45 protein-coding genes, 1 tRNA gene and 1 riboswitch (1 of these 47 running past the window's edge) are annotated in these 57,671 nt (G+C 51.5%); of the genes, 26 read left to right on the top strand and 20 right to left on the bottom strand.

Features of this window, described 5'->3' with window-relative positions; translation table 11 throughout:
- Nucleotides 1–639, bottom strand: partial view of a sterol desaturase family protein gene (locus CHB92_RS05045; RefSeq protein WP_179222958.1) — the 5' portion only. Its footprint begins 228 nt before the window's first position; 639 of the gene's 867 nt are visible here — the first part of the coding sequence; the start codon lies at nucleotides 637–639; its stop codon lies beyond the left edge, outside the window.
- Nucleotides 640–960: 321 nt separating this feature from the next.
- Between CHB92_RS05045 and CHB92_RS05040 the strand changes: the two genes are divergently transcribed.
- The 3 genes from CHB92_RS05040 to CHB92_RS25725 are packed head-to-tail and all read left to right on the top strand — an operon-like array spanning nucleotide 961 to nucleotide 1,585.
- A complete protein-coding gene (locus tag CHB92_RS05040) occupies nucleotides 961–1,143 on the top strand; it encodes a hypothetical protein (RefSeq protein WP_089318090.1) in 183 nt (60 codons plus the stop codon).
- Between the two features lie 56 nt (nucleotides 1,144–1,199).
- Complete coding sequence (locus CHB92_RS25730) at nucleotides 1,200–1,364, top strand: hypothetical protein (RefSeq protein WP_179222957.1); 165 nt, start codon at nucleotides 1,200–1,202, stop codon at nucleotides 1,362–1,364.
- 59 nt (nucleotides 1,365–1,423) lie between these two features.
- Nucleotides 1,424–1,585, top strand: a complete 162-nt coding sequence (locus tag CHB92_RS25725) for a hypothetical protein (RefSeq protein WP_179222956.1) — start codon at nucleotides 1,424–1,426, stop codon at nucleotides 1,583–1,585.
- Between the two features lie 734 nt (nucleotides 1,586–2,319).
- On the opposite strand, the gene CHB92_RS05035 is transcribed toward CHB92_RS25725, so the two are convergent.
- Together CHB92_RS05035 and arfB are read right to left on the bottom strand one after the other, a co-directional pair.
- The gene (locus CHB92_RS05035; RefSeq protein ID WP_089318188.1) at nucleotides 2,320–2,895 is read right to left on the bottom strand and encodes a hypothetical protein; all 576 of its coding nucleotides are present in this window, start codon (nucleotides 2,893–2,895) and stop codon (nucleotides 2,320–2,322) included.
- Nucleotides 2,896–3,155: 260 nt separating this feature from the next.
- Nucleotides 3,156–3,566, bottom strand: coding sequence for an alternative ribosome rescue aminoacyl-tRNA hydrolase ArfB (gene arfB, locus CHB92_RS05030; RefSeq protein WP_089318089.1), 411 nt, complete (start codon nucleotides 3,564–3,566; stop codon nucleotides 3,156–3,158).
- Nucleotides 3,567–3,690: 124 nt separating this feature from the next.
- On the opposite strand from arfB, the gene CHB92_RS05025 reads away from it, so the two are divergent.
- The 11 genes from CHB92_RS05025 (at nucleotide 3,691) to CHB92_RS04975 (ending at nucleotide 19,865) form a co-directional block, all read left to right on the top strand.
- On the top strand, nucleotides 3,691–4,596 hold the full coding sequence (locus CHB92_RS05025; protein ID WP_089318088.1) for an alpha/beta fold hydrolase: 906 nt from the start codon (nucleotides 3,691–3,693) through the stop codon (nucleotides 4,594–4,596).
- A 150-nt stretch (nucleotides 4,597–4,746) separates the two neighbouring features.
- On the top strand, nucleotides 4,747–5,130 hold the full coding sequence (locus CHB92_RS05020; protein WP_089318087.1) for a sensory rhodopsin transducer: 384 nt from the start codon (nucleotides 4,747–4,749) through the stop codon (nucleotides 5,128–5,130).
- Between the two features lie 24 nt (nucleotides 5,131–5,154).
- On the top strand, nucleotides 5,155–6,819 hold the full coding sequence (locus CHB92_RS05015) for an alpha-amylase family protein (RefSeq protein ID WP_089318086.1): 1,665 nt from the start codon (nucleotides 5,155–5,157) through the stop codon (nucleotides 6,817–6,819).
- Nucleotides 6,820–6,900: 81 nt separating this feature from the next.
- Nucleotides 6,901–7,980 carry a site-2 protease family protein gene (locus tag CHB92_RS05010; protein WP_089318085.1) on the top strand — a complete coding sequence of 360 codons (1,080 nt, stop codon included), beginning with the start codon at nucleotides 6,901–6,903 and terminating at the stop codon, nucleotides 7,978–7,980.
- 218 nt (nucleotides 7,981–8,198) lie between these two features.
- Entirely contained in the window at nucleotides 8,199–8,588 is a 390-nt protein-coding gene (locus CHB92_RS05005; RefSeq protein WP_089318084.1) for a BlaI/MecI/CopY family transcriptional regulator, read from the top strand.
- Nucleotides 8,585–10,678 (top strand): M56 family metallopeptidase, encoded by a 2,094-nt coding sequence (locus tag CHB92_RS05000; RefSeq protein ID WP_089318083.1) that lies wholly within the window; start codon nucleotides 8,585–8,587, stop codon nucleotides 10,676–10,678. Before CHB92_RS05005 ends, CHB92_RS05000 begins: the two co-directional genes overlap by 4 nt.
- A gap of 198 nt (nucleotides 10,679–10,876) precedes the next feature.
- Complete coding sequence (locus CHB92_RS04995) at nucleotides 10,877–13,027, top strand: IPT/TIG domain-containing protein (RefSeq protein ID WP_089318082.1); 2,151 nt, start codon at nucleotides 10,877–10,879, stop codon at nucleotides 13,025–13,027.
- 733 nt (nucleotides 13,028–13,760) lie between these two features.
- Nucleotides 13,761–14,663 carry a DUF3667 domain-containing protein gene (locus CHB92_RS04990; RefSeq protein WP_089318081.1) on the top strand — a complete coding sequence of 301 codons (903 nt, stop codon included), beginning with the start codon at nucleotides 13,761–13,763 and terminating at the stop codon, nucleotides 14,661–14,663.
- Between the two features lie 36 nt (nucleotides 14,664–14,699).
- Nucleotides 14,700–16,070 carry a dGTP triphosphohydrolase gene (gene dgt / locus CHB92_RS04985; protein ID WP_089318080.1) on the top strand — a complete coding sequence of 457 codons (1,371 nt, stop codon included), beginning with the start codon at nucleotides 14,700–14,702 and terminating at the stop codon, nucleotides 16,068–16,070.
- A 355-nt stretch (nucleotides 16,071–16,425) separates the two neighbouring features.
- Complete coding sequence (locus CHB92_RS04980) at nucleotides 16,426–17,763, top strand: M16 family metallopeptidase (RefSeq protein WP_089318079.1); 1,338 nt, start codon at nucleotides 16,426–16,428, stop codon at nucleotides 17,761–17,763.
- Between the two features lie 14 nt (nucleotides 17,764–17,777).
- Complete coding sequence (locus tag CHB92_RS04975; protein ID WP_089318078.1) at nucleotides 17,778–19,865, top strand: M16 family metallopeptidase; 2,088 nt, start codon at nucleotides 17,778–17,780, stop codon at nucleotides 19,863–19,865.
- A gap of 128 nt (nucleotides 19,866–19,993) precedes the next feature.
- Here the strand turns inward: CHB92_RS04975 and CHB92_RS04970 are convergent, their stop codons facing one another.
- Nucleotides 19,994–20,902: a DUF72 domain-containing protein gene (locus CHB92_RS04970; RefSeq protein WP_089318077.1), complete on the bottom strand. Its 909-nt coding sequence runs from the start codon at nucleotides 20,900–20,902 to the stop codon at nucleotides 19,994–19,996.
- Between the two features lie 313 nt (nucleotides 20,903–21,215).
- Between CHB92_RS04970 and CHB92_RS04965 the strand changes: the two genes are divergently transcribed.
- The 9 genes from CHB92_RS04965 (at nucleotide 21,216) to CHB92_RS04925 (ending at nucleotide 33,246) form a co-directional block, all read left to right on the top strand.
- Entirely contained in the window at nucleotides 21,216–21,713 is a 498-nt protein-coding gene (locus CHB92_RS04965) for a septal ring lytic transglycosylase RlpA family protein (protein WP_089318076.1), read from the top strand.
- Nucleotides 21,714–21,945: 232 nt separating this feature from the next.
- Nucleotides 21,946–23,592, top strand: a complete 1,647-nt coding sequence (locus tag CHB92_RS04960; RefSeq protein WP_089318075.1) for a TldD/PmbA family protein — start codon at nucleotides 21,946–21,948, stop codon at nucleotides 23,590–23,592.
- Between the two features lie 32 nt (nucleotides 23,593–23,624).
- Complete coding sequence (locus tag CHB92_RS04955) at nucleotides 23,625–24,941, top strand: TldD/PmbA family protein (RefSeq protein ID WP_089318074.1); 1,317 nt, start codon at nucleotides 23,625–23,627, stop codon at nucleotides 24,939–24,941.
- Nucleotides 24,942–25,062: 121 nt separating this feature from the next.
- Nucleotides 25,063–25,680, top strand: coding sequence for a DUF4159 domain-containing protein (locus CHB92_RS04950; RefSeq protein ID WP_089318073.1), 618 nt, complete (start codon nucleotides 25,063–25,065; stop codon nucleotides 25,678–25,680).
- Nucleotides 25,681–25,754: 74 nt separating this feature from the next.
- Nucleotides 25,755–26,750, top strand: a complete 996-nt coding sequence (locus CHB92_RS04945; protein ID WP_089318072.1) for an AAA family ATPase — start codon at nucleotides 25,755–25,757, stop codon at nucleotides 26,748–26,750.
- A 20-nt stretch (nucleotides 26,751–26,770) separates the two neighbouring features.
- Nucleotides 26,771–27,670, top strand: coding sequence for a DUF58 domain-containing protein (locus CHB92_RS04940; RefSeq protein ID WP_089318071.1), 900 nt, complete (start codon nucleotides 26,771–26,773; stop codon nucleotides 27,668–27,670).
- Nucleotides 27,671–27,739: 69 nt separating this feature from the next.
- Nucleotides 27,740–29,245 (top strand): BatA domain-containing protein, encoded by a 1,506-nt coding sequence (locus CHB92_RS04935; RefSeq protein WP_089318070.1) that lies wholly within the window; start codon nucleotides 27,740–27,742, stop codon nucleotides 29,243–29,245.
- Nucleotides 29,246–29,247: 2 nt separating this feature from the next.
- Entirely contained in the window at nucleotides 29,248–31,431 is a 2,184-nt protein-coding gene (locus CHB92_RS04930; RefSeq protein ID WP_089318069.1) for a DUF4175 family protein, read from the top strand.
- A 3-nt stretch (nucleotides 31,432–31,434) separates the two neighbouring features.
- Nucleotides 31,435–33,246, top strand: a complete 1,812-nt coding sequence (locus tag CHB92_RS04925; protein ID WP_089318068.1) for a hypothetical protein — start codon at nucleotides 31,435–31,437, stop codon at nucleotides 33,244–33,246.
- A 175-nt stretch (nucleotides 33,247–33,421) separates the two neighbouring features.
- Here the strand turns inward: CHB92_RS04925 and CHB92_RS04920 are convergent, their stop codons facing one another.
- The 9 genes from CHB92_RS04920 to CHB92_RS04875 all read right to left on the bottom strand — a co-directional run bounded on the left by CHB92_RS04920 (nucleotide 33,422) and on the right by CHB92_RS04875 (nucleotide 45,602).
- Nucleotides 33,422–34,393: a PorP/SprF family type IX secretion system membrane protein gene (locus tag CHB92_RS04920; protein ID WP_089318067.1), complete on the bottom strand. Its 972-nt coding sequence runs from the start codon at nucleotides 34,391–34,393 to the stop codon at nucleotides 33,422–33,424.
- Nucleotides 34,394–34,396: 3 nt separating this feature from the next.
- On the bottom strand, nucleotides 34,397–38,125 hold the full coding sequence (locus CHB92_RS04915) for an Ig-like domain-containing protein (protein ID WP_179222955.1): 3,729 nt from the start codon (nucleotides 38,123–38,125) through the stop codon (nucleotides 34,397–34,399).
- A 1,589-nt stretch (nucleotides 38,126–39,714) separates the two neighbouring features.
- Nucleotides 39,715–40,641 carry a hypothetical protein gene (locus CHB92_RS04905; RefSeq protein ID WP_089318064.1) on the bottom strand — a complete coding sequence of 309 codons (927 nt, stop codon included), beginning with the start codon at nucleotides 40,639–40,641 and terminating at the stop codon, nucleotides 39,715–39,717.
- Nucleotides 40,642–41,395: 754 nt separating this feature from the next.
- Nucleotides 41,396–42,295, bottom strand: coding sequence for a phosphatase PAP2 family protein (locus CHB92_RS04900; RefSeq protein ID WP_089318063.1), 900 nt, complete (start codon nucleotides 42,293–42,295; stop codon nucleotides 41,396–41,398).
- Nucleotides 42,296–42,372: 77 nt separating this feature from the next.
- Nucleotides 42,373–42,951 carry a sigma-70 family RNA polymerase sigma factor gene (locus tag CHB92_RS04895; RefSeq protein WP_089318062.1) on the bottom strand — a complete coding sequence of 193 codons (579 nt, stop codon included), beginning with the start codon at nucleotides 42,949–42,951 and terminating at the stop codon, nucleotides 42,373–42,375.
- 27 nt (nucleotides 42,952–42,978) lie between these two features.
- Entirely contained in the window at nucleotides 42,979–43,473 is a 495-nt protein-coding gene (locus CHB92_RS04890) for a GNAT family N-acetyltransferase (RefSeq protein ID WP_089318061.1), read from the bottom strand.
- Nucleotides 43,474–43,509: 36 nt separating this feature from the next.
- On the bottom strand, nucleotides 43,510–43,911 hold the full coding sequence (locus tag CHB92_RS04885) for a hypothetical protein (RefSeq protein WP_089318060.1): 402 nt from the start codon (nucleotides 43,909–43,911) through the stop codon (nucleotides 43,510–43,512).
- 6 nt (nucleotides 43,912–43,917) lie between these two features.
- Nucleotides 43,918–44,985, bottom strand: coding sequence for a phosphatase PAP2 family protein (locus tag CHB92_RS04880; RefSeq protein WP_089318059.1), 1,068 nt, complete (start codon nucleotides 44,983–44,985; stop codon nucleotides 43,918–43,920).
- A gap of 176 nt (nucleotides 44,986–45,161) precedes the next feature.
- Nucleotides 45,162–45,602, bottom strand: coding sequence for an Lrp/AsnC family transcriptional regulator (locus tag CHB92_RS04875; protein WP_218824231.1), 441 nt, complete (start codon nucleotides 45,600–45,602; stop codon nucleotides 45,162–45,164).
- Between the two features lie 125 nt (nucleotides 45,603–45,727).
- Here CHB92_RS04875 and CHB92_RS04870 point away from each other — a divergent pair, with 125 nt between their 5' ends.
- Both CHB92_RS04870 and CHB92_RS04865 read left to right on the top strand, forming a co-directional pair.
- Nucleotides 45,728–46,144 (top strand): carboxymuconolactone decarboxylase family protein, encoded by a 417-nt coding sequence (locus CHB92_RS04870; RefSeq protein WP_089318058.1) that lies wholly within the window; start codon nucleotides 45,728–45,730, stop codon nucleotides 46,142–46,144.
- A 94-nt stretch (nucleotides 46,145–46,238) separates the two neighbouring features.
- Nucleotides 46,239–46,616 (top strand): VOC family protein, encoded by a 378-nt coding sequence (locus CHB92_RS04865; RefSeq protein WP_089318057.1) that lies wholly within the window; start codon nucleotides 46,239–46,241, stop codon nucleotides 46,614–46,616.
- A gap of 197 nt (nucleotides 46,617–46,813) precedes the next feature.
- Here CHB92_RS04865 and CHB92_RS04860 read toward each other — a convergent pair.
- Together CHB92_RS04860 and CHB92_RS04855 are read right to left on the bottom strand one after the other, a co-directional pair.
- Nucleotides 46,814–46,886: transfer RNA gene (locus CHB92_RS04860), tRNA-Met, on the bottom strand.
- Nucleotides 46,887–46,970: 84 nt separating this feature from the next.
- Nucleotides 46,971–48,764 (bottom strand): POTRA domain-containing protein, encoded by a 1,794-nt coding sequence (locus CHB92_RS04855; protein WP_144266269.1) that lies wholly within the window; start codon nucleotides 48,762–48,764, stop codon nucleotides 46,971–46,973.
- Between the two features lie 151 nt (nucleotides 48,765–48,915).
- Between CHB92_RS04855 and hemW the strand changes: the two genes are divergently transcribed.
- A complete protein-coding gene (hemW, locus tag CHB92_RS04850) occupies nucleotides 48,916–50,055 on the top strand; it encodes a radical SAM family heme chaperone HemW (RefSeq protein WP_089318186.1) in 1,140 nt (379 codons plus the stop codon).
- A gap of 44 nt (nucleotides 50,056–50,099) precedes the next feature.
- On the opposite strand, the gene lhgO is transcribed toward hemW, so the two are convergent.
- The 5 genes from lhgO to rplU all read right to left on the bottom strand — a co-directional run bounded on the left by lhgO (nucleotide 50,100) and on the right by rplU (nucleotide 57,430).
- Complete coding sequence (lhgO, locus tag CHB92_RS04845) at nucleotides 50,100–51,326, bottom strand: L-2-hydroxyglutarate oxidase (protein ID WP_089318056.1); 1,227 nt, start codon at nucleotides 51,324–51,326, stop codon at nucleotides 50,100–50,102.
- 252 nt (nucleotides 51,327–51,578) lie between these two features.
- A complete protein-coding gene (gene metF, locus CHB92_RS04840; protein ID WP_089318055.1) occupies nucleotides 51,579–52,535 on the bottom strand; it encodes a methylenetetrahydrofolate reductase [NAD(P)H] in 957 nt (318 codons plus the stop codon).
- A gap of 60 nt (nucleotides 52,536–52,595) precedes the next feature.
- Nucleotides 52,596–56,312, bottom strand: a complete 3,717-nt coding sequence (gene metH, locus CHB92_RS04835; RefSeq protein WP_089318054.1) for a methionine synthase — start codon at nucleotides 56,310–56,312, stop codon at nucleotides 52,596–52,598.
- 75 nt (nucleotides 56,313–56,387) lie between these two features.
- A riboswitch (SAM riboswitch) is annotated at nucleotides 56,388–56,493 on the bottom strand.
- A 285-nt stretch (nucleotides 56,494–56,778) separates the two neighbouring features.
- The gene (rpmA, locus tag CHB92_RS04830; protein WP_089318053.1) at nucleotides 56,779–57,048 is read right to left on the bottom strand and encodes a 50S ribosomal protein L27; all 270 of its coding nucleotides are present in this window, start codon (nucleotides 57,046–57,048) and stop codon (nucleotides 56,779–56,781) included.
- A 70-nt stretch (nucleotides 57,049–57,118) separates the two neighbouring features.
- Nucleotides 57,119–57,430 (bottom strand): 50S ribosomal protein L21, encoded by a 312-nt coding sequence (gene rplU / locus CHB92_RS04825; RefSeq protein WP_089318052.1) that lies wholly within the window; start codon nucleotides 57,428–57,430, stop codon nucleotides 57,119–57,121.
- Nucleotides 57,431–57,671 lie beyond the last annotated feature (241 nt).

Below are 57,671 nucleotides of genomic sequence, written 5' to 3'. Positions count from 1 at the left end.
GCTGTTTGTCTCTTTTTCTACAATAGAGTGGTGAATGCCGTGCATACGCGGCGTTACCATTAGCTGGCACAGTCGGCGCTCTAACTTATACGGCAACCGCAAGTTGCTGTGGTGGAAAGCAGTGCAGCCCTCAAACAGGACCTCATAAGCCAGTAACAGGGGGGCGGGCACCCCTATCAGTGCCACGGCTGCACTACGGTAGGGCACAGAGGCGAGGTTCTCCCCCACATGAAAGCGCCAGGCAGTGGAAAGGTCCAGGTCCAGGTCGATGTGGTGTACGTTATGGAAGCGCCAAAGCAGGGTAGACCGGTGCAGCAGCACATGCCACAGGTAATTAGAGTAATCAAGCAACAGGAACCCCACCACATGCTTGGTCCACCTAGGCAAGCCCATCCGCCTCAGGAGCCCTACCTGGTGTTTCTCGCTCCACTTTGCGGCGGCATACATGGTTGGCAGCAACAGCAATCGCAGTGCCGGCAGTGCGACCGCAGCAACACTTCCATTCTCCAGCAAGCGTTCCTTTTTGGGTCTGCTTCGTTTGCGCAGTTGCCTTTTTGCTTCTAGTACGAACAAGGTTGTAGCCACCAGGCCAAGCAAGGGCATGCCTACTTTGTCGAACTTCGGGAACATCATCTTCATAGCCTTAGCTACCAGTAAAACTATCCACAGGTTACGCCCGCGAGAAGAGAAGGAAAACTTCTGTTCAGGATAGGCCAGCATTAGTTGTTCGAGAGCGAACAGTCAGGTGTTCGGCACCGGACAGTTTTCACTTATCCCCACACAAACACCACCTGGATAACATGCTAATAATCAATAAGTTATCTAGTTTGGCACACAAAGTGTAATAGCTCAATCAGAAATTAAAATAATTATAGCGGCGCAAGCAACCTTTAGACCTAAGCCGCTATCTATTAAGCAGAAACAAGAAAAGAATACTTAGAACTTATAAAACTTAAAACTATGAAAATCATCGTCCTTTTATTCGCCATGTTATTCGGTTTAGGAGCTAACGTTAAAAAGTCTGCTGACGACTTGAAAGAGATCTCTAAAAGAAACGAGATGAAAGCCTATCAAAACCTCCCTAATCTTTTACCTGAGGTGGAGATTGTGGCAGAAAGTAGCAACGCTGGCCTCCACAACTAAACCATACCAAGCACAAGTACCAAACACGATCCTAAAAACTATAACAAAATAAAACCATGAAAATTATCATTTTATTATTCGCCATTTTATTCGGATTCGGAGCCACTGTAAAGAAGTCAGTTGATGACATGAATCAGATCAGTACCCGAAATGAGATCAAAGAGTATAAGCACCACGGCAATTTACTGCCAGAAGTAGAGATAGTGGCACCACAAAGCTAGTGCCTCGCAGCCTTTGAAGGAACAGACCTACGACCGCAACCATTAGACAAGATAAAACGATGAAAATCCTGGTCCTTTTATTCACAATACTAGCTGGCTTTTGCTTTGCCTGCAAAGATGCCTTTGATTACCGCCGTGTAGTGGCTGAACGCCAACAGTTGATAGCTTATGCCACTGCACAGCCAATTGCCACCCAAGCTCAGGCTATAGTTACTTTATAGTCTGAGCTTGCACAGGCAACTTCTTCAGCCACTGCCTTTTTGCCTATTGCCATATAACCTACCCAATGTTACAAAGCACCCCAATACCCGCAGCATAAAAACCCTCTGTTACGCCTAAAAAGCTACAACACGTCGTACACAACCTCCCTTGCGCACCATCTGCCGGTGTTACAAAACGCACCCTTAATTCCTTTTTTTCCGCAGGCAAAGCCCCTAATTTTACGCAAGAGAAAGGAGTGCGTAAAGAAGACGGCCGTCTGCCTAAAGCCTGAGGGATAGGCAGCAGGCATAGCGCAGGCAAGGCCTTGGTGAGGATACAGTGCTAACGTAGAAACCTCAAGTGGAATAAGAACTGCTTTCGACAGCCGCACCACCTTTCCTCCGGTCTATACCACTATAATTAGGGGCCTGGTGACAAACCAAGTCTGTTTCGATATAAGAAAATCTTCGAGATAATTTGTTAGAGTATAAAGGAAAAGAGCTTTCCCCTTTGATTGATGACCAACTAGATCTTTTGGAAGCAGCTTCTGTTGATACGCTTTGCGAAGCGCTACAGTCCCCCTTTCTGTAGTGCCTGCCCTGCAAACTTAAAAAAAACATGCGCAAGCGACAGAACTTCCTGCCAAAAAGCTCTTTAACCCTGTAAGGAAGCCCGGCCCCCACCGGGCTTTTCTTTTGATCGGAGTACAGCTCCCAAAAGCGGACTGCCTGCAACACTTAAATTTCCGACCGCTTTAGTCTTCCTGCTTTTTAAAGATATCGAACAGCCCCGGTTTCTTCTCTTCTTTTCTGTTCTTGCTTTTCTTTTGGCTCTTGCCCTCATCCCTGTTGCCAAACGGCCAGATACTTTTCTTCTTTTTCTTTTCCTTTACCAGCACGTAGCGAACAGAAACCCCAGAGGAGAGCTGTACCCAGTCTTCGTGGTTAATATGCACAGCCGGTTTCACGTCGGCAGAGAGGAGGAAAGGCAAGCCGTTTACTTTATACTCAATGCCCAATATAGCATCCACGCCAGTAAACACCCCGTTGTCTTTCAGGTTACCAACATGGCCACCCCCACCGATATAGTAGTTAAAGCGCTCTCCCAAAAGCTTGTAATGCTTCTCGTAGAGCACAGTGCCGCTATACTCCCGGGCACCAACGGCCACAATGCCCTCTAAGGTCCCCGATTCGTGCAGCTTCTGTTGTATCGTTAACCCGAACCGGTCACTCTCCAGCCGCACACCTGCCGCTGTTTTATACTTTTGAGCGTTACCTGCCATGCTTACCCCACAAAGCAGCACGATGATCAGCAGAATTCTATTTCTCATAAACAAGGGTGTTCTTACGCCAGCAATGGCAGCAAATATCTTACCTGAAAAGGCAGGGACCAAGTATCCTGGCACACCTTTGCTCACCACAAGTAGTCGAAGCAGCAGGCAGCACCCCGGCTTCACTCTGGCAATCACCGCCTTAGCCTGCTTACCAACAGAAAATAAGAGAACAAAAATTAACAGGGGCAAGGCTCGCCAACTCCGTCCCTGAGCTGCCGGAAGAAGCGGAACAACTAAGTAGTTTAACGGGCTAAAAGCTAATAGTCGCTCCGGTAGCCTCTGTTGCTCTTCTTCTCTGCCTGCTTTTTCTTGTTCTCCAAGCGGCGTCGCACGCTGGAACGGGTGGGTTTGGTCGCCTTTCGCCTCTTTTGCCGTGTAAACGCCTGCCGTAGCAGCTCATAAAAGCGCTCTACACACAGTTCTTTGTTCCGCAGCTGGCTTCGCTCCGTCTGGCAAGTCAGTTGCAAAACTCCTTCATTGTTAATGCGGTTGCTTAACTTCTGTTGCAGCCGTTCCTTTTCCTCATCAGTCAGCAATGCGGAGTTTTGCACGTCAAACCGCAGCTCTATCTTTGTGTTGACCTTGTTCACATTTTGCCCGCCAGCGCCCCCGCTGCGCGACGCCTGAAACTGTAATTCCTGCTCTAATCCTCTGCTCTGTAAATCCATTCGCTATACTTTGTAAAAAGGTGCACTTAACCCCTTGGAGCAGCACCATAAATATTTTTTAATGATGTCCTTATTCTCAACGACAAATATTTAGCAACTTTATTTAAAACATTTCGCCCGTTCTATGAAAAAAGCACTTCTTTCCTTTCTGCTTCTGCTACTGTTGGCCACGGCCACGCAGGCCCAGCAAAAGCATTTTTATTTTACCACGTCTGACAGTGTTCAGCTATACGTACGGGTAGCCGGCCAAGGGAAACCCTGTCTGTTCATTCATGGTGGCCCCGGCTCCTGGACCAAGTACTTCTACGCCTTGGGCGGGGACGTAGTAGAACAGGACATGACCATGATTTACGTGGACCAGCGTGGCTGTGGCCGGTCGGGTAGCCCGGCGAACAACGACTACTCGCTGGCGCGGATGGTACAGGATTTTGAGGAGCTGCGCGAGTACATGGGCTACGATAAGTGGATCCTGATGCCCCATTCTTTCGGTGGCACCATCGCCACGGAGTACGCTTATACCCAGCCCACGCATGTAACCGCCACTATTTACGTAAACAGCACCCTCAACCTGAATAACTCCCTGGAAAGTTATATAGTAGAAGGGGCCCGTATGCTAAACGTACCCGCCTCGGAGTTACGTAAGCCAGGGACACCCGTTGGCGAAGCCCTGGGAGGCGTAGTAGGCAAGCTGCATGAAAAGGACCTGATGTACAAAATGATGTACCCCGAGAAGAAGATGTTTGAGCAGATGAATGCTGTGATGGACACGACCCTAAACTGGCACTTCGGCAGCAATGTTTGGAACTACAAAGAGTATGAGCAGGACTTCACGGTTAAGTCAGCCCAAATAAAAAGCCCCGTGCTGGTATTTGCTGGCAAGTATGATTACGCTATCGGCCCGAAGCACTACAAGAGCTTTCAGTTTCCGAATGCCACTTACCAGGTGGTGGACACCGGCCACTGCCCCTATCAGGAGCAACCAGAGGAGTTCCGGAAACATGTCCGGCGCTTCCTGGCCAAGCTAAACTAATGCCCCCACCAGACTGTCGCCCGCTTTGTAAGTAGCGCACAAAGCGGGCGACTACTTTGATACCCTCTGAACCAAGAGTAAAAGTAAAACCGTAGTAGGAGATACGGCCATAACGTAGCCGCATGATGTGTTACAAGATATCTCCTGACTATGAAAAACGCCATCGGCCATAAAGTATGGGCTATTGCAGAGGGTTATATTCCCCCTTATGGCAATGGCCCCGAGCCCCAGTTTACCAGCCACGAAACCGCTTGCATTCTGAACACCTCTGACCAGGAGGCAAACATAAAGATCTGGCTCTACTTCAGCGACCGCGACCCAGTAGGTCCTTATGTAGAGACAGTACAGCCGCGCCGCACGAAGCACCTCCGCTTTAACGACCTGAAGAATCCTGAACCCGTTCCCCGTGACACCGACTATGCCAGCGTCATAGAGTCTGACGTGCCGGTAGTAGTGCAGCATACCCGCCTGGATTCACGCCAATCGGAAAATGCCCTGCTGAGTACCATTGCTTTTGCAGGAGACAGCCACTAACCTATTTCTTAGCAGCACCCAAACATGTTAGAAAAAGACCTTTGGTATAAGCGGGCCGTCATATATGCCCTGGACGTGGAGACCTTTCAGGACTCGGACGGCGACGGCATCGGCGATTTTCAGGGATTGATCGGGCGCCTGGACTACTTGGCCACGCTAGGGATAACCTGCATCTGGCTGTTACCCTTCTACCCCACACCTAACCGTGACAACGGCTACGATGTGATGGACTATTATAATGTCCACAGCAAGTTAGGCTCCCTTGGTGACTTTGCTGCCTTTATCAGGGAGGCGAAGGAGCGGGGAATACGGGTACTGATAGACCTGGTGGTAAACCACACGTCTGACCAGCATCCCTGGTTTCAGAAGTCACGGCGCGAGGAGAACTCTAAGTACCGTGACTACTATACCTGGCGTAAAGAGAAACCGGAAGAACAGGTAGGCAGTCCCGCATTTGCTGGTGAACAGGAGGGCATCTGGGCCTACGATGAAGTAGCAGACGCCTACTACCTACACCGCTTTTACAAGCACCAACCGGATCTCAACTTCAACAATCCTGAAGTACGGAGAGAACTGCACCACATCATGGGCTTCTGGCTTACCCTCGGTGTGTCTGGGTTTAGAATAGATGCTGCCCACATTTTGGTGCAAAGCGATAAGGTGCAAAACAAAGGTGAGTACTACAGCCTGATAGAGGACATGCGCGACTTCATTACCATGCACAGCCAGGACGCAGTTCTGCTGGCAGAGGCATCAGGACCGCCAGAGGTAGTGGGCAAGTTCTTTCAAGGCAAAGACAGGGTACACATGATGTTCAACTTCCTGCTGAACCAGCACTTGTTCCTTGCCCTGGCCCGGCAGGAAGGAACTCCTCTAGCCAAAGGCCTCCGCATGCTGCCTCCTAAAGCGGAACAACTACAGTGGTTAAACTTTCTGCGCCACCACGACGAACTCAACCTGGAGGACCTGGAAGAGAAAGAGACAAAGGAGGTCTTTCAGGCGTTCGCCCCGGATGAGGACATGCGCATCTTTGGCCGTGGCATTCGCCGCCGCCTTGCCCCTATACTTAACGGAGACCGCGCCAGGATAGAACTAGCTTATAGCCTGCTTTTCTCTTTGCCGGGCACACCCCTGATCCAATATGGTGCCGAAATCGGCATGGGGGACAACCTTTCGCTGGAAGGCCGCACAAGTGTGCGCACCCCCATGCAATGGTCTGCCGAGAAAAATGGGGGCTTTTCCACCGCTTCTGCGGATAAGCTGCCCCACCCTGTTATTTCGGAGGGGGAGTACGCCTACCAACACCTGAACGTTGTGCGGCAACAGCGCGAAACCAACTCCCTGCTCAACTGGATGGAGCGCCTGATCCGGCTGTGCCGGCAGTACCCTGAGCTGAGCAACGGCCAATGCGACATCCTGGAAACAGACCCGAAAGTCTTTGCCCATCGCTGTACGCTCGTCTACACAACTGTGCTGGTGCATAACCTGAGCGGCGAAGAGGTATCACTGCACTTACCTGTGCTTGACAGTGGCGGAAGGTACCAAACAGAAGTATTCAGCAACGCAGCCTATGACCCGCCAAAGGGGGGCAGGCTAACAATCAGCCCTTATGGGTACCGTTGGTTCAGGCTCCATCCCGAAGACAAAGAACGACAGGCTGAAGAGTGCGGCAAGACAAAGCCAAGCTAGCACCAGCCCCAAGACTCGTGACCTTCAACCATAAGCAAAGGGGCTGCGTTAGTTTAAAGCGAACGCAAAAAGCAAATTCTCATGAAATGGTCCCTTACCTTAGGTAGAGTAGCCGGCATCAAAATACTCGTACACTGGACTTTTGTGTTGCTGTTGGGCTGGGTAGCTTTTAGAGAGGCGCAGCGGGGCAGTGACCTTAATACAACCTTACTGGCCATGGGGTTTGTACTTGCCGTGTTCTTTTGCGTGGTACTGCACGAGCTGGGGCACTCCCTTACGGCACAGCGCTTTGGCATCAACACCAAAACTATCACTCTGCTCCCCATCGGCGGCGTGGCCAGCCTGGAGCGCATGCCCGAGAAACCCAGGAAGGAGCTGCTCATTGCCATCGCAGGCCCTGCCGTGAATGTGGTTATCGCGCTTATCCTGTGGCTCCTGCTGCCATCGCTTCAGAACGTACCCGAAGAGGAGTTCTTTGTTCAGATTACACCTGCCAACTTCCTGTACCTGTTGCTTTTTGTGAATGTGGTGTTGGTGCTGTTCAACGCGATCCCGGCTTTTCCGATGGACGGTGGCCGGGTACTACGGGCACTGCTGGCCTTTAAACTGGGGCGCGTGCGCGCCACACAGATAGCGGCTAACCTGGGGCAGCTTTTGGCTATCGGCTTTGTTTTCGTTGGCTTTCTCTACAACCCTTTCCTGATCCTGATCGGGGCTTTTGTCTTCTTCGGGGCTTATTCTGAGAACATCCTGGTACAGCACCTGGACTACCTGCGGGGCCACAGCGTGCGGGAGGGCATGATGACGAACTTTGTGACGCTGAACCCTACCGACACAGTGCGCGATGCACTGAACAAGCTGCTGATGGGCTCGGAGCATGAGTTTATTGTAGAGGAGGAGGGGCAGGTAGTTGGCACCCTGACCCGTAGCCAATTGATCCAGGCCGTGAAAGAAGAACAAATGGAGACCCCTGTTGCGCACATCATGTCCGGAGAGTTTACCGCCTTTAATGTGCAGGACAAGCTTTCAGAGGCCTACACAGAGCTACAAAAGACCAAGGCGCCGCTTTATCCCGTCCTTGAAAATGGAAAACTGGCCGGGGTCATCAATACTGATAATATCAACGAGTTTATCATGATCAAGTCGGCTTTAACACATTAAAACTAATCGTGCTGCTACCTGCCTACCTCATTCCTCTCGAGCCTGGCGCAGCACATTTCCAGGGCCCGCCTCACACCCACTGAGGCAGCTGTTCTAACGGCAACTTTCGCTTCTCCCGCCAGCATATACGAAAATAATCGTAATTAAATTTCGTTTTACGAAAACATTCGTATATACTTGTAGTGCAACACTCAGAACATTGTAACCCTCTTTAAGTTATGGCATTAGGACAAACCCCCAAACCCACAGACGCTGAACTGGAGATACTGCAGGTACTCTGGCAGTACGGCCCCAGCACAGTACGCTTTGTGCACGAGCAGCTCAGCAAAACAAAAGAAGCGGGCTATACCACTACCTTAAAGCTCATGCAGATCATGGCTGAAAAGGGCATGCTGGAAGCTGACAAGACAAGCCGCTCTCACGTTTTTCGTCCCTTGCTACAGGAAGAAGACACCCAACGGCAACTCCTGGATCGTTTTCTGGATTCTGCTTTCAGAGGGTCGGCCGGTAAGCTGGTGATGCAGGCACTGGGCAACAGGAGCACTTCCAAAGAAGAGCTGGACGAAATAAGAGACTTATTAGATAAACTGGAAGGAGGTACAAAATGAACGGAATAACAAGCCTTTTCCCCGAAGCAGTGGTGCAGGCCCTGGGCTGGACCCTGTTACACTCGCTATGGCAAGGTGCTTTCATTGCTTTGCTCCTGAGCCTGCTACTGGTACTGCTGCACCGGCACAGCGCCAAGTTGCGCTATGCAGTTTCAGGCGGCGCTTTGCTGGTGCAGCTATTCGTAGCAGTTGCCACTTTTGCCTATTATACGAACCGGCCACTGTCCGAAGAAGCTGTTTACGTACACGCCAGGTCTTCAGAAACCGTACTTACAACTTCTGCTGCAGAACTCCCTGCTCTTTCTTTCTGGGCTACGCCTGTTGCCACAGCCCAACTGTATTTTAAGCAGCATTTGCCCCTGCTGGTCATCCTGTGGCTGCTAGGCCTGGTTGTGATGACGCTTCGCTTCGTAGGCGGCTTCGCATACACCCAGCGGCTACGGCATTACAAGACCACGCCTCTTAGCGCTGCGTGGCAGGAGAAGCTGACTTTGCTTTGCCAGCAGCTGGGCATACAGCAGACAGTGCGCTTGGCAGAGTCGGCACTGGTGCAGGTCCCGGTCGCCATAGGCTTGACCAAACCTGTTATCCTCTTACCCATTGGTGCTATAACCGGCTTATCGCAGGCTCAGGTTGAGGCAGTGCTTGCTCATGAACTGGCACACATTCTCCGGAAAGATTACCTCTTTAACTTGTTACAGTCTGTGGTGGAGATGCTTTTCTTCTACCACCCTGCTGTCTGGTGGCTATCAGGAGCAGTGCGCGCAGAACGGGAGAACTGCTGCGACGATATTGCGGTGGCGGCCTGCGGAGACACCCTGACTTATGCACGCGCTTTGGCCCAGCTGGAAGCCCTGCGCTTACCGGCTGCCCCTTCCATGGCCCTCGCCGTTTCAGGCAAGCGGGGTTCGCTGATGCAACGGGTAAAGCGACTGGTAGGGCAGCAAACATTAAAGCCCACTTTCTCCGAAGGCTTTGCCTCCGCTATTCTGCTGGTAGCAGGACTACTGGCCCTTTCTTTTGGTGCCGTAGCCGGGCTTAAGCCCTCGACGGAGGAAGACAAAGCTATAGTCAGGAACACTACGGGCACTGGCATTGCTGCTGGAGAGGAAACAGCGTTCAGTCCTGTAGCAGGAGAAAGCCAAGCCTTTGTCTATTCGCTACAAGACTCTACCGGCCAAAACAATGATGTTGTCATCATCAAAAACAAAAAGGGCAAAGTAACTGAGCTGTATGTAGACGGCAAACGAATCCCTAAAAAGGACATTCCGGCGTACACAGCACTGATTGAAGAACGGCTAGAGGCGACCAATGCTGCAACAAAAGCTAGCCGCAGCGAAGTAGAGCAGCACATGCAGGAAGCCAGGGAGGCTGTGGCAGAGGCCCGGCGCACACAGCGGGAGAACTACACTTACTACTACAAGGGCAGTGGGCAGGATGTACCGCCACCGCCTGCTCCGCCAGCTCCCCCTGCGCCTCCGGCACCAGGTGTAGCCCCTGTCCCTCCGGTGCCAGCCGTTCCGCCCATGCCGCCCCTGCCTCCGCTAGCCCCTCTCGCAGACGATGAAGAAGAGCAGAAAAAGTACAAGGAGGAGCAAAAGCGCTATGAGAAGGAAATAAAGACTTACAAAAAAGAGATGGAGCGCTACAAAGAGGAAATCCGTCAGTTCCGGCAGGAGGGCCGGCTAAAGAAGTCACAGAACCGCGAACAACTGGAGCAGCGCCGGGAAATACTAAAGCAACAGGCTGAACTGCGCCAGGAAATGGCCGAAAGAGAGGCAGAGTTAGCTGAAAGACGCCAAGAGATGCTAGAAAGGCAGGAAGAGCTAGTTGAGCGGCGCAAAGAGATGGCACAGCGACAGGAGGAGTTAAACCAAAGGAGAGCGCAAATCGAGCAGGTGAAAGAGGAACTGGTAAAAGATGGCCTCCTGGAGAAAGGCGCCACAAACCTGAGTATTCAGCTTAACAGCGAAGGCTTTTTTGTGAATGGGAAAAAGCAATCGCAGAAGCTCTACGAGAAATACAAGGACCTCCTGCAGATTAAAGGAGACGGTAAAGAAAGCTTTAACTTTCAGCTAAACAGCAATTAAACCTTTATTGCACTCGATGCACAAACGCCCGTAAGCTTGTTTTATAGCTACGGGCGTTTATTTTTGTCTTACCGAGCTACAGGAGCTTCAAAAATAGTATCCATTTACTGGCAATTTCCCGTAAGTATATACCGCTGTACCTTCTAAGTTTTTACAGCCCTGCATTTTGTTTCATCCATATGACCTACACAGCCCTCTATGCATAGACTTTACGCACTCACTGCTGCCATACCCCACGCTAAAACCGTTCTACTGTTTGCGCTGCTGCTTATCGCCTCCCGCCTGATGGCCCAGGATAACCCGCACATGGTACCACTTTCGCTTGAGGAACGCGTGCAAAAAGCAGACATCGTGGTAGAGGGGGAGGTAATTTCCCAGCAGTCGTTCTGGGATGCCAGGCACGAGAACATCTATACTTCTAACATCATCAGGCCCTATAAGTCCTTTAAAGGAAATACCAACTCAGAGAGGATAGAAGTCATTACAGAAGGGGGCAGCATTGGCTTTAAGAAGCATGTTTTCTCCTCAGCCCTGGAGTTAAGGCCCGGCCAGCAAGGGGTTTTCTTTCTCAACCGGCAGCAGCAAATGCAGCGCACCCCAGGCAACACAGGTACCAGCACAATGGCCTATGGCAGCCAGCAGGGCTTTGTGCGATATAACCTGCACGAAGGCAAGGCGTACAGTGTTTTTGACAGCTACAACAGCGTACAAGCCTTATACAAGGAGCTAACCGAACAAACAGGGCAAGACTATCGCACCCTGGCCGAGAACAAGGCGCTAAAGTCCATACCCGCCCTTGAACATACACAGCAACAAAAGCAGGCGTCCCCCCAGGCCGTGACGATCAGAAGCTTCTCGCCGCAAATTGCCAGCGCGGGGACAGAGACTGTCCTGACAATAAACGGTTCCGGCTTCGGTCGCACGCGGGGCGAAGGGGCTGTTGAGTTTTTGAATGCAGACGATGCCGGCCAGACCTTCGTGCAGCCGCTCCCCTCCGCTTACCTGCTCTGGACAGACACACAAATCAAGGTTTACATCCCCTCTGCCACCCTTACCGGCGGCACGGCAGGCTCTGGCCCCATCCGTGTAATCGATAGCAGTGGCAACGTTGCCGTGAGCGAGGTTCCGATTGTTATAGAGTACGCTTACTCCAACATTGGTTTCGATAACAAGGCTTTCCAGCCTGTCCTGCTAGACCGGGACGGCTTAGGGGGCTACTCGATACATTTTGCCCCAAGTATTATGAGCAGGCAGCCCGCGCGGGAAGGCTTCCGGCGCGCGATGAACACCTGGATCTGCGTGTCGGAAGTAAACTGGCGCATTGCAGAGCCAACACTTAAAGACGTGGCTGCCGACGATGACCTCAGTATTATCCGCTATGCCAGCCCCTCTGTGGTGGGAGCCGGGGTGCTGGCGCGCACCATTAGCCGCTATGAGGGCTGTGCCTCCAGCACGGATACCTTATTTTGGGTAACAGAGTTTGACATGGAGATCAACAGCAGCATTGACTGGGAGTATGGCCCAGCGCCACCGGAAGACAGGGAGTTTGACTTCGAGACAGTCATGCTGCACGAACTGGGGCATGCGCATCAGCTGAGCCACGTAATTCTGCCGCGGGCCGTTATGTTCTACGCCATAGAGTTTGCAAGACTGTACCGCGACTTAAGCCTACCGGATGTAACAGGAGCGAGCCTGGTGATGGCACGTAGCCTCGGGGAGAACTTCTGCGGCGAAACCCCGATGGCCCGAAACCTGGATGGAGACTGTAACCTCTCGATTGAGGTGTATACCATAGAGGCAGAGTTCACGTCGCCAAATGCAGTCACCGTATTGTGGACCACCCGGAATGAGATTCTCATAGATGAGTTTATCGTGCAGCGCAGTGTTAGTGGCGTGGAGTGGGAAGACATAGGAGTCGTTGCCTCCAACGGCCCTAACCCCGGAGAGCTCACCTACACGTTCGTAGACAACGCACCACTGCCAGAGATCGCTTATTACCGCCTAAAGGTGGTTTACAACAACACCAGCTTTAGCTTTTCGCCACGGGTTCGCGTCATCAACCCGGCCTCTATCCGCCGATTGCGGGTATATCCTACGCTGGTTAACCAGGGCAACAACGGGGAAGGCCTCGTGTACCTGACGTATATTGTAGAAACCAACGCCTACCTGGAATTTTTGTTATATGACATGAAAGGGCAGCTGGTTCGGACCTTCGACCTTACTTTTACAAACAACAACACCCCCCTCTCCATTGATTTATCCGGGCTAGCAGGAGGCATGTACGTTCTGAAATGGCAGGAGCGGAACATAGAATCTTCGGGGGGCACCATAAAGCTCGTGAAACTGTAGAGGACCAAAAGAAAGGGGGGAGTTACCACGGTAGCTCCCCCCTTTTCATTCACCCGCCTACCTTCTCCCTCATTCCTCTTGGGCTTGCTTTAGACTGGTTTCTTTTCTTAGCCGGGCAGAGCGCCTGTAACAGCCAACAAGAGGACTTGGTTATGCTCGCTTTGTTTTTTGCAGCAAACACCCTCCGTTGTAACATGGGCACAAAGCAAAAACAGGCAACACATCCATTAAAAGCGCAAGCAGAGTAGCCTGTAACAACAACCTTTACAACAGCAAAAGCCGAAAAAAGCCATTGGGGGATGACTTTCTCCGGCTTTTCAGCTAAACTAGGGGAACAATTGGCTCCCGGACTACACATGGAAACAGCCCGGAAACCAAGCGTTTAATAGGGGTTATAGGAGCAGTACGTTTTCTAAAGCTTGGAAAGGTAATCGAATGTGATTCAAATTTCCGCTTATCCCTTCTATAACACAAGGTATTTAAAGGCACGTTTGTAACATAACCTTGCGCAGCTAAAAACAACGAGAAAAGCAGCTGTACGGGATTACAGGCGATTTAGAGCGTTTAGAAGGGGGACAGCGCAAGTACTTTTGTAACATCAGCCCTTTTAAGTAAATTGTTTAAACATTAAAAACCTATGCCACATACTCCTTAATATGCTGTAAACTGGCTTTATTATATTGATAAGGCTATATTTGAACAGGCTAGAGTTCAACCTGCTACCGATAAGACCATGGCAAAAAAAAGACGCAAGTTTACGCAGTGCCCGAACTGTAACTACTCTTACGAGGAGGTGAACAACTACTGCCCTAACTGCGGGCAGGAGAACCATGATTTGAATGTACCGGTAAAGCACCTGGCCTGGGAGTTTCTGGAGGGCACCATACACTACGATACGAAGGTATGGCGCACGCTTAAGTATCTGCTTTTGCGCCCCGGCTTACTCACCGAGAAGTTTAATCTTGGTCAACGCGCCTCCTATGTCCCGCCCTTCCGGTTGTATGTGTTCGTCAGCATCGTTTTCTTTTTTGTACTCGCGCTTAGAGCAGGTCAGGATAACGATAATGTACAGGTTAAGATAGCAGAGGAGAAAGCTGCAGCTGCTTTAACAGACTCGCTGCTAAATGCGAACAAAGCGTTTGTGCTCCCCGCTGATTCTGCAGCAGTTGGGCTGCCAGCCCTCCCCCTCGAGGAGAGAAGCGAAATGTGGGAAGAGTTCATGACCAAGTTCCGCAAGTTCACACAAGACGAAGCGGACTCAACCCAGAAACTGCTAAAGAACACCTCTTTTATGATGTTCCTCCTGATGCCCTTCTTTGGGCTTATCCTGCATTTGTTTTACTACAAGCAGCGGCGGAACTACGTGGAACACCTGATGTTCTCCATACACTTCCACACCTTCTTCTTTATACTAGTTATCCTGGCGCTCGGGGTGGAGTTTGTCTTCGAGGGCTTTGATGTGGATACCTGGGTCTTCTGGATCGCGGTTGTTTACCTGTTCCTCGCGTTACACCGGGTTTACAAGCAGTCCTACCTGCGCACCTTTGTTATGTTACTCCCGGTAGGCATCGTGTATCTTATTGCCCTAACCTTGCTGTTCTTGGGCACGCTGGCCGTCAGTGTTATGATGAGCTAAGCCTTTAGTTTCTTTTCCACCTACCTCACAACCCTTATGCAAAACACAACCACCTGGGACAAGCTGATTTCCAAGAAGCGGTACGAGACCGCTGACCCGAAGTATAAGGCCGATGAGTCGGTACGGGGCGAGTTTCAGCGCGATTACGACCGGATCGTGTTTTCCTCTGCTTTCAGAAGGCTGCAGAACAAGACACAGGTAATGCCTATGCCGGAGAGCGACTTCGTGCACACCCGCCTTACCCACAGCTTGGAAGCATCGGTGGTCGGCCGCTCACTAGGCCGTATTGTGGGGAAGAGCATTCTGGAACGCTACCCGAAGCTGGCACAGGAAAAGAACATACAGGAGGCTGATTTCGGTGACATAGTAGCAGCAGCCTGTCTGGCACATGATATTGGCAACCCCCCTTTCGGCCACTCGGGCGAGGATGCTATCTCGGCCTACTTTCAAAGCGAGGAAGCCAGGCCTTATATGATGTCCTTAACAGAAGCGGAGAAAGCAGACCTGCAACGGTTTGAGGGTAACGCAGCCGGCTTTCGGGTGCTAACGTACACCTACCCGGCGCACTGCAACTTGCCGGGAGGCCTTAGCCTGACCTATACCACCCTGGCTACCTTTACCAAATACCCGAAGGAGTCGCTCCCGATCATTCTGAACACAAAAAACACCAGCGAAAAAAAGTACGGTTTCTTCCAGACAGAGAAGAACTGGTTCAACACCATTGCACAAGAGTTAGGGCTGTTAAAGAAGGGGAAGGACGGAGAGGTGTTCTACCACCGCCACCCACTGGCCTTTTTAGTAGAGGCTGCTGATGACATCTGCTACCGCATCATCGACTTTGAAGACGGGCTAAAGCTAGGGTTAGTGCCCCAAGAGCAGGGGCTAGGACTCCTCCGCCAGATCTTAGACGATGACCCGAACCGCAAGTCCAGCCTTACCTTTTACGATTGGCGGGAAGAGATCGGCTACTTGCGCGCGCGCATCATCGGCAAACTAATAGAAGCATGCACTTCCGTTTTTCTGCGGCATGAGCAGGAACTACTGGAGGGTACCTACGATAAGCCTCTTATTAACGAACTGGCCTGCAAACCTGTGCTGGACGAGATCAAGGACCTTTCCATAAAGCTGATCTATCAGAACCGGCCTGTGCTGGAGATAGAGGCTGCCGGCTTCGAGGTGCTGGGAGGCCTGCTGGATGCCTGCATGAAAGCCGCGTTTAAGCCGGAATCGAAGCACCACCGCAAGCTGGCGGCACTGGTACCACCCCACTACTTAAGTCTACCGGATACAGCCACAGCCTACGAGCGCATGGTTCACATTACCGACTTCGTGGCCAGCCTTACAGACCAGGCTGCCCTGGGGCTCTACCGTAAGATCAAGGGCATCGAATTACCAAGGATGTATTAAATTGCCTGCAGCAGCCGGACACAGGGCAAGGGGCCCGCTGCTACCTGGCACCTGCTGTTTCTTGTACTTTTTCTGTTCTTCTGCCGAGTTAGTCGCTTTGGTACTGATCTTGCTTTTAAAGGAACCGTTAACCTCAGGTGATGACAGAGGCCGTACCCAGGCTTTTTCGCACGTCTCGTTCGTCTATAAAAAGCTTTGCTTCGTCTGCATACATACCATCTTGGCCGAATCAATTGGAATACGGCAAGCGCCGGCTGGTTTCTTCCTGAACTTAGCATTAATTTTATACATTCTATAACAAGAGCCGTGGCATACACAGCTATTGTTATACACTCATCAAACAATCTATAAACGCATGAAACGCAAGTTTATCCTCTGCCTTTTGTGGTGTGCTGCCAGCTTAACAGCCATGGCACAGACAAAGGGCAACAAGATCGAGTTCACGGAGTACACGCTCCCGAACGGCCTGCACGTGATCCTGCACCAGGACAAGTCTACCCCTAACGTAGCGGTGTCGGTGCTGTACCACGTAGGCTCCAAAAACGAAGTGGAAGGCCGCTCCGGCTTTGCCCATTTCTTCGAGCACCTGATGTTCGAAGGCACGGAGAACATCGACCGCGGTGAGTACAGCTCGCTGGTACAGAAAGCCGGCGGCGCCCTCAACGCCAATACCTCTTTCGACCGCACCTACTACTATGAGCTGCTCCCGTCTAACCAGGTAGAGTTAGGCCTGTGGCTGGAAGCAGAACGCATGAAGCACGCAAAAATAGATGAGGTAGGCGTAGAAACACAGCGCAAGGTTGTGCAGGAAGAGAAGCGCGAACGCATCGACAACCAGCCCTATGGCTCAATAGGGGAGAACGTGTTCGCCCTGGCTTACAAAGAGCACCCCTACAAGACCATGCCGATCGGCTCCTTCGAAGATTTGAACGCAGCCAGCATCGACGAGTTCCGCGACTTCTACAAGACCTTCTATGTGCCGAATAACGCTACCCTTTCTGTAGCAGGCGATATCAACATAGAGGAAACCAAGAAGATGATCGAGAAATACTTTGGAGGTATTCCGAAGGGCACCAAAGAGATTCCTCGCCCGAACGTAGTGGAGCCGGAGCAGACAGAAGAGCGTCGTAAAGTCGTGTATGACAACATCCAGCTGCCTGCCGTTATCCAGGCTTACCACGTGCCGGCACAGGGCACAGACGATTACTATGCCCTTTCCATGCTAACCACACTGTTATCTGGCGGTGAGAGTGCCCGTTTGCCGAAGGCACTGGTAGACAAGCAGCAAAAAGCAGTGGCTGCCGCCTCGATTCCGTTCCCTACCGAAGATCCGGGCCTATTCCTGACCTTCGCTATCGCCAATATGGGCGTAGAGGTGGATGACTTGGAAAAAGCGATGAACGCTGAGATCGAGCGCGTAAAAACAGAGCCGCTTTCGGACCGGGAGTTCCAGAAACTGCGCAACCAGGTAGAAAGTAACTTTGTGCAGCAAAACAGCACCGTAGCAGGCATCGCTGAGAGCCTGGCCAACTACCACGTGTACTACGATGATGCGAACCTGATCAACACAGAGCTGCAGCGCTACCTGAACGTGACGAAAGACGATATTCAGCGCGTAGCCAAAAAGTACCTGACCAAGGACAACCGTGTGGTACTGCACTACCTGCCGAAGTCAGCTCAAAAGAACAACTAAGACTTATCCTGATTATGATAAAGAAACTTTATAGTGCCGCATTTCTTGCTTTGGCGCTCATGTTTGCCATGCCAACGCAAGCACAACGAACTACTCCTCCGCCCCCAGGCCCTGCCCCTACCATTGAGCTGGGCGAATATGAAAGCTTTACACTCAAAAACGGCCTGAAGGTGTATGTGGTAGAGAACCACAAGCAACCCGTGGTATCCATGTCGCTGGTGCTGGACCGCGACCCGATTTTGGAAGGCGACAAGGCCGGTTACGTACAGGCAGCCGGGCAGATGCTGCGTACGGGCACCACTACCCGCACCAAAGACCAGTTTGACGAGCAGGTAGACTTTATCGGCGCCGACCTGGGCTTCTCCTCCACCGGCTTTAATGCCTCTGCCCTGAAGAAGCACCTCCCAACGCTGGTGGACCTGACCACAGATGCCCTGCTGCACCCGAAGTTCACGCAGGAGGAACTGGACAAGGTGAAAAAGCAAATGAAAGCCAGCCTGGCCCAGTCGAAGGATAACCCTGATGCCATTGCCAGCCGCACCCGAAACATGGTGCTGTACGGCAAGGAGCACCCATACGGAGAGTTGATGACCGAAGAAACGGTTGACAACATTACGCTGCAGGATATTCAGAGCTATTACAACACCTATTTCAAACCGAATATCGGCTACCTGGCTGTGGTGGGTGATGTAAAGCCAAAGGAGGTAAAAAAGCTCCTGAAGAAATCGTTAGCGAAATGGGAGAAAGGCACTGTGCCGGAAAAGAACTACGAACTACCACAGCGCCCTAAAGAAACGCAGGTGGTAATCGTAGACCGCCCAAGCGCAGTACAGAGCTCCCTGGTGCTAACAAACCCTGCCGACCTGAAGCCCGGGGCTGAGGATGCCGTAGCGGCCCAATTGATGAACAACATCCTGGGTGGCGGCATGGACTCTCGTCTGTTCCAGAACCTACGGGAAACCCATGGCTATACGTACGGGGCTTACTCCTCCATCAACAGCGATGAGATCCTGGGCCGTTTTAATGCGAGCGCGAACGTGCGGAATGCCGTGACGGACAGCGCCGTGGTAGAGTTCATAAACGAGCTTAGCAAGATCCGTAGCGAAAAGGTGACGGACGAAGAGCTACGTGATGCCAAAGCCTACGTCATGGGCAGCTTTGGCCGTGGCCTGGAAAACCCTGCTACGGTAGCCGTTTACGCCATCAACACAGCCCGCTATGGCTTGCCAGAAGATTACTATGCTAACTACCTGAAAAAGGTAGAGGCTGTCACGGCAGAGGACGTGCAGCGTGTGGCGCAGAAATATGTGCAGCCAGACAAGATGTATGTGGTGGCCGTAGGCAATGCCTCCGAGATAGCCGACAAACTGCAGAAGTTTGACAAGGACGATAACAGCATCGCCTACTACTCCACAACCGGCGAGAAAGTAGACCGCAAAGCCATGGGCGTACCAGCAGGCGTAACGGCTGAGCAGGTTATCGCAGACTACATCAAAGCAATCGGCGGCAAAGCAAACATCGAGAAGCTGAAGGACATCACGGTTACCAGCAATGCCACAATACAAGGAATGCCGCTAACTGTTGTACAGCAGCAGAAGGGCAACGACAAGTTTGCTGTGCAGGTGCTGATGAACAACAACCCAATTCAGCGCGTGGTTATCAATGGCGATAAAGGGAAGATGGAAGCCCCGATGCAGGGCGTAAACAAGGAAATAACCAAAGAGGAACTGGCCGCCCAAAAACTGGAGACTAACCTGTTCGCTGCCCTCCTGTACGATAAACTGGGTATCAAGACCCAACTCACAGGCATGGAGAAGGTAGATGGCAAAGACGCCTACGTGGTAGAGGTTAGCTTGCCAAACGGTCAGAAAGCTACCCATTACTTCGCAAAAGACTCCGGCCTTCGCCTGAAAGAAGTAAACAACCTGCAATCGCCGCAAGGCGTGATCACCCAGACGAAGAGCTACAGCAATTACAAAGAGGTGAACGGTGTAAAGCTTCCTTATGTAACAGAGACGACTGTGGGCCCGCAAGTAATCAAGGCGGAAGTACAGAACGTGGAGGTTAACAAAGGCTTGGCCGACGACACGTTTAAGCTGTAAGCTTTAAAAACAAAGGAGGAAGGACAAAGCCATAGCACTTGCTCTAGAAAGCAGAAGGGGTTGTCTCGCATGAGACAGCCCCTTCTTTTGTTTATGCACCTTGTTAAGCGACAACTTCCCACCTGAAACTAGAACAGTTCCCCCTGCACAGGCTGTACAAACTTCTTTGGCGGCTTTAGGTCGAATCCGCACACTTTGTTCAGCTGCTCGATCAGGTAAGTAGCCAGTTCCGGGGCCTGCGTGTTGTCCGGCTCGTGCACAAAGAAGTACAGCTCCTGCAAACCATGGTCGAACCACTCCTGCAGGCGCACCACCCAGCTGTCTATCCGGGTATAATCAGTCGGGTGCAGGCCATTGCCTACAAAGCGCACCATGGCCGCAGGGGTGGCCAGCTGCATGTGCAGCATGTCCCGCCGGCCGGCCACATCTGTCAGTACCGTTCCCACGCGGTGCTTCTCCAGCACGTCAAAGAGCTCCTGCGAAGCTACCTTATCCGCATACCAATCCGGGTGCCTCAGTTCTATTGCAAAAGGTATCGTTTCCGGAACAAAGCGCACAAAAGCCTCCAGGTCAGACAACTGGCGCGGACCAAAGGTAGGAGGCAATTGCAGGAAAGAGGTCCCTAATCTCTCCTCCAGCCCGGCGATAGACGCACAAAAAGCAGCGGTAACATCCTGCGTGCTTCGCAGAGCGGCCTCGTGGCTGATAAGCTGCGGGAATTTTGGGCTGAACCGGAAGTGGTGGGGGACCATGTGCCGCCATCGGTCAATGGTGTCAGGGCTGGGGATATGGTAATGGGTACTGTTTAGCTCAATGGTATTAAACTGTTTGCCATACCACAGCAAGGACTCCTTCTCGGGCATCCTGACAGGATAGTATTTGCCTACCCATGCTTTGTTTACCCACACCGGCAAGCCTACATGTACCCGGGGCTTTTCGTAGTTACCGGACTGTTGCAGCAACTGCAAAGTACGCGGGTGACTAGGGGGCAGGGTAAAGTCTACATGACTGATATCCGACAGCTTTCCAAAGTCCATAATTGATCATTCGTTTTTGTCCCAAAGCCGGGTAAAAGACCTCGGCTACCTGTAAAAAAGGTCCGTTTTGCCGGGTGGCGATTTTGTTTTTTGAAAAAAAATTAACTATTTTTTATAGCCTATATCTAATACTCTAACCAGGCCAAAAATCCCACCTTACAGCCGTTAAACAAACATTCTTGCATTACCTGACTTATAGCAAATTTAGCAGTTTCTCCCGTATCCCCCTCTACCCTCGGCCACATCGAAGCTTAAAAGGGCTCTTTTAGCAAATTTTGTCTTACCTTTGTCGCTTCACCAACTATTACGTGATATGAATGATAATAGAAAGTGCTACCTTTTAACAGTAATCATTTTTCTCATTATCGGCGTTAGCCAACCACTTTTAGCACAAAACAACTCCTCAAAAGCCAAGACCCAAAAGGGGGCAGCTTCCTGGTACGGGAGCCGCTATCATGGCAAAAAGACCAGCAGTGGCGAACTTTACAACAAGTACGAGATGACCGCTGCACACAAGACACTTCCTTTCGGTACGAAAGTGAAAGTTACCAACCTCGCCAACAATGAATCTGTTGTCGTGCGCATCAATGACAGAGGGCCTTTTGTGGGCGACCGCATTATTGATGTGTCAGAAGCAGCAGCCAAAGAACTCGAGTTCCACAGCAAAGGCATTGGGCGTGTAAAGATTGAGGTCCTGGATTCCCCTACAGAAATTGCATCCGCCGTTGGTTTTGACTTCGATGTCGCCAACTTTGCTGATTATGCTTTCGCTGCCGATCATGAGCCCGGCCTTATGATCAGCAGGAACTAAGGCAAGGCCTGTCAGCCTTTTCCATCTTCTCAGAGTATATTATTTTGATTAAAGCGCGCCAGGCCTGTAGAGGCCTGGCGCGCTTTTTTGTGCCAAGTTTGTATATGGTTGCCTTTGGTTCATCTATAAAAAGCGCGCCTTTAGCTTAAAAAGATGGTGATATTTTGACAAGATAATTTCAATCGCTATACTTAGATACTCAAAACTAAACTCATAACTAACCTTCACTACCTTGAAACGACGTAACTTTCTTGAGTTATCGGCGCTTGGCTTCGGTGGTTTAATGCTGCCTTCTATCCCGGTGTTCGGCGACATCATCGCCCCGGAGAAAGCACTTGAAACCGTAGACATAGCCCTGAAGAAAAGACTGGCCGATGTGGCCCTGAACACAGCCAAATCAAAAGGTGCCTCTTATGCCGATGTGCGTATCGGCCGTTACCTGCAGCAGTACATCTTTACCCGTGAGAAGCAGGTGCAGAACATAGTAAACGCTGAGTCCTTCGGGGTAGGTGTGCGCGTGTTGGCTAACGGCACCTGGGGTTTTGCCGCTACCTCTGATGTATCCGATAAGGGTGTAGCCAAAGCAGCAGAGCAAGCCGTAGCCATCGCTAAGGCAAATGCCAAATTGCAGAAAGAGCCGGTGCAGCTGGCCCCCGTGCAAAGCTACGGCGAAGTAAGCTGGCGCACCCCCATCGAGAAGAATGCCTTTGAGGTGCCGGTAAGCGAGAAAGCAGACCTGCTTCTGGCCGCTAACGCCGCCGCCATGGATAACGGGGCTAACTTCGTGAACTCTGCTTTGTTTCAGGTAAACGAACAGAAATACTTTGCCTCTACCGAAGGTTCTTACATTGACCAGGACGTGCACCGCATCTGGCCGAACTTTACAGTTACAGCCGTGGATAAGGCTACGGGTAAGTTCAAGACCCGCGAGGCCCTGAGCGCGCCGATGGGCCTGGGCTACGAGTACATGATCCCCAAGGCATCTGAAAAGATAAAAGGACCGGAAGGCACTGGCCTGACCGGCTACCGCTATGCATATGACATGCTGGAGGATGCTGCCCTGGCCGCTAAGCAGGCCCGTGAAAAGCTGACAGCCAAATCAGTGATGGCAGGCAAGTACGACCTGGTACTGGATCCGAACCACCTGGGCTTAACAATTCACGAGTCGGTGGGGCACCCACTGGAGCTGGACCGCGTGCTGGGTTACGAAGCTAATTATGCCGGTACTTCCTTCGCCACACTGGATAAGTGGAAGACGAAGAACTTCAAGTACGGCTCTGACAAGGTGAACATTTTCGCCGACAAGACACAGAAAGGCTCCCTGGGCTATGTGGGCTGGGACGACGAAGGCGTGAAGACGAAGCAGTGGGACCTGATTAAGAACGGCGTGCTGGTGAACTACCAGGCCATCCGCGACCAGGCGCACATCCTGGGCGAGAAAGAGTCGCATGGCTGCTGCTATGCCGACAACTGGAGTTCGGTGCAGTTCCAGCGCATGGCCAACATTTCCCTGGCACCGGGCAAGGAGAAAAAGAACGTGGACCAATTAATTGCCGGTGTAGACAGAGGCATTTACATCGCGGGCCGCGGTTCGTACTCCATCGACCAGCAGCGCTACAACTTCCAGTTCGGTGGCACTACCTTCCACGAGATCAAGAACGGCAAGATTGTGGGTCCATTAGAGGACGTGGCGTACCAGAGCAACACGCAGGAATTCTGGAACTCCTGCGCTGATATGTGCGACGAGAGCGACTACCGTTTGTTCGGCTCGTTCTTTGATGGCAAGGGCCAGCCGAGCCAGGTAAGCGCGGTATCGCACGGCTCTGCCCACACCCGTTTTAATGGCGTGAACGTGATCAACACCGCCAGAAAAATCTAAGTCTTTCCAATCTTATCTAGCGCATCAGTAAAATGGCAATATTAAGTAAAGAAGAAGCTCAGGCGATACTGAAGAAAGCCCTGAGTTTTTCGAAGGCCGACGAGTGTGAGGTCACGCTTAGCGGCAACGTCGGCGGCAACATCCGCTACGCCCGGAATGAGGTGTCGACCAGTGGCGCCGAAGAAAACGTGTCTATGTCCGTGGAGTCTCGCTTCGGCAAGCGCTCAGGTGTGGCCACAATTAATGAGTTCGACGACAAGTCGCTGGAGAAGGTGATCCGCCGTTCAGAGGAGATCGCCCGTATCGCCCCGGAAAGCCCGGAGTACATCGAGTTATTGGGCCCTCAGACTTACATTACCACACGGGAGCACTTCGATACCACTGCTAAGATAGACCCGGCTTTCCGGGCCGAAGCAGCTGCCAAAAGCATCAAGGCCGCGGCAGACAAAGGCCTTACGGCTGCCGGCTTCCTGGAGCATTATACCCGGTTCATAGCTAAAATGAATAACAAGGGCCTGTTTGCCTACCACCCCTCTACAGTGGTGGACTTTTCAGTGACCATGCGTACAGAGGACGGCACCGGCTCAGGCTATGTAACGCAGGACTTTAGTGATTCCAGTAAGCTGGATACTGCTATCGCTTCGAAGATAGCTGCCGATAAAGCAGTAGGCTCCCGTAACGCGAAGGCACTGGAGCCTGGTAAGTACACTGTTATCCTGGAGCCAGCCGCCTCCATCGACCTGCTGCAAAACATGTTCTTTAACATGGACCAGCGCAATGCCGAAGAGGGCCGCAGCTTCCTCAGCAAAGCCGGGGGGCTGACGAAACTGGGCGAGAAGCTGGTGGATGAGCGCATCAACGTGTACTCCGACCCGACGAATCCGGAGGTACCCTCCTCTCCTTTTGCCGGAGACGGACGCCCCCAGGAGAAGATTACCTGGATCGACAAGGGCGTGGTAAAGAACATGTACAATTCCCGTTACTGGGCCGCCAAAAAAGGCGTGAAGGCTGTTCCTGCGCCAGGCAATGTGATCATGGCCGGTGGCAACGAGTCGTTGGAAGACATGATCAAGAGCACCAAACGTGGTATCTTGGTCACGCGCCTGTGGTACATCCGCACGGTAGACCCGCAAACGCTGCTCTACACCGGCCTGACCCGTGATGGCACCTTTTACATCGAGAACGGCAAGATCATGTACCCGGTAAAGAACTTCCGCTTTAACGAGAGCCCTGTGATCATGCTGAACAACCTGGAGGCGCTTGGCAAACCGCAGCGCATCAGTGGTAGCCTGATCCCACCGATGAAGATTCGCGACTTTACGTTTACGAGCCTTTCAGACGCGGTATAAAAGCTGTTGAGTTGTTCCCATAACTTCTGTCACCAGACAACAGGAGAGGCCTACTATGAATTAGTAACAGGTCTCTCTTGTTGTTCGGGATGGCAGTTGTTTTAATCCCTGCTTTCGACCTGTGCAGCCTTTTACCTTCGTTCGTTTACAATACCGCTCCGGCAACTGGGACACAGACCCGCGCATGCCCAGTAACCTGCTGCACTCGCTTATCCAATACACGACAGTACCGGTAGAGGAGCAGGAGAAAGTAGTGGCGCTGGAGAGTTCGGAACTGTTCAAATACCCTTTCAGCTACCTGAGTGGGCATAAACTGGTACAGTTTAACCAGAAAGAGCGGCAAAACTTCGAGACCTATGTGCGCAACGGAGGCTTTGTGTTCGTGGATGACTGCAACCACGACATCGACGGTCTTTTTGCGCGATCGTTCGAAGAGCAGATGCGGCAGATCTTTGGGCAAAGCGTACTGAAGAAGATCCCAAACAACCACAAGCTGTACAAGTCCTTTTTTACCTTTGAGGAAGGCCCTCCTACCACCTCTTTTGAGCTTAACGGCTGGGGCGATGACCTGGTGCACGACTACCTGAAAGCGATAGAAGTGAATGGCCGCATTGCGGTACTCTACAGCAACAAAGACTACGGCTGTGAGTGGGACTACGACTTCCGGAACAAGCGCTGGCTGGCCGAGGACAATACCAAGTTCGGTGTCAACATCATTATGTACGCTTTAACGAGTTGATGGGCAGGCCAAGACCTCACAGTGTGCGAAGCTCCTACAGGCTTCCAATCTTTAGAATCACAAGTCATCCTTAAATGACAGAACGAGACATACAAGCCCTGCTTAACAAATTGCCAAGGCTAAAGCAGGAGATACAAAAAGTAATCGTGGGGCAGGGAGAAGTACTGGACGAGGTGCTGATCACCTTGCTGGCTGGCGGCCATGGCTTACTGGAGGGCGTACCGGGGCTGGCAAAGACCTTGCTGGTACGCACGCTGAGCAATGCGATGGACCTGGACTTCCGCCGTATCCAGTTCACTCCGGACCTGATGCCTACAGACATCCTCGGTACGGAGGTGCTGGAAGAGGACCATGCGACAGGTAAGCGTTTCTTTAAGTTCAACGAAGGGCCTATCTTCTCTAACATCGTGCTGGCAGATGAGATCAACCGCACACCTCCCAAAACCCAGTCTGCCTTGTTGGAGGCCATGCAGGAGTATGAGGTAACCTATGCAGGCAAGACCTACCAGCTCCCACAGCCTTTCTTCCTGTTAGCTACTCAAAACCCGATCGAGCAAGCCGGGACTTACTCGCTGCCGGAAGCGCAGCTGGACCGCTTTCTGTTGTACATCAAAATAAAGTACCCCACAGAACAGGAGGAGCTAAACATCCTGGCCAATACCACGGGTACCCGAAAAGCACAGGTACAACCAAGCTTGACGGGTGAAGAAATTATGCTACTGCGGCAACTGGTAAGAGAGGTGAGCATCAGCGAAGACCTGCTGAGGTATGTTAACCGGATCGTTCGGGCTACCCGCCCTGACAGTACCACTGTTAACTTTGTGAAGACCTACTGCCGCTGGGGAGCAGGCCCAAGAGCCGGACAGGCGCTTATCCTGACGGCCAAAGCCCGGGCACTGCTGCATGGCCGCTTCGCCGTAACGGCGGAGGATGTTCGGGTAATGGCTTACCCTGTGTTGCGCCATCGGGTGTTGGTGAACTTTACAGCAGAGGCAGAAGGCATAACACCGGACAAAGTAGTAGACGAGCTGCTGGAAAGCATCACGCTGCCCAAGGCGGTGTTGGCTTAAGTACATCAAGTAAGAGACAAATGGCAAGCCCTTCTCACAAATTCATAGACCCGACAGTTCTCGCCACCATAAAAGACCTGCCGCTGCTAGCCAAAGTAGTAGTAGAGGGCTTTATGGCAGGGCAGAACCAGAGCTTGCGGCGTGGGGCAGGGTTGGAGTTTAGCCAGTACCGCAGTTACCAGCCGGGTGATGACCTGCGGCAGCTGGACTGGAAGATGTTTGCCCGCTCTGATCGCTACTATATTCGCGAGGCCGAGGTAGACACCAACATCACAGTGCGCTTTATTCTGGATGGCAGTGCGTCGATGGGCCACGAAGACCAGAACGGCATCAGCAAAATGGACTATGCCCGCTTCCTGGTTGCCTCGTTGGCCTACCTGGCTACCACACAAGGCGATGCTATAGGGCTATACGTGCTGCACGAGCATCAGCTTATCAACTTAACGCCCCGCTCCGATAACATGCACCTGCAGCGCTTCTGGCACCAATTAGCAGAGGTAAAGCCGCAGGGCAGGTTCCCGGACGCACAAATGGCTACGAACCTGCTGGCAGACCGACGGCAAAAGGAGCTGACCGTGTTTCTGACAGACCTGTATGAGCAGGAGGAAGAGATATCGGAGTTGCTCTATAAATTAGGGGCACAGCGCCATGAGTTACTTTTATTTCACCTGATGAGCCATAACGAGTTAGACTTTACTTACAGCGGCACGCTTACCTTTGAGGACCTGGAAACGGGGCAGACGATGCAGGTAAGTACTGGAGAGCAACGGAAAGCTTATCTGCAACGGCTACAGGAGTGGCTGGAGAAAACAGAAAGTAACCTGCGCAACCGCCAGATCGCCTACGACCGGTTTACCACGACAGCACCGCTCGATAAAGCCTTGCGCGCCTTTCTGCAAAAGCGACTGCTGTACGGATAGTCCGCTGCGGCATACTAACTCTAGCCATCCTGAACTTATCACTTCAAATACATTATTACGCGTTTATAATTGGCTTTCCTCGCACCATATTGGCTCTTGGCAGCATCGGCCGTACTCATCCCCATCACTATCCACCTCTGGAACAAGCGACAGGGGAAAACAGTAAAGGTGGGCAGCCTGCGCTGGTTGGAGGCTGCGGCCAGTAAGCGCTGGAGCCGTGTTAAACTTAACCAGCTGTGGCTACTGCTGCTTCGCTGCGCCATCCTCCTGTTGTTAGCTGTAGCACTGGCACAGCCCGTGTGGGTGCAGCAAGAACAGAAGGTTGCAGGACGAAAGGCTGTTTATATTGGGGAGGAGCTGCTTTATAGTTCCAGTCTAAAACCTCTCGTGCCTAGCATAAACAGCCTCTTGCGGCAGGGCTACACCTTGCATACTTACACGCCAGATTTCAAAGAGATCTCAACCGAACAGTGGAAAAAGCTGAGCGACAGCCCCCTAGACTCTATAGTCCGTACTAACAGCAACTACTGGAGCCTTTTAGCAGCTCTAGCTGAAAAGCACAAGTACCAACAGGATAGCGCCTGGCTCTTCACCTCAGACCAGCAGCGCTTTTTTAGGGGTGCCCGCCCTGCTAGTATGCTCGGCAATGTTCGTTGGGTGCCACTAGCCTCTGAGGCCTCCGCCGACTGGTTACAGCTAGCCGTACAAAGCGCCCCCGACAGCCTGCTTTTATTCCTGGGTAACAGCACGCGTGAGGGTAGTACCTATACACACCACCGTACGGCCGCTTCTGCAAGAAGCGTTAGCCTGAGAACAGGTGTTATGCAGTTGCAAAAAAGAGGGGACACTTTACAGGCTATGGTAGGCCCTTACATCAGTAAGGTAAAGATACAGAAGAAGCCGCTGCAGGTAAGCCTGCTGGCAAACGAGGCGCAGCAGGAAGAAGTAAAGCACCTGCAGGCGGCATTAGGGGCAATTAGCAGCTATACGGGCCTTCCTGTTCAGGTTACTACCCAACCTGACTCACTTGCCGATTGGGTGTTCTGGTTACAGGAAGAGATGGTGCCGGAAAGCTTGATGCAGCGGGTCGCGCAGGAGGGAACTACCTTGTGGCTTCAACCTGGGGCAACCCCCATAGCGACACAGACAAGAATGGCAACCCCCACAGGCGCAACTGCCAGAATACACCTGCTAAACAGTTTACCTGCGCCAGGCGAGGAGGCAAGAACGATCTGGGCAGGCATGAACAGCGATCCTTTGCTTTCCGTGAGACCTTACGGCAAGGGCAATGTCTACCAGTTCAGAAGCGGGTTTAGCCCAACCTGGAGTGAACTGGGGCAGAGCCCTCAACTACCTGAATTATTACTCCCCCTGCTGTTTGCGCAGCCCGAGGTCGGTTTTCATGATCTACGGGCACTGGATGAGCAGCAGCTCCTGCCGAGCAGAAGAACAACACTTGCTGCTCCTGCAACACCTGCAGCGAAACGACAGCACCTGTTACCTTGGTTTGTGCTGGCTGCGTTTGTGCTGTTTTTAACGGAAAGGATCAACGCCGGAAGGCGCAGCAAAGAATAAGCATGGCAACAGAGCAAAGTATACAGACTCTCCGTCGGATTCGCCGCCGCTATGTACAGGCAAAGCTATGGCTTTATGCCTTGCAAGCAGCAGCAGCCATGGTGGTGGGTATCGTTGTCCTTTACAGGTGGGGGTTTGAGGCTCCTGTACTGGCTTTTACAGCTGTGTCTCTCACTCTAGGAGCAATCTTGTACCTAGCCTTGCGCTGGAGGCAAATCAACAAGACAAGCCTGCAGCAGGTCGCACGGCATTTAAACCGGCAGTACCCTCAACTGGAAGACAGCGCTGAACTGCTGTTGCAGGAGCCTCACAACCTGCTCCAACGTCTGCAGCAGCAAAAAATAGCCTCTACTTTACAGGAGCTCCATCCGGAAAAGGAAAAGACCTATGCCCTGCGCCCTGCACCCTCTTACCTGGCACTCGGGTTAGCCCTGGTACTTTCCGCCGGCATCCTTTATTTGCCTGCCGCCCCCCTGGTTCCGGGGTCCTCTCCTCCTGAAATGAAAGTGGCTTTTCCTGATGCGCCGGCTCCTGCGGGAGACACCGCCACGGTGATAGAAGGCGTAGAGGTAAGCATTACGCCACCAGCGTACACAGGAAAGAAAGCTTACCAGGCCGACAACTTGAGTTTACGGATAGAAGAAGGCGCCAATGTTACCTGGCGGGTACGAACGAACAAGCCGGCCCATGCTTTACAGCTGGAGCTAAGCGGAGAAACTCCTGAGGACTTTACAGTAAAAAAGAACGAGTACACCTTCTCTCGTCGCTTTACCACGCCTACTCTCTACACCATTAACCTAAACGGAAAGCAATCCGCTTTTTATACCGTAGAGCTTGTTCCGGATGAGGCACCTCTTATTCAGCTCGAAAGGCCGGAGCAGTACACTGAAATACGCCTGGGCGAGCCGCAGCGGGTAAAGCTCCTGGCGCAGCTTTCCGATGACTATGGCATCCGGGATGCTAACATGGTCGCAACGGTTGCGAAAGGCAGCGGCGAGGCCGTGAAATTCCGGGAAGAAAAGATCAAGCTGGACCTGAAAGGTAACTCCCGCAGTTATAAAGTCAGTCAAACCCTGGACCTGCAAAAGCTGGGCATGAGCTTTGGTGATGAGCTTTACTTTTACCTGCAGGCCTGGGATAAGCAGCAGGGCTACACCCGCTCTGATGTTTATTTTGTGCAAATAGAGGATACCACCATTGTAGAGGCAGCCTTTGACATGTCGATGGGCGTGAACCCTGTGCCCGAATACTTCCGGAGCCAGCGCCAGATCATCATCGACACAGAAAAGCTAATAAAGGAACAGAACAGCATCAGCCGGGCGGAGTTTGAAGAACGGTCAAACAACATCGGGGTAGACCAGAAACTACTGCGCCTGCGCTACGGTAAGTTCTTGGGAGAGGAGTTTGAGAGTGGTATTGGGCCAGGGGGCGGCATTCCAGAAGGAGAGGAGGGGCACGAGGAGGCACAGCACTTCTCCGGCGACGGCCATGATCACCCGGAATTCGAGGATAAAAACAGCCCGGATGCCCTCCTATCACCCTACATGCACAAGCACGACCAGGAGGGAGAAGCCACCATTTTTGAGCCCGCTGTGAAAGCCAAACTGAAAGGGGCTCTTGCCCAGATGTGGGAAGCAGAGTTGCGCCTGCGCACGCACAAGCCCAAAGAAGCATTGCCTTACGAGTACAAGGCACTCCGCATGCTGAAGGATGTACAACAGAGCACCCGCGCTTACGTGGCCAAGACAGGTTTCGAGGCCCCTCCGCTAAAAGAACCTGAGCTCCGCTTAACAGGAGAACTGCATAAGATTACGCCCCCCTCAGAAAAACAGCAAGTAGAGAAAAAACCTCAGTTTCCTCATACCCGGGCAGCCCTTAACTGGTTGGAGGGCTACAAGCAGCATGGCCAGTATAAGCAAGCCGATGCACAGGTACTGGAGCGGGCAGGGCAGGAGTTGGCACAGCAAACACTCAATAGGCCGGGAGGCTACCTGCGGCCCCTACAGGACCTCCGTACTCTCATCTCGGACATCCAAAGTAAAAAGAAGCTGTGCGCAACATGTTTGGCCAGTGTAGAGCATGCCTGGGCTACTCTTTTACCTCCTACTGCACAGACGCCACAGCAAAAGACAACTTCCCGCAGCCAGTTATCGAGAGAATACTTTAAACAACTAAACCAGCCGTAAGACGTGCCACAGTATCTACACCCTTATTTACCCTGGCTTTTAGCTTCCCTGGCGGTCCTGTTGCTGGCATGGCTGACTTGGCGCAGACCTAACCGGCAGCGATTGGGGTGGCGCCTGCTTGCGAGTGTGGTAGCGGGCATCAGCCTGGTGTTACTGGTCTTTCCGCCTACCCGGCAACAGGCCATTCGCCCCTCATCGGCTATCCTTCTAACAGAAGGCTATGACGCAGACACGCTGGAGGCATTGTTGAACAATACAGAGGCCAGGACTGAAGTGTATGCTTATAAACTGCACCAGGAGGGCGCTCCCGCTGTACCAGATCTCGCTACCTGGAAGCAAGAACAACCCGGTTTGCAAACAGTACACCTGTTAGGCTACGGACTGGAAGAACATGAACTAGGCACCTTAGAAAATATTAGCGTTGTGCCCCACCTTAGCCCTTTGTCGACTGGCGTAACAGCTGTTCGCTGGCCCGAGCACATGCGGTTGGGAGAGGCACTTGTCGTAACAGGAAAGTATAAGAACGCAACAGAGGTGGATGCATGGCTTTACTTACAGGCAGCAGGCAGCCTGCAGGATTCTGCTCTAATTAAAGCTGATACGACACAGGCTTTCGCCCTGCACTATACACCCAAGCAGGAGGGCCGGTTTACGTACACCCTGCTAAGGAAAACAGGGGAGAAGCAGGACACCTTAGGACAGATACCGCTTCAGGTAGCACCCTTACAGAAACTGAATACACTCCTTTTAGCCGCTGCCCCATCCTTTGAGTTCAAGTTTCTGAAGAACCACCTGGGAGAACTGCAGCACGGTGTAGCCTTACGAACTCAGGTGAGCAAGGGTATCAGCCAAAGTGAGTGGGTTAATATGCCGAAACAGAACCTGGGCCGTGTTACCCCAAGGCTACTACAGGCGTTTGATGTCGTGATTACCGAACCGCAGGCACTGCAGGATCTGAGTTCTGCTGAACGGGTAGCACTGGAAAGAGCTGTTCGGGAAGAAGGCCTAGGTGTGTTGACGCTTGCGAATGAGCCTGGTAATAGCCCTCATACAGCCTTTTTCACTGCTTTTGAAGGGAAGCGCCTATCACAGGGCCCTCGCTCTGTTCAAGCCTCCTGGGATGGTATAACCACTACGTTAACAACTGGGCCTTACGCCTTAACAGGAATAAAGTCGACAACAGGCTTAGTAGAGGAGTCTGGCGAGAACCTCCTGGCCGTACTGCGACAGGAAAGCTGGGGAAAAGTAGCCTTAAGTGTGGTTCCGGAGACGTTCCCCTGGCAACTGGAAGGTAAGGAGGAGGTGTATGCCGGCTATTGGGCTAACTTACTTTCAGCGGTAGCGAAGCTAAGTGTGCAGGAGAAGTTTTGGAGGGTAGGAGACCCGCAAATGCCCCAGGCAGGCAGGCCCATGCAGCTTTTCTATACTGACTACACAGCCAAAACTAACACAACAGCACCTACTGCTACTGTTAGCGCCCTCAACGGCTCCACCCGGAACCGACTTGCTCTTGCACAGAGCCTTACGCAGCCAGAGCAGTTTAGCGCCACGTACTGGCCCCAGCATAGTGGCTGGTACTCCGTTCAGGCTTCTGATAGCGCACCTTTTTACTTCTTTGTGCAGGATACCTCCGCCTGGCCTTTCGAAAACAGGCTGGCACGGCGGCAGGCTGTACAACATTACGCCGCAAGGCAGAAAATGGACAGCACTCCTGATACCCCTGTAGCCTTTGAAGAGGAGCCAGTGTCCGTACTCTGGTTCTTTGCCTTGTTTGTACTGAGCAGCAGCTTTCTTTGGCTGGAAGAGAAGTTTTAGAAAAGTAGGCTGAGAAGCCTAAAGTTTCAACTGAAACTGAGGTGCCCTTGTAACGAGACAGGAACCCAGGAAATCCGTGGGGATAAGACAAGAGGGCTGCAGAATAACTTCTGCAGCCCTCTTGTTGTTGTCTCTTCTTGTCTTGACTACTTATTGGGGCACGATGCTACACAACTTACCAAACCCACTGCGGACAAATTACACGACGGTTATTCAACACCTTAAAGCCAATGACTATCTCATGGGTACCGGCGCTTACCTGGTTTAAGTCTGACAGCGTGTAGTCGTAAGAGTAGGAGACATCCAGCAGAGGACTCACATAAACACCGACCATGCCCACCAGGGCATCCTTGTGCCGGTAGCCAGCCCCTACCCAAAACCGTTCATCATATAGCACCCGCATACTGGCATCGATAGAGGCTGGGCTAGGACTTGCCAGCTTTAACATCACGCTTGGAATTACATCAAGTTCTTCGGTTGGTTCAAAACGGTAACTAGCTGTAGCGAAGTAATGTCTTTGCAGGCCCAGGTTTGCTTCATCGTCCGGCGTTATGCCTTCATCCAAGCTCCCGGCATCCTCCAGCAGCTGTGCGCCGGCTACTCCTACCGAGAAGTTGCGGGAGTACACCCAAAACCCGAGGTTAAGGTCCAGCATGGTGTTTCTGATGTTTCCGCCACCTATCAGCGGATCATTATCATTGCCAAACTCAAGCTCGCTGGCGTTAATAGAGTTTCTTATCAAGCCAGTAGATACGCCAGCCGACACATTGATCTTGGTCGTAATGGGCAGGTGGTAGGCGTACGACACACTAAGGCCCGTACGGCGTAAAGGGCCCGTCTCATCAGTATGAAGGATGGCTCCCATGCCATGATGTGCCAATGCCCGATGGTACTTGTTCCCCGAGGCCCCTTTGTTTAATGGCGTGTGCGCTGACACATAGTAAGTTGTCGGAGCCCCCTCCAGCCCCACCCACTGCCTGCGGTGGCCCACCCTCAAATCTGCGTAATCCTCAATGCCAGCGATAGCCGGGTTCAGCAGAAAGCCATTCAGCATGTATTGGCTATACTGCGGGCGCTGCTGAGCCCGCACTTGCGTGGTAATGGCAAAGCATAAAAGTATTATAATTAGTATAAGCGACTTGTTCATGTCTTATCGGATAATAGTCACGTTGCCAGAAATCGGCTCCTCATCTGTACTACGGAGATAAATGAGGTAATAGTAAGTGGCTACAGGTAACTCCTTTCCATTGTGTGTACCGTCCCATGGCACACCATAGCCTTTAGAGCTGTACACTTTGTTACCCCATCGGTTAAAGACCTCCACGCGCATATCAGGATACGTCTGGTAGTTCTCTATCTCCCATATCTCATTCACATTGTCACCATTCGGGGTAAAGGCATTTGGCACCTTGATAGCTGGGATCACCTCTACGGTTACACTGGCCGTATCCGTACAGCCTTCCTCGGTGGTAACCGTCACCGTATAGGTCGTCGTCTTCTCTGGCTTTGCAATCGGGTTCTTTATGTTCGGGTTGTTGAGGTAGTCAATCGGTTCCCAGCGATAGGTAACCCCGCCAGATCCTCTTAGCTCCACTGTCTGCCCCGAAATGATCGTTACATTCTTACCAGCCCCGGCCTCCACGGCTACCACCGTCACGGTGGCCGGGGTGCGGGCAGCACTGGCGCATTCCTGCTCGTTCACGGCCTCCACATAATAGGTAGCCGATTGTGTTACATTGTCTAGAGTAAACTCAGGACCTATAAAAACCGGAGCCCCTCCTGTAGACGAAGTATACCATCGGTAGTCTGACGCAGTCGGATTGGCTACCGCCAGAGTAACAGATCCATTCTCGCAGGCCGTTGCGTTACGTGTTACCAGGCTAGGTGAAGCTGGAATAGGCAATACCGTTACATTCACAACCTCGGAAGTATCTGAGCAACCACCAGAGAAAACGACTCTGCGGAACCAGGTGTCTCGTTGTAAAGCCGCTGGCGTATAGTTTTGCCCATCATTGGTCCCGGCCGCCTGCACGAAACCTGCATTAGGCCCTGTGGTACTGCTTTCCCATAAATAAGTATAACCGCCGGCCCCATCTGTAGGCGTACTGCCTGTAATTTGTGCGGCTACCTGACCTGTACAAACAGCTGTCTGGGTAGCCACGATGGTGTTGTTACGGACAGCCGGGCTGACTTGGATTTCTAAAGCGGCACTGGTATCGGCACCACAGGCAGCAGAAGTGACTATGCGGCGGAACCAAGTAGTACGGGTAAGGGGACCAGGAGAATAACTCTGGCCATTGCTTGTACCTGGGGCTTTCGTAAAGCCAGCATTCGGTCCTGTGGTACTTCTCTCCCAAACATAGGTATAGCTTCCGCTACCGCCTTCAGGCGTTGACCCGGTCAGGATGCCAGGTGTAGTACCTGTACACACATCTGGCTCGTCTGCGCTGATTGTATTATTCGCCAGTTTCGGATAAACGGTAACCCGAACTGCTTCTGAGTAGGAAGTACAGCCTCCTGAAGTAACCGCACGCCTGAACCATGTTTCCTGCTCCGTTAAGGTACCCGCCGGAATCGTATAGTTCTCTCCGTTGTTGGCTCCTGGAGCACTGGTAAACCCTTCCTCTGCCCCATCTGTACTGATCTCCCACATATAAGTATAAGGAGCTCCGCCACCGCCTGTAGGGCGGGAGCCAATCAAAGTAGCAGGGGTATCGCCTTCACAGATCTCCTGATCCGACTCGACCGTGTTGGCGCTGGCTGGTATCGGATCAACAGCGAGAATGGCAACCACATTGCTGGTATCAGCAGAGCAACTACCGGAGTACACCAAGCGCCTGAACCAGGTATCGCTGTTAATTGGTGCTGTTGGTGTATAATTCACCTCGTTGTTTACTCCGGGTGCTGCTGCGAACCCAGCAGAAGGACCAGTCGTGCTTATTTGCCAGCTGTAGCTATAAGGCACACTTGTGTCGCCTCCAGAAGGGGTACTTCCTGTCAGCGCAGGCGGCACTTCTCCCTTACAAAGGGTCTGGACCTGCTCTCCTTCAATGGTGTTATTCGTTACACCCGGCACAACTTCTATGGCGATCGGAGTACGAGGGCTAATACACACCACGCTGTTTGCCGTGTCTAAAGCAGCAACATAATAAGTTACATCTTCGGTCAGGGCCGGTGTCGTGAAAGAAGGGCCTGTAGCAATGGGGGTTGCCTCTGGAAGATCGGAATCAAACCAAACATAGATCGGTCCTCCTCCCGAAGGCGCCAGCCTCACGGTTTCTCCTGCACAGGCGGTAGGTGGCGCTTGTACTGTAGGCGCAACGGGCTGCTGTAGTATCACTACTTCCTGCACCGGTGCCGGCTGCCCTTGGTAAATCGCGTTAGAGCTACCACACTCATTCACCGCTTCTACCCCAACCGTGTAGGTGCCAGGCTGATTAAAGTCATATTCAAAGCTAAAGGTATCCGAGTTAAACGTTTGCGTCGAGACAGTAGCGCCGCCACGCTTGATTGTAACGGTTACCGTCACGTTCTCGCCCAGGTTCTTGTCGACCATTATACTGCCGGCACTGCCTCCGCCCGGCCCGCCGCCTCCGCCTCCAGGGATTCCTCCTCCGCCACCAGCTCCACTACTGCTATACTCTACCGTGGTAGGGCCACAATAGGTAACACTGGCAGGAACTTGTACCTGTGGCCAGCCGATCACAATACTCTGTGAAGTAGTATCGGAGCCACAGCCGTTCTCCACAATTAACTCGACATTGTATACCCCTGATTCGGTAAACCTAAAGACAGGGTCGGGCGAGGTTAGGGTTCCAGACTCTAGTTGATACCCTTTATCGGGTTGTATAGCCCATTTATAGGACAAACCACCTCCTGTGGAACTGTCTGTTGGGGTTACAATAACGGGCACACAAGGGGGCACCTGGTCCTCCTCGGCCCGCTCTTTTTTATCCAGTGAGAAGTTAGCTTTCGGTTCCTGACTGTATTTAAACACTTGCGTGGTCGTAACCTCACAGCCATTTGGCCCGGCCGCTGTCATGGTAATCGTATAGTTGCCTAAGGTATCATAGGGGGTTGGGCTTTTTACAGGAAAAGCCTCTGGGCGGTAGGGCTCTGCAGGCTCGCCTTTCCCCCAATCAATCCAGTAAACATCAATTTCGTCCTTAAACTCCTGGGCTGTTGTGTTTCGGATAGTAGCATAAACAGTTGTGTCCTGTGGGCTCACCGAATCCGGCAAACACACCTGGAAATCATTCTCCTCCTCATCCTCAAAAGAGATCTCAGGTTTCTGTCGTACTCTAATGACTTGCGTTACGGTATCTGAAATACACCCGCTGCGTGTGCCAAATACCTTTACCGTGAATTCCTCCGTGCCAATACCAGTTGAAGTATAAGTATGCGTAACAGTTGTTCCTCTGCCCACAGCACTGTTATCTCCAAAATTCCAGATGTAGTTAACGTTATCCTCCGGGCTGTTTATAAAGAGCTCCAACTCTTCCCCGGAACAGGGTTCACCGGTTGGGCTAACAGTGAACAGGGGCTGTATAGGCCTATCGCCCTGCACTGTTATAACGTTTGAGGTTATAGCGCCGCAACTAGGGTCAGTACTGCTACTTGCCACCACTCTGTACTCCCCTGGAGTTGTAACAGTATAGGTAGAGCCGCCATCAGCACCCGTAATGCTCACCCAGGCGGCATTTTCATTGTCCCGCCTTTCCCAAATCCAGGAGTCAGCGTTGAAATCGTTTTGGCTTTTAAGCTCTACTTTCCCCACACATAGATTTCGGGTCTGTTGCCCCTCGATCGTAAGGGAACAGGCATTAGACTGAGCGTAGAGGTTGTGGCCCACTAGCAAACACAGCAAGAGCAGTGGCACACACAGATGCTTTGGTAAAAGAAGCTGCATTAAGTTGGAGTTAAGGATAAAATTTCGGTAAACCGTCACTCAATATAACGACTTACCTATATATTATGTTTACAACTACCCTGTTTTGCACCGCTTGTAGGAGGCAACATGGGCGAATCGTACCGGGTGGAGGTTACGTTTAGCAGAACCTGACAAACTAAAATAAGTGCATCCGCCCAATACCTCTATTGCTAATTGCTATAAAAGGTTGCGTCGATGTCCCCATTTAGCAAAGAGCAAATTAGTAACGAACGGAGAGGGGCCTAAATTGTATCCGAAGAACATCAAACAGAGCAACTTATAAAGCAAAGGACAGCCTGTTACTTATAGTGCAGGGAGGTTGCTGCTTAGCGCATGATTATGCTTTAAAGGAGAGGAAATTAGCACTAAGCCAAGTAACAGGAAACGGGTTGGCTGTTGAAAAGCAGGCAAGCCTGCAACACTAGCAGCTATTTACAACTGCGCTAAACGGCTATGTAGAAAAGAAAACGGGAGAGGTACTTTTACAGCTGCTATCTCCTCCAAAGGCTACTCTCTGGGGACAGGTTAGCCGCTCTTGCTTCACGCAAGGAAAACGACCAGACTTGCCACAGCCTGGCTGGCCAAGGACTACCAACCTTGTTAAAAGCTAAACTGGGCTTCGGTTAGGTTTCACCAGTGCTGTACGAGCACCACCCGAAAGCACTAAACTGCTTCCGGCACTCTTTCAGGGCTAGGGTCCTTCACTAAAGCCTGCTCAGGCACACCTGCACTTACTTTTTGAAAAGGGGTCGCTTCCCTATTGAAAACAGGGGCTGCTTTTTGTTGTTTCAATGCATCCTCCTGTAAGAGCATGATTGTAAACACGGCTAATGCAAGTAGTATGATAATTCCGCCAGAGACAATCCAAAAAGTAGCGACCATATGCTAAGGTGTTATTAGTGTGCAATGTAGTGATAAAGGACGTAGCCTCCAACCATCAACAGACAGTTAGTACCTTGTTAAAGTTCTACAAAGGTAAAATTTTCTAGAAACCCTTTGCTTTTTAAGCTGCTTACCTCTTACCACTTCTCTTACTAGCCGAAATAGTCTTCCACAGCTTATCCTGTTGTGTTTTGGTTGCCTCTCTACCTTGGAGGCTGGAAAACAGGGGAGCCCCTGAATCTGATGTTTATACAACAAAGTCTTACACTTACGCGGTTATGCTTTCAGACGAGAAAAAGCAGAATAATTACACTCCTCGTGATCTTGTTTTCTTGCACCGGCAATAGATAAGCATTAAAGAAACAGAATGCACTAGGATATCTGCTTCCTTGCTTCCTCAGACCCCTTATGCCCTAATATAATAAAACTTTTCCAATAAGCTATATAACTCAAAAAAAATATTTCCTCTTAAATATGATACTAGGTTCTAAAAGCAAGCGCCCTGGTAGTAAGCTCCTCTTAAGCTTGGCGCAGCAGTGAGGGACATGTACTCAGAGAGCTTTTACACCACAGTGCTCTCTTGCTTGACGCCCGTATAACAAAAGAGGAGGCTATCCCTTTTGGGGATAGCCTCCTCTTTTGCATTATTGTTAACTCTATCGTTGTACGACGCTTACCACGTTGAAATCGCCAATTTGCGTAACAACTGCATTGTTGCCACTGCTCAGTTGCAGAATACCTGCTACGTTGCCAACTCCCCACTGGCCAATGTATGCCACATTGTCTGTCCCGAACTGACCAATAGCCCCAACGTTCAGCTCGCCGTACTGTTCTATCTTGGCCCAGTTATCAGCACCTTCCTGCACAATGAAAGATGCATTTAACATCCCTTCCTGGTACTGAATAGCCCACTGGTTATCGCCGGACTGTGCGGCAGTGGCCATGTTACTGTCCCCATACTGGCCCTGCCAGGCAACTTGGTTCATACCGTCTGCTTGCTCCACAAAGGCATAGTTGTCATCTCCCCACTGGAACTGCTCACTGGAGCCGCTCTCTGTTCCAGCACCCTGGTAGTTCTCTGCCACGTTACCGTCGCCATACTGCTCCACATAAGCCCAGTCTACTGCTCCGGCCTGCTCCACCATGGCCGTGTTAGAGCCGCCATACTGGTACACCTCTGTGACGCTCTCTACTGAACTGGCTGTTTGGCTTACTTCAGCAACGTTATCGCTGCCAAGAAACTGCTCAATCTGAACATAACCATCGGCTCCTGCCTGCATCAAGCTGAGAGTGTTAGACTCCTGTCCCTGGTACAGCATGGCTGCGTTCCCTTCGCCCGACTGCTCTACCATAGCCTTGTTCCAAGCTCCTTCCTGGTCCACTAGCACGTCGTTACCCATGCCTGTCTGCGTCACTTGAGCAACTTGCTCCCTATCACGCTGCACTACCATGGCTTTGTTCATACCAAGCTGGTCGACCTGTGCCATGTGTCCTGTACCAGTTTGATCAACAGTTGCCTCGCTCTGGGCCATTACAAAAAAGGGCGTAAGCAGAGCGACAAAAGAAAGGTTAAGCTTTTTCATAGTTTGCTTATTAAAATAGTTAAAAAAATAAATATATAATTATAGATATAAATCTGAATAAAAAAGGCCTAAAAACAGCTCTAAGAGCTTAAAATGCGCTACCTTATGGCTCTCCCCTTATACCAATGCTCCCCTGAGAATGTTATAAATTTTTTATTGTTTTTAATAAAGCAAGGAGTAGACTTTTAATAGGAAGTGCATGAAAAAGAAAAGACTACAAGGCAATATTATAGGTATAACTTTATAAACTCTGCCAGGTAAAATATGGCTATTTAGAACTTAGCCAGCACCTTACAGCCTTTTCCTTTTCTAAGACTCTTTAACTTTACCGGCAGGCATATAGCTTGCCGCTTAAGAATAGAGAAGAACAAGCATAGCTGCCAAGTGCCCTTAGACACAGAGAGCAGTAAAGGCAGAGAGACAGGTAATATACCTCGAACGTTCTGTCGCTGGAAAAGCAATTGTTAGGGACAACAGGGGCATAAAAGAAAGAACCCTTTGTAGGCCTAGGCCTACAAAGGGTTCTCTTATCTGAGGTAGACCTGAGCTCTGAAGTATCGAACTTTTTACACAAAGATTTGACTGCTATCTCGGAGCGTTACCATTCATTTTGTGAATCTTAAAGTTTGCTTGAAATACACCAAGGCAAGGTGTAGGATTTCAGCTGAAGATATTTAAGGTTTTCTGCCTTTGCTATATACCACGTTAGCTCAGGTATGCCTCACACAACTTTATAAAGGATACAAGCCTAACTTTATTTATTAGCTGTTACCGTAAAACCTGTTGATTTTGACTTCCACTCTTCAGTCGCCGCTTTCAGATCTTTTTTAAACTGGCTGTTCTGAAAGTATGACTTGAGCATGCGGTGGGCCACCAGGCGAGCTGCCTCGTTGTCACTGGGGTAGTGGATCCCCATAATCTCCCTTGACCGGCGAATTTCGTCTGCAAGCGCCAAAAACTCTTTCCGCTTTTCAGGGATAACCTCGCTCCACACGTAGGCCTGCAGGTAGGCCCACATGGTATGGCCGCTGGCAAAGGCCGGGGAGCCGATCCTGCCCATGGCCTTCATTGACGGTTCCAGGTGGTAGGGCCGGGGACGGAGCTGTCGATGCTTTATGGTGAACTCCATCACGCGCATGTCGTGCATCACGCCCTGCAAGAGCTTAGTTATGGCAGGAAAGTTTTCTGCCGTGGACCATGGGCCCAGCACTTCCCTGCCCTCGAAGAAAAGGTGCTCCAGGTTTTCTTTATAGAAGGGATGAGAGGGCATCTGGTTCACTTGTGGCCAGTAGCCGATGCGGCCGAGGTAATCCACCCGCTTCTCCTGCTCAGGCGTGCGCTTTGCCTGCAACTCCAGCAGGTAATCCAGTTCTGCCCTTGTCTGCTCGGAACTGTTGGCCGGGGCTTTTACGCTCTGGCTGATTGTGTGCAGTTGCGCCGCAGTGAGGTAGTGGGGCTGCACCAGTAGAAAGGTGATGGAGCTACCAATCTCGGCATCCGGGTATCGGACAGTATCCATCCAGGCGCACTCCGGTGCCGGTGCTGCGCTTAGCCTTTGGAGCGCTTTATAGTGGTCTGAAACAGGCTCCTGCCTGTGCTGGGCCGCAGCAGCGAACCAGATGAGCATTAACGGTAGTAAAAGAAATTTTCTCATTGTCTTGATAACTTTTAAGGTTGAAAATCGCCACCAAGACGAAGAGGCTGCCGAAAAGATGCAGCCCTGCCGAAAAATCAATGCCTGTGCTTTTTGTCAAATTCTTGAAGCGCCACACAAGTAGGCTTGGCCGCGAAGCCGGTTACCCTTCCCGAGACATCGAGCTCCAGGTATAGACACTCCTGCAAAAGATCCTTAACTTTTTTGCGCGAGCGCTGCACCCTTGATTTTGCTGTCGACAATTCCAGGCCCAGGCGCTGTGCAATTTCCTTCTGGTCCACCCCGTCTAGGTCCAGTTGCAGGGGACGGGCGTACATCTCAGGCAGGCAACAGAGCAGTGGCCTGATGTAGTCTGACATGCTTTCATAGACATCGCTGCTTTCGGCAGGTGCCTGGGGATCAGTTATGGTTTCATAGCTTTCTGTTTTGCTTTCCCGGCGGTAGTGGTCCACGATGGTGTTGCGGGACATCTCGAAGAGCCAGGAGCGCTTGTTTTTTACACCACTGCGGGTGTGGCAGAACCTGTATACTTTCAGGAGCACCTCTTGTGTCAGGTCCTGAGCCAGCGCCTCGTTCTTTACGCGCTTCAGTATATAGTCATGAACCATATCCTTGTACTCCAGCCAGAATGCCGGCACATTACACTTTGTTTCCATCTTTCAGGTCTTTTGGTTACTCCTCCATTAGTCTATTCCCACTTTACTGCTTCTTCTCTCAAGCAGCACCGTGTCGCGCCACTGACCGTTCAAACAGGAAATCTTCTCCCGATAGCCGATCATACGAAAGCCACACTTCTTCTGGAGGCTTACACTGGCTGCGTTCTCCGGGAAAGTGGAGGAGTACAGGGTCCAGATACCGTTTACCTCACTCTCCTCAATGAGGTGCTGCATCAGCAGGCTGCCTACTCCTTTCCCGCGATTTGCACGACCAACGTAAATGCTGAATTCGGCCACTCCCCGGTAGCAGTACCTGGAGGAGACCGGAGAGAGGGCTGCCCAACCCTGAACGTTACCATCCTGTACTGCCACCAGGCGGCTGTGGGACAGGTGCCCCATGTCCCACTCCTGCCAGGAAGGAACCGCTGTGTTGAATGTGGCTTGCCCGGTTGCAAGACCCTCAGCATAAATTCTCAGCACTGCCTCGGAGTGCTCCGAAAGCATTTCTATTACTTCGATCATAACTTCATAAAGTAGGTAGTCAAGCTGCTGAAATACCTAGTCCTGATACGAAACCACTGTACAACAACTCTTTTTGACTGCAACAAGCCTGTCGGAGAAAAGAGCAGGATTTCGCAGGTAGGTAGTTAAGAACACAAAGGTAAGCACAACGATGGGTTGATACAGATACTCCGGGGCATGAATGTCAGTGGCGATGGCCCCACCCAGGTAACTGCACAGCAACACAAAGCCAAATCCCATAGTGCGCGGGTAAATATAAAGCATAAAAGCGATCAGCTCCATGTATCCGAACAGCCGACCAAACTCGGCTATGCCCAACACCTCAAATTTAGCAGCGATGTAAGGAATGAAGAAGATCTTGGTGAGGCTGCTGAAGGCTAGCAGGAAGTAGGTACCCGCTGTGATGGCGGTTACCAATGGTTTCTTGACAACTAGCATGGTATTCTATTTCTTCAGAGTCAGCGAATGCTTGCTTTTCACTTCCTCGATCTCGGCTTTCATGGCAGCATAGTCAGCGTTGAATTTCTTGCTTTTCATCAGCTCAGCCACGAATTGTTTGGCGAACGCCCTGCCGGCTTCAGAATCACTGGGGTAGTGCACGCCCCGCACCTCACGGGAAAAGGCAAGATCATAAGCATTGCGCAAAAACTGCTCTCTATACTCCGGTAGCAGGTTGCTTAGCAAATAAGCATGCACGTGTGAAGCAGAAGAGTGTCCGCTAGGGTAAGAGGCATGGCCGGGAGCTTCCAGGTTCTTCAGGCGGGGCTCCAGGTGATAAGGTCTGGCACGGTTAAACTGCGCCTTCAGCGAAAAAAAGTAAAAGGTGGCATCCTGAATTACGTTCTGCAGCACTCGGCTTGTCACCGGCAATTGCTCTGGACTAAACCATACACCAAGGTTCCGGCCAACATAGAACAGGCTGCTCACGTTGCGGGGGTAGTCAGGGTCGTTGGGATTCACAGTAAACGGGTCATGGTACACGATGGCCAAGGTGTCTGTTCTGGCCTCGTCTTCTGCTGTTCGCTTTTCCTGCAGTTCCAGGAGGAAGTCGAGTTCTTTGCGGGTCTGCTCCGAGCTGTTGGCCGGGTAGGGCTGTATTTTGAACGCCTCCACCGGAACATCGAGGTAGACGGTGCGCATCTTCAGGTAGGCACCACGTCGGAAATCTTTTTCAGGAAAGGCGATCGTTTCCAGATCGGCGTCCCTGGCCGTGGCGTCTGCTGAACTTATTGTTTTATAGTGATCGGAAGCTGGAGAGACTTCTTTAAACAGCGTGCTCTTGTCCCGGCTGCTTTGGGCAAGCGAAGCCAGGCTTGTAAGTAAGGCAACAAGCAGCAGACAAAGGGGTACGTAACTGTTTTGATTCAGCGGCAACTTCGTTTCTTTCTGGTAGACGCAGGTGGCATTTGGCTCCTGATGGTCCGGCGTTTGCTGAGCGGTGGGATTAACTTTCTGTTCTTGTCGCCACTGAGCTACTTGGCGGGGAGTGGCGTAGATGTACATTGGTTCCATTTTTATGTCTTTTGGTTGTTTTTTGTTCTTTTTACAACCTGATGACGGAGAGCGAGGCCAAAAGACGCAGGATGGATTAAATTATTTTGCTCGGTCTAGGCGACCTATACTGTTGACATAAAGGTGAGCGGAACAGACGCTCATGAAACGATATCAGCCGTGGACAAAAAGCGGTTTTATACTTCATCATTGTGAAGCACTTTATTTTTTACAGGAGAAGAGAGTATAATCGAAGTTGTTGGCTCTCCGTACTCCATCAACTTGTTGATAAGCTCTTCCAGGTGCAACGGACTCTTCATGGCGCACTTCATCACCAGGCACTCATTGCCCGTTACCCGGTGGCACTCCAATACTTCAGACAAGTAAGGCACAAGGGCGAGAAAAGCATTCAGTTTCCCTGAGTGCACCTTCAAGGTTACAAAGGCCATGAGCGGCAGGCCAATTTCGGCTAGGTTCAACTCTGCCCGGTACCTCTCAATTAGTCCACGCTCTTCCATGCGGCTTATACGCTCAGCCACGGCTGGAGCAGAGAGCCCCACCTCACGCCCGATTTCTACATAACTCAGCCTCGCATTCTGCTGCAGCAACTTTAAAATAGACCAGTTAAGCTTATCCATTACAATGTTAAGTACAGTGTCATTATTTCCTTGTTTTGTAAGGCCAGGGGTACAAAGATCAAAAGATTCCAAGGTGAGTTCAAGCAGTCTGCTCCGTAATTTTGCGCAAACAAAACCCAAACGATATGACGACAAGAATCTTAGCATCCGGAGCAGGCAGCACGCCTTTCCAACGCCTTTTGGGCCACAGCCCGTCCTTGCTTCAGGACTGGGGAGCTTTGGAAGAGACTTTTTACCAGCGAACAGCGCTTGACGCAGAACTGCTCGAGCAGGTACGCAGGGTATTGGCTCATGGTAATAAATGCGCCTACTGCATGGCAAATGGAAAACCAAGGCAGGAAGACCTAAACAAGCGGGAATCGCTGGCTACAGCCTTTGCCGAACTGTTCCTGCTTGACCACCTGAGCATCAGCGACGGGCATTTTGATGTTTTGAGGGAGGCTTTCTCGGAGAAAGAAATACTGGAGCTCTGTGCCTTCATTTGTTTTACTACGGGCTCACAGCGGTTGGGTGCTATACTAAACCTGAGGCCTGAGGCATAGAATGTTTTGGTTTGATTAAGCACACAAGAAGATCTATTTTTAGCCTTTGCCTAGAGCATGCACATGTGCTGAAGAAAACTACTTAAGCTATACTATGGAAAAAATTAAGAAAGTACTACAAGGAATAGACACCGTTATCGTGCGTGTGTCTGACATCAATAGATCTAAGCAATGGTACCAGGAGAAACTTGAACTTATGCTGGTTTGGGATGACCCTGCCATAAACCTGGCGGTATTGGACACAGGCAGTCCAACGAGTTTAACCCTTTGGCAAACGGATAAAGAGATCAGAAACAGCAGAGAAACCGCATCATACCCGATCTTCAGAACTCAAGATGCCAAACTAGCTCATCAAGAGTTTCAGGACAAAGGTGTGGAAGTTGGAGAAGTGATAGCAGATGGGGCGGTGAAGTACTTTTTCTTCTATGACCTAGATAGAAATGTGTTGGAGGCATGCCAAGTTCACAATTGATAACTGGTGATGCTGTCGCAAATGAAGTTACTTCTACGCCCTGTGGCGATAGCAGTTGTCTCTAGTGGAGAAGCCAACCCGACAGACTTGCCCATTTCTGGTGAAAAGTAGTGCAAAGAGTTAACCGAAGGAGAAAGTACCGACTTATCGAACTAAAAAAGCCGCTTCATTTAATATGAAGCGGCTTTTTGCTGAGGTAGCGGGGACAGGACTCGAACCTGTGACCTTTGGGTTATGAGCCCAACGAGCTACCAACTGCTCCACCCCGCACTGTTATGATGATGCAAAAGTATACTTTTAAATTTTACCTTGCAAGCTATACTTACCAAAAGCAGCAAAAAAAGTTACCTTTTCTTAAAACTTACTGGTTATCCCAAAATGAATCTTCGAATACTTAAAAGACAAGGGTTGTTGCTCTGATTTTCCCAAAGAGTAGACCAACTGAAAGATACCGGCACCTGTACTGAAACTAATGCCCCCGCCCAGCCCTAAAGGATAACCGCTTGCTTTGACCTTCTCCAGATCACTCCGATAATAAGCCTGATCATAGAATAGCAGCACATAAGAGTCCGCAGCTGTAAAGAGCCTGTACTCGAGTGTACCCACGCCATAGGAAGAGGCATAGAAGAAATAATCGTCGAAGCCACGCAACGAGGACAGCCCTCCAATCCGGTACATGTCGTTGAGGAAGATCTGATCGTTCAGCAGGGCCTCGCCGCGCAAGCGGGCCAGCAGGGCGCTGTTCTGGCCCAACCTAAAAAAGCTTTCGACCCGAACGCCCAAACTCAGCTGTGTTGTTTTTAGCTGTAGCGTTTCATAAAAGCTCTTCTCCAGGCCAGGGCTGCGGAGCAGCTTTTTGTTACCAGCGGCAACCTGTAACTCAACCAGTCGCCCGCGCCTCGGAAAGTAAAAGTCATCCAGGTTATTCCAGAGGTAATTCAGGCCATAGGTGTTCGTTTGGGCATCTGCCAAATCCAGCCGCTGCAGGCTCTGCACATTGGCCGAGGACAACGTGCGGGAGTTCCGCCATTCTGTAAACACGCTGAACTTTCCGTACTGGAGTGTATAGTAGGCCAGCTGCAGGCGAGGCTGCACTGTAATAAAAGAAGAGTCTTGTTTAAGCAGATTGAATTTTGCACCAAGTTCGAAGGGTGTGCCGAGCAGATTTGGGTGGAGGTACTCCCCATTCAGAATCACAGAGCCCTTGTTTACCCGCCGCCACTGCAGGCCCAGCTGCTTGCCTGTGCCTTTAATGTTCCGGATGTTCAGGTTTGCCTCTCCCGTTACGAGCAGCTTATCACTCCGGGTGGGATTAGGCAGAAAGCCCACTACACCATCCACCTGGTTGGCCTGCCTGTCTTCCAGAAAGTAGTACACCTTCGCCTTGTCGCGGACAAAACGCACCTGTGGGGCACGTGTCACTTTTACATAAGGTAGTTGAGAGAGCATGCGCTGCGAAGCATCTATCTGGTCCTGATTGTAAGGCTGGCCAGGTAATAGTTGCAGGTAGCGCATCAGAAACTTCTGCTGCGTTTTGGTCTCTCCAACTACCTCCAGCGAATCATAGGTTACCAAAAAGGCTTTCTCCACTAGTAGGGCTGCCTCTATCTGATTGCCCTCAATCCTGATGGAATCAAGCCACACCGAGGCAAAAGGATAGCCATTGCGCTCTGCATAATCCAGGATACGTTGCTGCAGCTTCACGTACTCGGCGGGTTCAAAGGGGGCACCCAGATAAAACTTCTCCCGAAAGCCGGATTCCACTAAGATTCCCTCGCTCAGGTTGCCGTTGCGTAACCGGGCCCATTTAAAGGGCTGCCCTACATGCAGTTTCACGTGGAGCGTATTGCCGGAAAAGGACAGCGTGTCTGCGGACGCCAGGAGGTAGGAGTCCTGCTGCAGGCGGTGCACCAAGGCCTGCACCTCTTTACGGGCCGCTGCAGAGTCGGGGAGGGAGGTGCGGTAACTGTACTGCCGTAGTACTTGCTTTCCTGCTGCATCCAGGGCTTTTATGGAAAGCGTCACTTCCTGCTGTACCTTTGCTACTGTGCCCGTAGTGCCAGCCTCCGGCCTTACCGGCTGGTTCTGGGCTTGTGCAAAGGACTGCCACAGCAGGACACAAAAGACAAAGGCAGCTATTTTGTACATTTGCAGTGAAATTCTATTCCGTTCTTTTTTGTTGCTAACAGCAGCGTCTACCAAAACAAAGGTAGCTGAACACTAGCGGAATAACTATACATCCACAGCGTCAGCCTTTACCACTGCTTTGGCAGGTCAGGCAGCTTATATCATTCATACTTTGGCCGGAATATACCTTCATATCCCTTTCTGCAAGCAAGCTTGCCACTACTGCGACTTCCATTTCAGTACCTCTATGGGGCTGAAGGAGCAGACGGTGCGAGCTATTGCCAGAGAGCTCACCTTGCGGCAGGACTACCTGCAGGGGCAAGCTGTACGCACTATTTACTTTGGAGGCGGCACGCCATCCCTGCTCAGCAAACAGGAACTGCAACTGCTGCTGGCAACAACAAAGCAATTGTTTAAAGTTTCGGAGGAGGTAGAAATTACCCTCGAGGCTAATCCTGATGACCTGACGCCTGACAAACTACAGGAGTTGCGGGAGGCAGGGGTAAACAGGCTGAGCATTGGCCTACAGTCTTTCCACGCATCACACCTGCAACTGATGAACAGGGCCCACCATGCTCAGGAGAGCCTGCAATGTGTAAAGGATGCGCAGGCAGCCGGTTTTGATAATATCACAGTCGACCTGATCTATGGCGTTCCTGCCCCCAACCATGCTATCTGGCAAGAGGACCTGGCAACACTGTTCTCGCTGGGGGTACAGCACGTTTCCTGCTATGCCCTCACCATTGAGCCAGACACCGCCTTCGGCCGCTGGAACAAGAAAGGCAAGTTTAAGCCTGCCGAAGACGAGTTTACCGCTCAGCAGTTCGAGATGCTGCTAGAACAGATGTGGCAGCACGGCTATGTGCAGTACGAGATCTCTAACTTCTGCCTGCCTGGATACGAATCAAAGCATAACGGCAATTATTGGCGGGGAGTACACTACCTGGGCGTCGGCCCCAGCGCCCACTCTTTTAACGGGCAATCGCGGCAGTATAATGTGCCTAACAACAAGAAATATGTGGATGCTATCGCGCAGGGCAAGTTGCCTTATGAACTGGAGGAGCTTTCTCTGGCAGACCAGGCCAACGACTACCTGCTCACCACCCTCCGCACCATCTGGGGCTGTGACCTGAACAAACTACGGGCAGCCTACAACTACGACCTGCAAGCCCTACACGCCGGTTACCTACTGGAGCTACAGGAGAAAGGCTTAGCCAGTGTAAAGAACGAAGTGCTGTACCTGACGGATAAGGGAAAACTATTGGCTGATCAGATCACATTGGACCTGTTCCTGGAGGGAGAGGAAGCATAGCGCCAACAGGTCTTTGCTGGCGCTGTACTTCATGTCTATACTGCTTAGCCGTTCACTGCCGCCTCGCCGCCTACCAATTGACTGCAGATGTACTTCCCGATAGCCAGCGAAGACGTGGCCGCAGGGGAAGGCGCATTCCGCACATGAATGATGTTCCGGCTCTTCAGGATATCGAAATCGTCTATCAGCTTGCCCTTTCTATCGCAGGCCTGGGCTCTTACGCCAGCACCGCCTGGCACTAAGTCACTTTCCTGCACTTCAGGGACCAGCTTTTGCAAGGCTTTCGTAAACGCTGCTTTGGACAAAGACCTGTACATTTCGCCTAAGCCCGTTTGGCCGTACTTGGCTGCTATCTTCCAGAAGCCCGGCCATGTAAAAGTGTCCTGCGTGTCTTTCAGGCTAAAGTCCTGGAACTTGTACCCTTCGCGCTTAAAGGCCAGCACAGCATTCGGGCCAGCCTCCACACCACCCCGTATCATGCGGGTAAAGTGTACGCCCAGGAACGGGAAACTAGGGTCCGGAACCGGATAGATCAGTGTTTTCACCAGGTGTTCTTTTTCCTTGCTCAGCTTATAGTACTCCCCTCTAAAAGGGATGATGCGCAGGTCGTTCTCCTTTTCCGTCATGTTAGCCACTCTGTCCGAAAACAGACCGGCACAGCTAACCATGTTATCCGCCAAATAGGTATGCTTTTCGGTCTCCACCAGCACGGAGCTGACCTGAGAATGGATGTTAATGACCTTTTCTCCGAAGGCAACTTCCCCGCCGTACTTGTTCTGGTAGAGGTTCAACAGCGCAGCCGCCATCTTCGGATAATCGATGATGCCTGTCTGTGGCACGTGTATCCCTTTGATGCCCGCGCAATGGGGCTCAATCTCCTGAATCTCCTCTTGCGAGGAAAGCTTCCGCAGGTTCTTTAGCCCATTGCGAATACCTCTGTCATAGATGTCATTCAGCTTCGCTACCTCTTCCGGCGAGGTGGCTACGATTACTTTGCCACATAGCTCATAAGGAATGCTATGCTCCTCCGCGAACGTTATCAAAGAATTGTAGCCCGCTATACAGTTCTTCGCTTTCAGGCTACCCGGGGCATAGTAAATACCGCTGTGCATCACACCACTGTTGTTGCCGGACTGGTGTTTGGCTACGTCTTTCTCTTTCTCGATGACCAGGACTTTAGCATCCGGGTTCTGCCGCTTTAAGTGATAGGCAACAGAGAGGCCGACCAGGCCGGCTCCAATAATAATGGTGTCATATTTTTTAACTGACATAGGCGCTTGATTCTTTGTTAAAGTCTTGATTTAATCTGCCCCCCAGGCAGGGCCTGTATTGTGCCCTGCCTGCCAGGGAGCAAATACACTTGCCCGTATACGGTAACAGCTATATAAAAGCTAAAGGATATATAGACATTTAAATGCCAGTTAACAAAGGACAAGCGCCTAGGTATACTGCAGGCTTAAAAAGAAAAATGGCTCGTAAAGTACAGGAACCTTACAAGCCACTTCCGCGCAGTTAGGGAGCTGTTAAAAAAGCGCTTCTGCTACTTTTCTTACAGAGCCGGACTTGCCCATAGAGTAATAATGCAGGCAAGGCACCCCAAACTCCATCAGTTCTTTCGACTGCTTAATCGCCCACTCGACGCCCACCTGTGCAGCAGCCTTGTTATCGGCACATGCCTCTACGGCATCTGCTAAGTCACAAGGGATATCGATATGGAATATGCTTGGCAGGATCGTAAGCTGTGTTTTAGTCGTGATCGGCTTGAGGCCCGGTATAATCGGCACGTTAATCCCTTCTGAGCGGCACAACTGCACAAAGTCAAAGTACTTCTGGTTATCGAAGAACATCTGCGTTACCACATAGTCGGCTCCCATCTCCACTTTCTTCTTCAGCCAGCGCAGGTCCGCTTGCATGTTCGGGGCCTCGGAATGCTTCTCGGGGTATCCCGCCACCCCGATGCAGAAGTCAGTCCCATAGGTGTTCACCTGCTCATCGTCGAGGTAACGTCCGTTGTTCATGTCAATCACCTGTTCCATCAGCTCCGTCGCATACCTGTGCCCGCCCGGTTCCGGTGTAAAGCGCGATTCGCTCTTCACACAGTCCCCCCGCAGCACCAGCACGTTGTCGATCCCCAGGAAGTGCAGGTCGATCAGGGCGTTCTCTGTTTCCTCTTTGTTAAAGCCCCCACAAATCAGGTGTGGCACGGTGTCTACTTTGTAATGGCTCTGGAGGGCAGCGCAAATCCCTACTGTACCGGGCCTTTTCCGGGTCGTGCGCTTCTCCAGTAAGCCATTCTCGCGCTGCTTGTACACGTACTCCTCCCGGTGGTAGGTCACATCTATAAAGGGAGGGTTAAACTCCATCAGCGGGTCAATATGGTCAAAGAGGGTGCGAAGGTTCTCTCCTTTCAGCGGAGGCAGTATTTCAAAGGTGAAGTGCGTTTTGCCGTCAGCCTTCTTGAAGTGTTCCGTTACTTTCATCTATGTTTTCGGGTGATGCTCTTTTTATCGTTAATGGTTTGGGGCATGTGCTACCTATCCCTACTCTGCAGCCTCTGTTTGCTGTGCCAGCGGCTGTGGCTCGTAATTCAGGTTAGGCGATAGCCAGCGCTCCAGTTCTTCCAGCTGCATGCCTTTTCGCTTCGCAATGTCGGCCACCTGGTCCTCGCCAATCTTGCCCAAGCCAAAGTAGCGGGAGTCCGGGTGTGAGAAGTACAGGCCACTCACTGAGGAAGCCGGGTACATCGCCAGGTTCTCCGTCAGCACAATACCAGTCTCTTCGGCCTTCAAGAGGTTAAACAGCGTAATTTTCTCGGTATGGTCCGGGCAACCAGGATAACCGGGCGCAGGGCGAATGCCTTTGTATGCTTCTTTGATCAGTCCCTCGTTGTCCAGCTGCTCGTCCGGTGCATAGCCCCACAGTTCCTTGCGCACCTTCTCGTGCATCAACTCCGCAAAGGCCTCGGCCAGTCGGTCGGCCAGCGCCTTCACCATAATAGAACGGTAGTCGTCGTGCTCGGCCTCGTATTGCTCCACCAGCTTTTCGATCCCGAAGCCCACGGAAACGGCAAAGCCCCCGATATAATCCTGCAAGCCTGTTTCTTTAGGGGCCAGGAAGTCGGAGAAAGCCAGGTTCGGCACATTGCCACCTTTCTTCCCCTGCTGCCGCAGCGTGTGGAACTCCGTCAGCACGTTCTCACGTGAATCATCCGCGTATACTTCTATCGTATCGTCTGCTTCCACGTTGGCAGGGTAGAAGCCTACCACAGCACGTGCCTCCAGCAGTTGATTGTACACAATTTCCTTCAACATCTTCTGTGCATCGGCAAACAGCTTGCGCGCCTCTGTGCCATACTCCGGGTCGTCGAGTATCTTCGGGTACTGGCGCTTCAATTCCCAGGTATGGAAGAAAGGCGTCCAGTCGATGTAAGGCACAATCTCGGTAAGCGGATAATTGTTAAACACCCTGTTGCCCAGGAAGCTTGGCTTCGTCGGCTGTGTGGCTTTCCAGTCTACTTTGTACTTATTCGCCCGTGCTTCTTGAATGGTGGCAAAAGCGCGGTCTTTGGTACGGCCCAGGTGGTCTTCGCGCAGTTTGGCGTACTCGGCCTTGATCTCGGCCACATACTCCTTTTTATTGCTGCCCAGTAAGCTCCCTACTACCGTTACACTGCGGGAGGCATCGTGCACGTGTACCACCGGCCCACTGTACTGCGGCGCAATTTTCACGGCAGTGTGCACGCGGGAAGTAGTAGCACCTCCAATCAAGAGCGGAATCTTCATCCCCCGGCGCTCCATCTCCTGGGCTACGTACACCATCTCGTCTAAGGAAGGCGTAATCAAGCCGCTTAGCCCGATAATGTCTACTTTCTGCGCTTCGGCTTCTGCCAGGATCTTATCCAGCGACACCATCACACCGAGGTCAATCACTTCATAGTTGTTACAGGCCAGCACCACGCCCACGATGTTTTTACCAATGTCGTGCACGTCGCCTTTCACAGTGGCCATCAAGATAGTGCCTGCCGTTGACTTAGACGTGTCGGATGCCAGCTTCTCCTTCTCCATGAAAGGCAACAGGTAAGCCACTGACTTCTTCATCACGCGGGCACTCTTTACGACCTGCGGCAGGAACATTTTACCGGCACCAAACAAGTCGCCCACCACGGTCATACCGGCCATCAGCGGGCCTTCTATTACCTCGAGTGTTTTAGTTGCTTGCTGCCGGGCCTCTTCAGTGTCTTCTTCCACAAACTCTACGATGCCCTTTACCAGCGCATGCTTCAGGCGCTCTTCTACAGAGGCCTCTCGCCAGCTGTTATCCGCCTGGGCAGCACCTTTGCCTTTGCCTTTTACAGTCTCTGCATAGGTTACCAGCTTTTCTGTGGCCTCCGGGTGGCGGTTAAAGATCACGTCCTCAATCAGGTCACGCAATTCCTTCGGCACTTCCTCGTAAATGCCCAGCATGCCGGCGTTTACAATGCCCATGTCCATACCGGCTTTCACGGCGTGGTACAGGAAGACGGTGTGCATGGCCTCGCGCACTACATCGTTGCCCCTGAAGGAGAACGATAGGTTACTCACCCCACCGCTCACCAAAGCATGCGGTAGGTTGGCCTTTATCCACTTTACTGACTCGATATACTCTACGGCGTAGTTATTATGCTCTTCTATACCGGTGGCAATAGCTAAAATATTCGGGTCGAAGATGATGTCCTGTGGCGGGAAGCCTACTTCCTCGGTCAGGATGCGGTAAGCCCGGCCGCATATCTCTATTCTGCGCTCCAGGGTATCGGCTTGCCCTTTCTCGTCGAAAGCCATCACTACCGCAGCGGCTCCGTACTGGCGCACTTTGCGGGCCTGCGCTTTAAAGTTCTCTTCGCCTTCTTTCAGGCTGATCGAGTTTACAATAGACTTCCCCTGCACGCACTTCAAACCGGCCTCCAGTACTGTCCATTTAGATGAGTCGATCATGATCGGCAGCTTGGCAATGTCCGGCTCCGAAGCGATGAGGTGCAGAAAGTTGGTCATGGCCTCCTCTGAGTCCAGCATGCCCTCATCCATGTTCACGTCGATGATCTGGGCGCCTCCCTCTACCTGCTGCTGTGCCACCGACAAGGCCTCTTCGAACTCGCCGTTCACAATCAGGCGGGCAAATTTCTTGGAGCCAGTCACGTTCGTACGCTCCCCTACGTTCACAAATAAGGTTTCCGGAGTGACGGTGAGCGGCTCTAAGCCGCTGAAGCGTGGAAGGGGCTTTATTTCGGATGGGGTACGGGGCTGGTATTTCTGTACCAGCTCTGCAATTACCTTCACGTGCATAGGGGTAGTGCCGCAGCAGCCACCCAGTATGTTCACCAGGCCTTCTTTGAGGTACTCTTCTACGATGGCGCCCATTTGCTGTGCGGTTTCGTCGTAGCCGCCAAAGGCATTGGGCAAGCCCGCGTTCGGGTAAGCACTGATATAGGCATTGGATATGCGGGACAGTTCCTGGATGTGCGTCTTGAGCTGACGCGCTCCCAGCGCACAGTTAAAGCCAATGCTCAGGATGGGGGCATGCGAGATAGAGTTCCAGAAAGCCTCTACCGTCTGGCCCGATAGGGTACGGCCGCTGGCGTCGGTAATCGTGCCGGAGACCATGATCGGCAACTCTTTGCCGCCATCCTGTACATACTGCTGTATTGCAAACAGCGCGGCCTTACAGTTCAGCGTATCAAACACCGTCTCTACCAGTAACAGATCAGCGCCACCATCCACCAGGCCACGCACCTGCTCATAGTAAGCTTCCACCAGTTGATCAAAGGTGATGGCGCGGTAACCGGGGTTGTTCACATCCGGGGAAAGCGAGGCAGTGCGGTTTGTAGGGCCGATAGCCCCCGCTACAAAACGAGGTCTGTTCGGCACCTTCGCCTCTATCTCATCTGCTGCTTCGCGTGCCAGCCGTGCCGACTCGTAGTTGAGCTCGTACACCAGGTCCTCCATATGGTAGTCGGCCATGGCGATACGAGTGCCACTGAAGGTGTTCGTCTCCACGATATCAGCCCCTGCCTCCAGGTACTCGGCATGTATGGCTTTAATGATGTCCGGGCGGGTGATAGACAACAGGTCGTTGTTGCCTTTCAAGTCACCCAGGTGATCTTTAAAACGCTCACCGCGGAAATCTTCCTCCGTTAGCTGGTAGCGCTGAATCATCGTGCCCATGGCACCGTCCAGCACTAATACGCGCTCCTTTAGCAGCCTGTGAATAGGATGGTTTGTCATCGTCGGTGTCTTCTTTCTTCTCGTAAGTCTTTCTACACTTTACTTATCAAGAAGGACACCTGGGGGAGGGGTACTTTCTTATCTTCACCCAGCAAAACACTGGGAAGGGAATTAGCACCAAGCTTTTACAAGGTTGCTAAGACGTCGTAGGGCCCTATCCCTCGGTCTTTCTTGATAAGAACAGGCAAGTTAATAGTTTATCCGCATAAAAGCGAAAAATCTAATTTAAATATAGGTTGGCATCCATTAGGTGCTCCCATTCAGTAAGCACAAAAAAAACGGAAAGGGACACATAAAGTGTCCCTTTCCTACAGAGTCTTTAATTCGCCTAGCTGCGAATCCAACTCTTGTTTATATGTACGCCTGTGCTTGCCAATAGTTGCTCTAATCTGACAATGAACTACTAATAAGAAAAGGGATGCTGTTGGGCATCCCTTTTCTTAAGTGCTGCGCGGGCAGCTAAAGCTTAAGCTTCTGCTTCAGTTTTAGGAAGTACAGAAACGTAAGAACGGTTCTTCTTTCCTTTTCTGAACTGCACGATACCGTCAGTAAGGGCAAACAGGGTATGGTCTTTACCGATACCAACGTTTGCACCTGGGTGGTGTGCTGTACCTCTTTGTCTTACAATGATGTTGCCAGCAATGATGTCCTGACCACCATAGATCTTCACACCCAGTCGTTTAGAGTGCGACTCACGACCGTTATTAGAACTACCTGCTCCTTTTTTGTGTGCCATTTTTTTTAAGTATTTAACTCAGGCTAATGAAAACCTGAAAAGGTTCTACGATTGATTTTCTTCTTACTTCTTAACCAATGCTCTCGATCAGGACCTTCGTGAACTGCTGGCGGTGGCCATTCTTCTTGCGGTATCCTTTTCTTCTCTTCTTTTTGAAAACGATCACTTTGTCCGCTTTCACCAGTGGGGACAGGATTCTGCCTGTTACCTTTACACCTTCTACGAAAGGAGCACCTACTGTTACAGTACCGTTGTCATCAGTAAGAAGAACATTGGTGAACTCTACGGCGTCACCCTCATTGCCGGAAAGCTTGTTAGCGTAGATGAACTTGCCGTTCTCTACTTTGGTCTGTTGACCTGCGATTTCTACAATTGCGTACATCAGCTTCAATGTATATTTATGATTAGTCCGCAAAGGTACGGACCTCATTTTAATTTTGCAACGCCTTGTACCCTAATTTGTTTTACCGTTTGCACAGGTTATACACAAATATGTGGACAACACTGTTAACAAACACACCTCTTCTCCAGCCAATCCTCCAAAATAACAGCTAAACGTTTGCATTCCAATCATATCCACAATACAGGCCAAAACAACCTTTTCCACAAATAGGGCGAAACAG

The sequence above is a fragment of the Pontibacter ummariensis genome, from assembly GCF_900188175.1.
Taxonomy (GTDB): Bacteria; Bacteroidota; Bacteroidia; order Cytophagales; family Hymenobacteraceae; genus Pontibacter; species Pontibacter ummariensis.
The sequence above is the reverse complement of the archived record's forward strand: the minus strand, read 5'-3'. Positions and strand labels throughout refer to the sequence as shown.

Bases quoted from the DNA above. Each gene is read 5' to 3' on its own strand.
- rplU (WP_089318052.1), bottom strand. From the start codon at position 57,430: ATGTACGCAATTGTAGAAATCGCAGGTCAACAGACCAAAGTAGAGAAC.
- CHB92_RS05015 (WP_089318086.1), top strand. From the start codon at position 5,155: ATGTTAGAAAAAGACCTTTGGTATAAGCGGGCCGTCATATATGCCCTG.
- CHB92_RS04940 (WP_089318071.1), top strand. From the start codon at position 26,771: ATGGCAAGCCCTTCTCACAAATTCATAGACCCGACAGTTCTCGCCACC.
- CHB92_RS04970 (WP_089318077.1), bottom strand. From the start codon at position 20,902: ATGGACTTTGGAAAGCTGTCGGATATCAGTCATGTAGACTTTACCCTG.
- CHB92_RS04905 (WP_089318064.1), bottom strand. From the start codon at position 40,641: ATGAAAAAGCTTAACCTTTCTTTTGTCGCTCTGCTTACGCCCTTTTTT.
- CHB92_RS05040 (WP_089318090.1), top strand. From the start codon at position 961: ATGAAAATCATCGTCCTTTTATTCGCCATGTTATTCGGTTTAGGAGCT.
- CHB92_RS04865 (WP_089318057.1), top strand. From the start codon at position 46,239: ATGGAAAAAATTAAGAAAGTACTACAAGGAATAGACACCGTTATCGTG.
- CHB92_RS05025 (WP_089318088.1), top strand. From the start codon at position 3,691: ATGAAAAAAGCACTTCTTTCCTTTCTGCTTCTGCTACTGTTGGCCACG.
- CHB92_RS25730 (WP_179222957.1), top strand. From the start codon at position 1,200: ATGAAAATTATCATTTTATTATTCGCCATTTTATTCGGATTCGGAGCC.
- CHB92_RS04990 (WP_089318081.1), top strand. From the start codon at position 13,761: ATGGCAAAAAAAAGACGCAAGTTTACGCAGTGCCCGAACTGTAACTAC.
- CHB92_RS05010 (WP_089318085.1), top strand. From the start codon at position 6,901: ATGAAATGGTCCCTTACCTTAGGTAGAGTAGCCGGCATCAAAATACTC.
- CHB92_RS05020 (WP_089318087.1), top strand. From the start codon at position 4,747: ATGAAAAACGCCATCGGCCATAAAGTATGGGCTATTGCAGAGGGTTAT.
- CHB92_RS04880 (WP_089318059.1), bottom strand. From the start codon at position 44,985: ATGGAACCAATGTACATCTACGCCACTCCCCGCCAAGTAGCTCAGTGG.
- CHB92_RS04870 (WP_089318058.1), top strand. From the start codon at position 45,728: ATGACGACAAGAATCTTAGCATCCGGAGCAGGCAGCACGCCTTTCCAA.
- CHB92_RS04855 (WP_144266269.1), bottom strand. From the start codon at position 48,764: ATGTACAAAATAGCTGCCTTTGTCTTTTGTGTCCTGCTGTGGCAGTCC.
- CHB92_RS04875 (WP_218824231.1), bottom strand. From the start codon at position 45,602: ATGGATAAGCTTAACTGGTCTATTTTAAAGTTGCTGCAGCAGAATGCG.
- CHB92_RS04955 (WP_089318074.1), top strand. From the start codon at position 23,625: ATGGCAATATTAAGTAAAGAAGAAGCTCAGGCGATACTGAAGAAAGCC.
- CHB92_RS04890 (WP_089318061.1), bottom strand. From the start codon at position 43,473: ATGATCGAAGTAATAGAAATGCTTTCGGAGCACTCCGAGGCAGTGCTG.
- metF (WP_089318055.1), bottom strand. From the start codon at position 52,535: ATGAAAGTAACGGAACACTTCAAGAAGGCTGACGGCAAAACGCACTTC.
- dgt (WP_089318080.1), top strand. From the start codon at position 14,700: ATGCAAAACACAACCACCTGGGACAAGCTGATTTCCAAGAAGCGGTAC.
- lhgO (WP_089318056.1), bottom strand. From the start codon at position 51,326: ATGTCAGTTAAAAAATATGACACCATTATTATTGGAGCCGGCCTGGTC.
- rpmA (WP_089318053.1), bottom strand. From the start codon at position 57,048: ATGGCACACAAAAAAGGAGCAGGTAGTTCTAATAACGGTCGTGAGTCG.
- CHB92_RS04920 (WP_089318067.1), bottom strand. From the start codon at position 34,393: ATGAACAAGTCGCTTATACTAATTATAATACTTTTATGCTTTGCCATT.
- CHB92_RS05035 (WP_089318188.1), bottom strand. From the start codon at position 2,895: ATGAGAAATAGAATTCTGCTGATCATCGTGCTGCTTTGTGGGGTAAGC.
- CHB92_RS05000 (WP_089318083.1), top strand. From the start codon at position 8,585: ATGAACGGAATAACAAGCCTTTTCCCCGAAGCAGTGGTGCAGGCCCTG.
- CHB92_RS04945 (WP_089318072.1), top strand. From the start codon at position 25,755: ATGACAGAACGAGACATACAAGCCCTGCTTAACAAATTGCCAAGGCTA.
- CHB92_RS05005 (WP_089318084.1), top strand. From the start codon at position 8,199: ATGGCATTAGGACAAACCCCCAAACCCACAGACGCTGAACTGGAGATA.
- CHB92_RS25725 (WP_179222956.1), top strand. From the start codon at position 1,424: ATGAAAATCCTGGTCCTTTTATTCACAATACTAGCTGGCTTTTGCTTT.
- CHB92_RS04980 (WP_089318079.1), top strand. From the start codon at position 16,426: ATGAAACGCAAGTTTATCCTCTGCCTTTTGTGGTGTGCTGCCAGCTTA.
- CHB92_RS04895 (WP_089318062.1), bottom strand. From the start codon at position 42,951: ATGGAAACAAAGTGTAATGTGCCGGCATTCTGGCTGGAGTACAAGGAT.
- metH (WP_089318054.1), bottom strand. From the start codon at position 56,312: ATGACAAACCATCCTATTCACAGGCTGCTAAAGGAGCGCGTATTAGTG.
- CHB92_RS04885 (WP_089318060.1), bottom strand. From the start codon at position 43,911: ATGCTAGTTGTCAAGAAACCATTGGTAACCGCCATCACAGCGGGTACC.
- arfB (WP_089318089.1), bottom strand. From the start codon at position 3,566: ATGGATTTACAGAGCAGAGGATTAGAGCAGGAATTACAGTTTCAGGCG.
- CHB92_RS04965 (WP_089318076.1), top strand. From the start codon at position 21,216: ATGAATGATAATAGAAAGTGCTACCTTTTAACAGTAATCATTTTTCTC.
- CHB92_RS04930 (WP_089318069.1), top strand. From the start codon at position 29,248: ATGGCAACAGAGCAAAGTATACAGACTCTCCGTCGGATTCGCCGCCGC.
- CHB92_RS04975 (WP_089318078.1), top strand. From the start codon at position 17,778: ATGATAAAGAAACTTTATAGTGCCGCATTTCTTGCTTTGGCGCTCATG.
- CHB92_RS04995 (WP_089318082.1), top strand. From the start codon at position 10,877: ATGCATAGACTTTACGCACTCACTGCTGCCATACCCCACGCTAAAACC.
- CHB92_RS04900 (WP_089318063.1), bottom strand. From the start codon at position 42,295: ATGAGAAAATTTCTTTTACTACCGTTAATGCTCATCTGGTTCGCTGCT.